The organism is Microbacterium sp. NPDC087665 (genome assembly GCF_044743285.1).
GTDB lineage: Bacteria > Actinomycetota > Actinomycetes > Actinomycetales > Microbacteriaceae > Microbacterium.
On record NZ_JBIUWD010000001.1, the window covers coordinates 394273 to 450982 of the forward strand.

At 67.0% G+C, this 56710-nt stretch carries 56 protein-coding genes and 2 tRNA genes (2 of these 58 running past the window's edge); 28 read left to right on the top strand and 30 right to left on the bottom strand.

From position 1 onward, the window contains the following. Both ACIOSY_RS01895 and ACIOSY_RS01900 read left to right on the top strand, forming a co-directional pair. Positions 1–328: the final stretch of a fibronectin type III domain-containing protein gene (locus ACIOSY_RS01895; protein WP_400848129.1), read on the top strand. 2225 nt of this gene lie to the left of the window's left edge; only the last 328 of its 2553 coding nucleotides appear in the window; its start codon lies beyond the left edge, outside the window; its stop codon occupies positions 326–328. A gap of 167 nt (positions 329–495) precedes the next feature. Continuing rightward, complete coding sequence (locus tag ACIOSY_RS01900) at positions 496–933, top strand: GNAT family N-acetyltransferase (RefSeq protein WP_400848132.1); 438 nt, start codon at positions 496–498, stop codon at positions 931–933. A gap of 117 nt (positions 934–1050) precedes the next feature. Here the strand turns inward: ACIOSY_RS01900 and ACIOSY_RS01905 are convergent, their stop codons facing one another. Continuing rightward, a complete protein-coding gene (locus ACIOSY_RS01905; RefSeq protein ID WP_400848135.1) occupies positions 1051–1734 on the bottom strand; it encodes a DUF3800 domain-containing protein in 684 nt (227 codons plus the stop codon). 383 nt (positions 1735–2117) lie between these two features. Between ACIOSY_RS01905 and ACIOSY_RS01910 the strand changes: the two genes are divergently transcribed. Both ACIOSY_RS01910 and ACIOSY_RS01915 read left to right on the top strand, forming a co-directional pair. Beyond that, positions 2118–3869 carry an alkaline phosphatase family protein gene (locus ACIOSY_RS01910; protein ID WP_400848137.1) on the top strand — a complete coding sequence of 584 codons (1752 nt, stop codon included), beginning with the start codon at positions 2118–2120 and terminating at the stop codon, positions 3867–3869. A 29-nt stretch (positions 3870–3898) separates the two neighbouring features. After that, on the top strand, positions 3899–4375 hold the full coding sequence (locus ACIOSY_RS01915) for an ASCH domain-containing protein (protein ID WP_400848140.1): 477 nt from the start codon (positions 3899–3901) through the stop codon (positions 4373–4375). Positions 4376–4526: 151 nt separating this feature from the next. Here the strand turns inward: ACIOSY_RS01915 and ACIOSY_RS01920 are convergent, their stop codons facing one another. The 11 genes from ACIOSY_RS01920 to ACIOSY_RS01970 all read right to left on the bottom strand — a co-directional run bounded on the left by ACIOSY_RS01920 (position 4527) and on the right by ACIOSY_RS01970 (position 17598). Continuing rightward, on the bottom strand, positions 4527–6506 hold the full coding sequence (locus ACIOSY_RS01920) for a collagen binding domain-containing protein (protein WP_400848143.1): 1980 nt from the start codon (positions 6504–6506) through the stop codon (positions 4527–4529). 91 nt (positions 6507–6597) lie between these two features. After that, on the bottom strand, positions 6598–7248 hold the full coding sequence (locus tag ACIOSY_RS01925; protein WP_400848146.1) for a dihydrofolate reductase family protein: 651 nt from the start codon (positions 7246–7248) through the stop codon (positions 6598–6600). Positions 7249–7365: 117 nt separating this feature from the next. Beyond that, on the bottom strand, positions 7366–7656 hold the full coding sequence (locus tag ACIOSY_RS01930) for a hypothetical protein (RefSeq protein ID WP_400848149.1): 291 nt from the start codon (positions 7654–7656) through the stop codon (positions 7366–7368). Positions 7657–7684: 28 nt separating this feature from the next. Then, positions 7685–8743, bottom strand: a complete 1059-nt coding sequence (locus ACIOSY_RS01935; RefSeq protein WP_400848152.1) for an LLM class flavin-dependent oxidoreductase — start codon at positions 8741–8743, stop codon at positions 7685–7687. 50 nt (positions 8744–8793) lie between these two features. Further along, positions 8794–10434: a dipeptide ABC transporter ATP-binding protein gene (locus ACIOSY_RS01940; RefSeq protein WP_400848155.1), complete on the bottom strand. Its 1641-nt coding sequence runs from the start codon at positions 10432–10434 to the stop codon at positions 8794–8796. Positions 10435–10437: 3 nt separating this feature from the next. Beyond that, complete coding sequence (locus ACIOSY_RS01945) at positions 10438–10950, bottom strand: GbsR/MarR family transcriptional regulator (RefSeq protein WP_400848158.1); 513 nt, start codon at positions 10948–10950, stop codon at positions 10438–10440. 40 nt (positions 10951–10990) lie between these two features. Then, positions 10991–11917, bottom strand: a complete 927-nt coding sequence (locus ACIOSY_RS01950) for an ABC transporter permease (RefSeq protein ID WP_400848161.1) — start codon at positions 11915–11917, stop codon at positions 10991–10993. Then, complete coding sequence (locus tag ACIOSY_RS01955; protein ID WP_400848164.1) at positions 11910–12842, bottom strand: ABC transporter permease; 933 nt, start codon at positions 12840–12842, stop codon at positions 11910–11912. Before ACIOSY_RS01955 ends, ACIOSY_RS01950 begins: the two co-directional genes overlap by 8 nt. Beyond that, entirely contained in the window at positions 12827–14233 is a 1407-nt protein-coding gene (locus ACIOSY_RS01960) for a M14 family zinc carboxypeptidase (RefSeq protein ID WP_400848167.1), read from the bottom strand. Before ACIOSY_RS01960 ends, ACIOSY_RS01955 begins: the two co-directional genes overlap by 16 nt. 25 nt (positions 14234–14258) lie before the next feature. Beyond that, positions 14259–15863, bottom strand: coding sequence for an ABC transporter substrate-binding protein (locus ACIOSY_RS01965; protein ID WP_400848169.1), 1605 nt, complete (start codon positions 15861–15863; stop codon positions 14259–14261). A gap of 229 nt (positions 15864–16092) precedes the next feature. Further along, complete coding sequence (locus ACIOSY_RS01970; RefSeq protein WP_400848172.1) at positions 16093–17598, bottom strand: methyltransferase; 1506 nt, start codon at positions 17596–17598, stop codon at positions 16093–16095. A gap of 99 nt (positions 17599–17697) precedes the next feature. On the opposite strand from ACIOSY_RS01970, the gene ACIOSY_RS01975 reads away from it, so the two are divergent. From ACIOSY_RS01975 to trxA, 4 genes are all read left to right on the top strand, one after another. After that, positions 17698–19839, top strand: coding sequence for a DUF6049 family protein (locus tag ACIOSY_RS01975; protein ID WP_400848175.1), 2142 nt, complete (start codon positions 17698–17700; stop codon positions 19837–19839). Further along, a complete protein-coding gene (murJ, locus tag ACIOSY_RS01980) occupies positions 19832–21448 on the top strand; it encodes a murein biosynthesis integral membrane protein MurJ (RefSeq protein ID WP_400848178.1) in 1617 nt (538 codons plus the stop codon). The genes ACIOSY_RS01975 and murJ overlap by 8 nt, the downstream gene beginning before the upstream one ends. Before the next feature lie 241 nt (positions 21449–21689). Next, positions 21690–22664, top strand: a complete 975-nt coding sequence (gene trxB, locus ACIOSY_RS01985; RefSeq protein WP_400848181.1) for a thioredoxin-disulfide reductase — start codon at positions 21690–21692, stop codon at positions 22662–22664. Between the two features lie 66 nt (positions 22665–22730). Next, entirely contained in the window at positions 22731–23054 is a 324-nt protein-coding gene (gene trxA, locus ACIOSY_RS01990) for a thioredoxin (protein WP_400848184.1), read from the top strand. A gap of 184 nt (positions 23055–23238) precedes the next feature. Here the strand turns inward: trxA and ACIOSY_RS01995 are convergent, their stop codons facing one another. From ACIOSY_RS01995 to ACIOSY_RS02015, 5 genes are all read right to left on the bottom strand, one after another. Continuing rightward, positions 23239–23757 carry a GrpB family protein gene (locus tag ACIOSY_RS01995; RefSeq protein ID WP_400848187.1) on the bottom strand — a complete coding sequence of 173 codons (519 nt, stop codon included), beginning with the start codon at positions 23755–23757 and terminating at the stop codon, positions 23239–23241. Between the two features lie 10 nt (positions 23758–23767). After that, positions 23768–24103, bottom strand: coding sequence for a tryptophan synthase subunit alpha (locus ACIOSY_RS02000; protein ID WP_400848190.1), 336 nt, complete (start codon positions 24101–24103; stop codon positions 23768–23770). A gap of 9 nt (positions 24104–24112) precedes the next feature. Then, the gene (locus ACIOSY_RS02005) at positions 24113–25564 is read right to left on the bottom strand and encodes a sugar porter family MFS transporter (RefSeq protein WP_400848193.1); all 1452 of its coding nucleotides are present in this window, start codon (positions 25562–25564) and stop codon (positions 24113–24115) included. A 155-nt stretch (positions 25565–25719) separates the two neighbouring features. Then, positions 25720–26706 (bottom strand): ParB/RepB/Spo0J family partition protein, encoded by a 987-nt coding sequence (locus tag ACIOSY_RS02010; protein WP_400848195.1) that lies wholly within the window; start codon positions 26704–26706, stop codon positions 25720–25722. Next, positions 26706–27632, bottom strand: a complete 927-nt coding sequence (locus tag ACIOSY_RS02015) for a ParA family protein (RefSeq protein WP_400848198.1) — start codon at positions 27630–27632, stop codon at positions 26706–26708. The genes ACIOSY_RS02010 and ACIOSY_RS02015 overlap by 1 nt, the downstream gene beginning before the upstream one ends. Before the next feature lie 928 nt (positions 27633–28560). Here ACIOSY_RS02015 and ACIOSY_RS02020 point away from each other — a divergent pair. Further along, the gene (locus ACIOSY_RS02020; protein WP_400848201.1) at positions 28561–28722 is read left to right on the top strand and encodes a hypothetical protein; all 162 of its coding nucleotides are present in this window, start codon (positions 28561–28563) and stop codon (positions 28720–28722) included. Between the two features lie 145 nt (positions 28723–28867). On the opposite strand, the gene ACIOSY_RS02025 is transcribed toward ACIOSY_RS02020, so the two are convergent. The 7 genes from ACIOSY_RS02025 to rpmH form a co-directional block, all read right to left on the bottom strand. Further along, positions 28868–29296: a GNAT family N-acetyltransferase gene (locus ACIOSY_RS02025; protein ID WP_400848204.1), complete on the bottom strand. Its 429-nt coding sequence runs from the start codon at positions 29294–29296 to the stop codon at positions 28868–28870. A 466-nt stretch (positions 29297–29762) separates the two neighbouring features. Then, entirely contained in the window at positions 29763–30389 is a 627-nt protein-coding gene (gene rsmG / locus ACIOSY_RS02030) for a 16S rRNA (guanine(527)-N(7))-methyltransferase RsmG (RefSeq protein ID WP_400848207.1), read from the bottom strand. A 31-nt stretch (positions 30390–30420) separates the two neighbouring features. After that, positions 30421–30912: a protein jag gene (locus tag ACIOSY_RS02035; protein WP_400848210.1), complete on the bottom strand. Its 492-nt coding sequence runs from the start codon at positions 30910–30912 to the stop codon at positions 30421–30423. Beyond that, the gene (gene yidC, locus ACIOSY_RS02040) at positions 30909–31979 is read right to left on the bottom strand and encodes a membrane protein insertase YidC (RefSeq protein ID WP_400848213.1); all 1071 of its coding nucleotides are present in this window, start codon (positions 31977–31979) and stop codon (positions 30909–30911) included. The genes ACIOSY_RS02035 and yidC overlap by 4 nt, the downstream gene beginning before the upstream one ends. A gap of 3 nt (positions 31980–31982) precedes the next feature. After that, complete coding sequence (gene yidD, locus ACIOSY_RS02045; protein WP_400848216.1) at positions 31983–32333, bottom strand: membrane protein insertion efficiency factor YidD; 351 nt, start codon at positions 32331–32333, stop codon at positions 31983–31985. Beyond that, positions 32330–32677 (bottom strand): ribonuclease P protein component, encoded by a 348-nt coding sequence (gene rnpA / locus ACIOSY_RS02050; RefSeq protein WP_400848219.1) that lies wholly within the window; start codon positions 32675–32677, stop codon positions 32330–32332. The genes yidD and rnpA overlap by 4 nt, the downstream gene beginning before the upstream one ends. A gap of 6 nt (positions 32678–32683) precedes the next feature. Next, positions 32684–32821: a 50S ribosomal protein L34 gene (gene rpmH, locus ACIOSY_RS02055; RefSeq protein WP_045278552.1), complete on the bottom strand. Its 138-nt coding sequence runs from the start codon at positions 32819–32821 to the stop codon at positions 32684–32686. Positions 32822–33260: 439 nt separating this feature from the next. Between rpmH and dnaA the strand changes: the two genes are divergently transcribed. The 14 genes from dnaA to ACIOSY_RS02125 all read left to right on the top strand — a co-directional run bounded on the left by dnaA (position 33261) and on the right by ACIOSY_RS02125 (position 48271). Further along, complete coding sequence (gene dnaA, locus ACIOSY_RS02060; protein ID WP_400849076.1) at positions 33261–34529, top strand: chromosomal replication initiator protein DnaA; 1269 nt, start codon at positions 33261–33263, stop codon at positions 34527–34529. A 508-nt stretch (positions 34530–35037) separates the two neighbouring features. Next, positions 35038–36183, top strand: coding sequence for a DNA polymerase III subunit beta (dnaN, locus tag ACIOSY_RS02065; protein ID WP_400848223.1), 1146 nt, complete (start codon positions 35038–35040; stop codon positions 36181–36183). A gap of 51 nt (positions 36184–36234) precedes the next feature. Further along, positions 36235–37425 carry a DNA replication/repair protein RecF gene (recF, locus tag ACIOSY_RS02070; protein ID WP_400848226.1) on the top strand — a complete coding sequence of 397 codons (1191 nt, stop codon included), beginning with the start codon at positions 36235–36237 and terminating at the stop codon, positions 37423–37425. Beyond that, on the top strand, positions 37422–37931 hold the full coding sequence (locus ACIOSY_RS02075) for a DUF721 domain-containing protein (protein ID WP_400848229.1): 510 nt from the start codon (positions 37422–37424) through the stop codon (positions 37929–37931). Before recF ends, ACIOSY_RS02075 begins: the two co-directional genes overlap by 4 nt. Positions 37932–38049: 118 nt before the next feature. Continuing rightward, positions 38050–40140, top strand: a complete 2091-nt coding sequence (gene gyrB, locus ACIOSY_RS02080; protein WP_400848232.1) for a DNA topoisomerase (ATP-hydrolyzing) subunit B — start codon at positions 38050–38052, stop codon at positions 40138–40140. 74 nt (positions 40141–40214) lie between these two features. Beyond that, a complete protein-coding gene (gene gyrA, locus ACIOSY_RS02085) occupies positions 40215–42773 on the top strand; it encodes a DNA gyrase subunit A (protein ID WP_400848234.1) in 2559 nt (852 codons plus the stop codon). After that, on the top strand, positions 42770–43174 hold the full coding sequence (locus tag ACIOSY_RS02090; RefSeq protein ID WP_400848237.1) for a DUF3566 domain-containing protein: 405 nt from the start codon (positions 42770–42772) through the stop codon (positions 43172–43174). Before gyrA ends, ACIOSY_RS02090 begins: the two co-directional genes overlap by 4 nt. A gap of 147 nt (positions 43175–43321) precedes the next feature. After that, positions 43322–44590, top strand: a complete 1269-nt coding sequence (locus ACIOSY_RS02095; RefSeq protein WP_400848240.1) for a sensor histidine kinase — start codon at positions 43322–43324, stop codon at positions 44588–44590. Then, entirely contained in the window at positions 44578–45267 is a 690-nt protein-coding gene (locus tag ACIOSY_RS02100; protein WP_400848243.1) for a LuxR C-terminal-related transcriptional regulator, read from the top strand. Before ACIOSY_RS02095 ends, ACIOSY_RS02100 begins: the two co-directional genes overlap by 13 nt. Continuing rightward, on the top strand, positions 45264–46208 hold the full coding sequence (locus tag ACIOSY_RS02105; protein WP_400848246.1) for a DUF4097 family beta strand repeat-containing protein: 945 nt from the start codon (positions 45264–45266) through the stop codon (positions 46206–46208). Before ACIOSY_RS02100 ends, ACIOSY_RS02105 begins: the two co-directional genes overlap by 4 nt. Before the next feature lie 89 nt (positions 46209–46297). After that, positions 46298–46371 (top strand) — tRNA-Ile (locus tag ACIOSY_RS02110). Between the two features lie 26 nt (positions 46372–46397). Beyond that, positions 46398–46470: transfer RNA gene (locus ACIOSY_RS02115), tRNA-Ala, on the top strand. An 89-nt stretch (positions 46471–46559) separates the two neighbouring features. Further along, on the top strand, positions 46560–47624 hold the full coding sequence (locus tag ACIOSY_RS02120; RefSeq protein ID WP_400848249.1) for an acyltransferase family protein: 1065 nt from the start codon (positions 46560–46562) through the stop codon (positions 47622–47624). 119 nt (positions 47625–47743) lie between these two features. Next, entirely contained in the window at positions 47744–48271 is a 528-nt protein-coding gene (locus ACIOSY_RS02125) for a hypothetical protein (protein ID WP_400848252.1), read from the top strand. Positions 48272–48295: 24 nt separating this feature from the next. On the opposite strand, the gene ACIOSY_RS02130 is transcribed toward ACIOSY_RS02125, so the two are convergent. Continuing rightward, positions 48296–48787: a DUF3253 domain-containing protein gene (locus ACIOSY_RS02130; protein ID WP_400848255.1), complete on the bottom strand. Its 492-nt coding sequence runs from the start codon at positions 48785–48787 to the stop codon at positions 48296–48298. A gap of 110 nt (positions 48788–48897) precedes the next feature. Here ACIOSY_RS02130 and ACIOSY_RS02135 point away from each other — a divergent pair, with 110 nt between their 5' ends. From ACIOSY_RS02135 to ACIOSY_RS02145, 3 genes are read left to right on the top strand one after another with little or no spacing between them, the layout of a single operon-like run. After that, a complete protein-coding gene (locus tag ACIOSY_RS02135) occupies positions 48898–49173 on the top strand; it encodes a DUF1778 domain-containing protein (RefSeq protein WP_400848258.1) in 276 nt (91 codons plus the stop codon). Further along, positions 49166–49675: a GNAT family N-acetyltransferase gene (locus tag ACIOSY_RS02140; RefSeq protein WP_400848262.1), complete on the top strand. Its 510-nt coding sequence runs from the start codon at positions 49166–49168 to the stop codon at positions 49673–49675. The genes ACIOSY_RS02135 and ACIOSY_RS02140 overlap by 8 nt, the downstream gene beginning before the upstream one ends. A 26-nt stretch (positions 49676–49701) precedes the next feature. Next, positions 49702–49971 carry a hypothetical protein gene (locus tag ACIOSY_RS02145; protein ID WP_400848265.1) on the top strand — a complete coding sequence of 90 codons (270 nt, stop codon included), beginning with the start codon at positions 49702–49704 and terminating at the stop codon, positions 49969–49971. 21 nt (positions 49972–49992) lie between these two features. Here ACIOSY_RS02145 and ACIOSY_RS02150 read toward each other — a convergent pair whose 3' ends face one another. Next, on the bottom strand, positions 49993–50820 hold the full coding sequence (locus tag ACIOSY_RS02150; RefSeq protein WP_400848268.1) for a helix-turn-helix transcriptional regulator: 828 nt from the start codon (positions 50818–50820) through the stop codon (positions 49993–49995). 76 nt (positions 50821–50896) lie between these two features. Between ACIOSY_RS02150 and ilvD the strand changes: the two genes are divergently transcribed. Next, positions 50897–52801 carry a dihydroxy-acid dehydratase gene (gene ilvD / locus ACIOSY_RS02155; protein WP_400848271.1) on the top strand — a complete coding sequence of 635 codons (1905 nt, stop codon included), beginning with the start codon at positions 50897–50899 and terminating at the stop codon, positions 52799–52801. 25 nt (positions 52802–52826) lie between these two features. On the opposite strand, the gene ACIOSY_RS02160 is transcribed toward ilvD, so the two are convergent. Continuing rightward, complete coding sequence (locus ACIOSY_RS02160) at positions 52827–53405, bottom strand: helix-turn-helix domain-containing protein (RefSeq protein ID WP_400848274.1); 579 nt, start codon at positions 53403–53405, stop codon at positions 52827–52829. 136 nt (positions 53406–53541) lie between these two features. On the opposite strand from ACIOSY_RS02160, the gene ACIOSY_RS02165 reads away from it, so the two are divergent. Continuing rightward, a complete protein-coding gene (locus ACIOSY_RS02165) occupies positions 53542–54441 on the top strand; it encodes an NAD-dependent epimerase/dehydratase family protein (RefSeq protein WP_400848277.1) in 900 nt (299 codons plus the stop codon). A gap of 88 nt (positions 54442–54529) precedes the next feature. Here ACIOSY_RS02165 and ACIOSY_RS02170 read toward each other — a convergent pair whose 3' ends face one another. From ACIOSY_RS02170 to ACIOSY_RS02180, 3 genes are all read right to left on the bottom strand, one after another. Further along, positions 54530–55135 carry a hypothetical protein gene (locus ACIOSY_RS02170; protein ID WP_400848280.1) on the bottom strand — a complete coding sequence of 202 codons (606 nt, stop codon included), beginning with the start codon at positions 55133–55135 and terminating at the stop codon, positions 54530–54532. Between the two features lie 35 nt (positions 55136–55170). Next, the gene (locus ACIOSY_RS02175) at positions 55171–55737 is read right to left on the bottom strand and encodes a hypothetical protein (RefSeq protein ID WP_400848283.1); all 567 of its coding nucleotides are present in this window, start codon (positions 55735–55737) and stop codon (positions 55171–55173) included. Between the two features lie 74 nt (positions 55738–55811). Next, positions 55812–56710, bottom strand: partial view of an alpha/beta hydrolase gene (locus tag ACIOSY_RS02180; RefSeq protein WP_400848286.1) — the end only. Its footprint extends 1084 nt past the window's final position; the window shows 899 of its 1983 coding nt (coding positions 1085–1983); its start codon lies beyond the right edge, outside the window; it ends in the stop codon at positions 55812–55814.

The following is a 56710-nucleotide window of genomic DNA, read 5'->3' on the forward strand; positions in this document are numbered from 1 at the left end:
CACCGCTGATGCGGACGGTGCCTTCAGCCGCACGCTCACCATCCCGGCGAACACCCCGGCGGGCGTGCACACGCTAGCGGTGATCCTCGCAGACGGCACCGAAGTGACCACGTCGCTCACCGTCACCGCGGCGGCCGGCGGCGGGGCTGTCGCCCCGGGCACCGGCGGTTCGGGCAACGCGACCGACGGTGCGCTGGCGGTCACGGGTGCCGACAGCATGCCGTACGTCATCGGCGCCGTGGTGCTGCTCGCGCTGGGCCTCGGCCTGTTCGCGATGCGCCGCCGCCGCCACGCGGCGAGCGCCGTCAGTTCGGAGAGCGCGGAGTAGTCGACCGAGCGGATGTTTCACGTGGAACGCCGTCGGGACCTGAGGGTCTCGGCGGCGTTCTGCTGTCTGACCCAGGCGATTCGGGGCCGACCTGCTTAGCTGTTGCGATGGATGAGCAACTGACGATCGCGATCGAGGACCCTCGGTCTCCCGACGGGCGAGCGATCGTGGAGCGCTTCTTCACTGACATCGTCGGCCGGTACCGGGGAAGACCCGCCTCTCCAGCCGAGGTAGAACGGGCGATGCTCGACGAACCCAGCGACGACCTCCGCGACGACGATGGTTTTTTCCTCGTCATCCGCGACGGTACTCGCGTGGTCGGCTGCGGAGGCGTCCGTTTCATTGAACCGGGAGTGGGTGAGCTCACCCGGGTCTTCATCGACCACGACGCCCGCGGACGGGGCGCTGGTCGTTCGCTGATCAACGCGCTCGAGACGGTCAGCGCCCGTCGCGACGTAAGTACTCTCAGGCTGACCGTGCGCAGCGACCTCACCGAGGCGCATGGGCTCTACCAGCGGCTCGGTTACGAAGCCGTCGATCCCTTCTCCACTTCGCCCTACGCCGACCATCACCTCGCAAAGAAGCTAGGCGTCGTTATGGGGTAGGCGGTGCGCTGCTTCTCAGGGCGGCCCTAATAGGTGCGCCACCACGGCGTTGCAGGTATCCTAATAATGCAGACCCCCTCCGCACACGTGGATCAAGGGGGTCTCGCTGTATAACGGTCAGATTTCTCGAGGCGCCCGGTTTGGGTCACGCTCGGCAAGGAACGTCGCGTACCAGTTCCAGGCGAATTCGTTCGCGTGGTGACGGTCGAGCGAAGAATACGCGCTCCATGCGACGAGGTCGGCCATCTGCTCCAACTGTGAATGCTTCGAGTCGAGGTGTACGGCATCTTCGATGACGCGTCGCTTATCGAGCTTGAGCGCTCGATGCGCGGTACGGTACGTGGAATCTGATCCATCGCCGTCCATGAAAACCATGCCGAGCGCATCGCGGTCTTCGAGTTCTCCTTCGATCCGATCGATGAGCGCCGCATAGGTGTCGTATCGGGTCTGAGCGAGATCCTTCGGATCGCCGCGGCGAAAGACCGCGCCAACTGTCAGCCCTTCCGCACTGCGCAACGCCTCCAGGCAGTCCGTTGCGATCTCCCGCCCGAAGTCTTTCCAATGGTCGACCCCATTGTGTCGGTGCCGATCCGGAAACCGCCGCGAGATGCGTCCGCGTCCGTTGACGTACTCGGTGGTGTGTAACTCCTGCGTCACAGGTACTCCCGCCTCCCGCCAAAGACGTCTTCTCAGATCGAGCCAGGTCCGCAGCACGCTGGTCCATCGGTCGGGGGAACACTCGACCCACCCGTAGACGACTAGTCCGGTTTGCGGGTGCCCGGAGTCGTCGACGTAGATCATTCGGTCGAGTGTGGGCATTGGTCCATTTTGGTGGGTGTCACCGACATGCCGTCGATGTCTGCGTGGCATATACCCAGCAGATTCTGGGTCGTGGGCGTCTACATGGGTGAGGGCGCAGCGGGCGATCAGTTTCGTTATCGTCGCGCTGATGGCCCGCGACGGTCATTGCAGACTGGATTCGAAAACGGGGGCACGGCGATCGACGCGCGAGCAATGCTGGCCTGTCTGGCGAAGGAGGAGGTGGCGCGGGTCTTCGTGAGCATCGTGTTTCACGGCAAGCCTGTAGAGACCTTGCGCTCTCAAGGCAGGGGAAGGCTGTCGATGCCGCCCCCCTCCCGCACACCGGTATTCCGCTCGCTCCCCCGCGCCCATAGGATCGGCAAATGAGCGAAGAGTCCTCCCCCGCCCCCGAACCATCCCGGCGAGGCTTTCTCAAGATGGGCGGCGCCGCGCTCGCGGGCGCTGTGGTCGGCGGCGCGGGCGGTGCGGCGATCGGCGCCTCGATCGCCGCCAACAACCGGAGCGGATTCGCAAGCGAGGAAGACCACTTCGCCGCCCTCACCCCGCGCGCGGAACCCGGATTCGAGCACATCGTGGTCGTGATGGGCGAGAACCGTTCGTTCGACAACCTCCTCGGCTACCTGTACTCGAAAGAGACCCTGCCCGAGGGCGAGAGCTTCGAAGGGCTCGGGTTCGGCGACCACAGCAACACCGCCCCCGACGGCACGGTGATCAACGCCCACATCTACATCGGCGACACCGACCGCATCATGAGCCACCCCGACCCGGATCCCGGCGAGGAGTACCCGCACGTCAACACGCAGATCTTCGGCACGGTCGACCCCAAGACCAACGCCGAGCTGTTCGTCGAAGAGATGGAGTCTCCGTACAATGCCCCCACCGGCGGCGAGAAGGCGACGATGTCGGGGTTCCTCGAGGACTACATCATCAACTTCCGGCGCCTGCGCAAGGGCACCGACCCTTCGGCCGACGAGGCCCGTCACATCATGGGGTCGTTCTCGCCCGAGATGCTGCCCGTGCTGTCGACCCTCGCGTCGGAGTTCGCGGTCTACGACCACTGGTTCGCGGGCGTGCCCTCGCAGACGTTCTGCAACCGTTCGTTCTTCCACGCGTCGACATCGCACGGTTTCGTCACGAACAAGGCGGGCGGCGGCTACGACAAGTGGCTCGATGCACCCGCGGCGCCGACGATCTTCAATCGACTCGAAGAGGCCGGCATCCACTGGAAGATCTACTTCGACAAGCTGCAGATGGTGTCGTTCACCGGGATGCTGCATGCCCCGGTGCTCGAGAAGTTCTGGCGCACCGACCACTTCGGCACCATGGAAGATTTCTACGCCGAGACGAAGGCCGGCACCCTTCCCGCCTATGCCTTCATCGAGCCGCGCATGGTCTACGACCACAACGACTTCCACCCGCCGTTCGGTTCGCCGCGCGAGAGCGAGGTCGAAGGCGAGGCCGTGTTCGACAGTGCCATCTCCGATGTGCGCGCCGGAGACCGTCTGATCCACGACATCTACGAGGCCGTGCGCACGAGCGCTTCGGGCAAGGGATCGAACGCGATCAACACCCTGCTGCTCGTCACGTTCGACGAGCACGGCGGATGCTACGACCACGTGCCGCCGCCCTCCGCGACGAAGCCGATGAAAGACACCGAGCCCGGCGAGATGGGATTCGCCTTCGACCGCCTCGGATGCCGCGTGCCCGCGATCGCCGTGTCGGCGTACACGAAGCGCGGCACGATCGTGCACGACGAGATGCACCACGGTTCGGTCATCGCGACGCTCTCGCGCCTGCACGGCCTCTCGCCCCTCAACGAACGCGATGCGTCGGCGAACACGCTGTACAACGTGGTGAATCTGGATCAGCCGCGGCATCCGGCCGACTGGCCCCGCACCCGCCCCGCCTACACGCCGCCGAACCCCGAGCAGTCGGCCCCCGAGCCCGGCGTGAAAGATCATCTGAAGCCGCTGACCCCGCCCGCCCGCGGGCTGCTGGGTCTGCTCCTCTCGCGGTATGGCAAGCCCGGCGAGGAAGAGCCCGAAACGTTCGCCGACGCCTACCGTCTGCTGCACGAGCACGGCGAGGAGCTGTTCGGCCCTCCCGGAACCTGACCCGACGCGGGCATCCCTAGGCTGAAGGCATGACAACGCCCGACCGCTCCGCACTCGCCTCTTACTGGGAAACGGTGCGGGCGGAGCATCCGGACCTTCCCGTCGACGTTCCCGAGGCGTGGGCCTTCGGCGCCACGCCCGCGCATGCCGATGAGTTGCTCGCGCTCGTACTCGCCGGGGTGAAGACCGGCACGGCGTCATCGCTCTGGGACTACGAAGAGGCCGAAGACCCACTGCCCGCAGAGGGCGAGTTGAGCATCATCCTCGACGGCGATGGCGCGCCGCGCGCGGTGATCGAGACGACCAGCATCCGTATCGTGGCGTTCGACGAGGTCGACGCCGAGCACGCGGCTGCCGAGGGTGAGGGTGATCGCACGCTCGACTACTGGCGCGCCTCGCACGAGCGGTACTGGCGCGCGCACTCCGAGAACCCGCGTGGGTTCGAGCCGCAGATGCCCGTGGTCTGCGAGCTCTTCCGCCTGGTGCACCCCGCTGGGCGTACCTAACTCAGGACAATCGGCACCAAACCGACCGATTCGGGCCACGAGCGGCTTCGATCGGCGATCTGTCCTGAGTTATGGCCGCCGTCGCGTCGTGAAACAGCCGACCCTGCGGCCAAGACGGCCGAAACCGGCCGAGAAGCCCCGAGCGGATGCCTCAGCTGTCGTCGCGGTGAGACCGACGCCGACTGACGATGAGCAGGGTCGCCCCGAGGATCAGCACGACGGCGCCGCCCGCCGCCCACGCGAACGTCTCGGGCGGAAGGCCCGTGGCCGGGAGGGTCCCGCCACTGCCCGCAGACCCGGCGCCCGAACCCGGGGGCACGACGACGGGCGGATCGGGGTCGGGGGTCGGCACGACGACGACGGCCGTCAGCGTGAAGTCCTGCATGGTGAAGGTGCCGCCGCCCTGGGGCGGGAAGCCGAACGAACGCCGGGCGAAGTCGACCGCTGTCGTGCCCTCCGGCGGGATGACGTCGAGGGTGTAGTCGCCCTGCGGGAGGCCGCCGAGGCTGTAGGTGCCGTCGTCGTCGGAGACCAGCTGCTGCGTGCCGTTCGGGCCGGTGAGCGTCAGCACCATGCCCGCGAGCGGCTCCCCGGCGGCGTTCCGCACGGTGCCCGAGAAGCTGCCGAGCAGCGCGAGCTGGAAGTCGACGCCGGTGACATCTGTCGTTTCGACCTGCTCCGGGCGACTGACCGGTCCGAGCGGGGCGTATCCGTTGGGCGGCGTGATCGAGATCGTGTACTCGCCGGACGGAAGCCGCGGGAACGTGTATCCGCCCAGAGGCTGCGTCACGGCGGTGACGACATCGCCCTCACCGTTCGTCGCGGTCACGACGACGCCGGCCAAGCCGAGGCCGGTCGCGGGCACGGTCACCGTGCCGCTCAGATCGGGGTTCGCGGCGACCTCGAAGTCGACGCCCGTGATGGGGATCTCGGTCCCCTCCTCGACGACGATCGGCAACCCGGGTTCTGACGTGGTGTATCCCGGCGGAGGGGTGACGAACACGCTGTACTCACCCGGCAGTACCGAGTCGAAGAGGTAGTTGCCCTGAGCATCCGTCGTCGTGGTCTGGCCGGCCACCGTGATGGTCGCGCCGGGCACGGGGTTCTCGTCGGCATCCAGCGCCTGCCCCGAAACCGCCACGGGAATGATGGGGCGCACGACGAAGTCGACGTTCTCGGCATCGGTGCCGGTGAGGTCGACGGTCTGCGACGACGACCCGACCGCGATCGTGTCTTCGGGTGCCGTCACGCGCACGGTGTATCCGCTCGTGCCGAGGATGCCCGGGAACGAGTAGGTGCCGTCGGCGGCCGTCGTCGTCGTCGCGACCACGGCGCCGTTCGCGTCGGTCAGGCTCAGCGCCACATCGGACTGCGGAACATTGCCGTTGTCGCGCACGGCTCCCGAGATGTCTCGGGCGAGCGACGCGAACCAGGTCTGGTACACCGGTAGTCCGGAGCGGCGGGTGAAGATGAAGCTGAGGGTGCTGACCGGCACGTTCGGTTCGAACCAGGCTGCGGCTCCCGCGGTGTCGACCGCGGCCGCGTTGCCGCTGAGCGTGAGGGTGGCGGGGTCCCACGTGGGGACGTCGGTCGCGTCGCCCGTGCAGGAGGGCTTGCCGACGACGCCCGGAGCGCAGTAGTTGAAGCCGCCGCGGAATCCCAGCTGCTCGGCCGTGAGGGCTTGGCCGTTCGGACCCGTGGCCTGGATGCGCACCGCATCGGCATCGATGTCGCCGAGCACGAAGGTCCAGCCCCCAGGAGGCGTCGCCTTCTGGAAGGTGTACGTGGTGGTCGACGAGCCCGTGGGCGTGTCGGCCTTCGGTCGCAGGTTCAGGTAGGGCTTGTCTCGGCTGGTGCCGTACTTCGCTCCGACCGGGGTGCCCTCCGACAGCCAGGTCGATGCGCCGGAGATCACGCCGACCTGTCCGGCGCGCGAGTCGCTCGTGACGGTCGCGGTGATCGCGGGATCGGGCGTGATCTGCACCGACGTCGAGTACGCGCCACCCGTGCCGGTCAACGGCTGCCAGGTCGCCCACGACGTCGTGGTCGCGGCGGCGGCGGGCACAGCCACGGCGACAGCCGCGAGAAGGGCGATCGCTCCGACGAGGAGGCTGCTTCGTGTGGCGCGCATTCCGTCAGGGTACATCGGTATACCGGATGCGCGAAGGGTGGATTTCCCGGTGTCACCGCGCCCGTGGGGCGCCCGGGATCGTCGAGCGCGCTCAGCCCTCGCGGGAGAACGTGAGGTGCACCACACCGCTCTCCGCCGTCTCCGACGTCACCCGATATCCGGATTCGAGGCCGCGCAGGTCGTCCCACAGACGGATGCCGCTGCCGATCAGGATCGGGGTGATGCCCACGTGCAACTCGTCGACGAGGCCCGCGCGCAGGTACTCGCGAACCGTGGATGCTCCGCCACCGACCCGCACGTCTCCCCCGCCGGCCGCGGCGACGGCCGTGCGCAGCGCCTCTTCGGGTGGCGCACTGAGGAAGTGGAAGCTCGTGCCGTTGTCGAACTCGATCGACGGACGCGGGGTGTGGGTGAGCACGAAGACCGGCGCGCGGAACGGCGGCTCGTCGCCCCACCAGCCGCGCCACTCGGGGTCGTCGGGATTGGCGTGCAGACCGAACATCCCGGCACCCATGATCTCCGCCCCGATGTTCTCGAAGTAGTGCGCCGCATACTTCTCGTCGACGCCGGTCGTGCCGGCACCGCTCGTGTCGTGGAACACGCGTTCGTGGAACGTGCGCGTCGCGACATACGCCGCCGTGAGCCGACCCCAGTCCTCGCCGAACGGATTCTCGGGGGTCTGATCGGTCGTCGTGGCGAAGCCGTCGAGAGAGATGTTCAGATCGACGCGCACACGAGTCATGGTTCTCCGATGTCGACAGGGGCGGATGCCGCAGCATCCGACGCAGCGAACCCAGCGTGAGCGATCCCGGGGCGGCTGTCAACCGTTCGTGCGCACCTCTCGCGGATCGTCGATCCGTCAGAGGTACCCGGTCTCCGGATCGATCCCCGCGAGGAACCCCCGGATCGCTTCCCGGTGCCGTTCGCGGCTGAGGGGCTCGAAGCCGGCGAACAGGCTGAAGCCGTAGCCCGCGTTGGGTCCCGAGATCCAGTCGTAGTGATTCGAGCCGTCGTCGTCGCGTCGGCGCACGGCGAACGTCTCGCCATCGACGTCGAAGGTGCCGAGACTCGTGTACGTCCACGTCTCGGGCATCGCAGACGAAGGGACGTAGACGATCCCTTCGTCTGCGGGCTCGCGGGCGCTCTCCATGCGCACGACCCTACCGAGGGTTCCGGTTTCAGTCGATCGGGTCGCCCTGCACCGGGCCCTCGGTGTTCGGCTTCCAGCCGAGCTCGGGCGCCACGTACTTCGCGAAGGACTCGAGCACGTGCAGGTTGTACTCCGGCCCGAGCTGATTCGGAATCGTGAGCAGCAGCGTGTCGGCGGCCATGACGGCCGAGTCGTTCTTGAGCTGCTGGATCAGCGCATCGGGTTCGGCGGCGTACGTCTTGCCGAACGTCGAACGGAAACCGTCGATGATGCCGATCTGGTCGCCGCTCTCCTCGCTGCGCAAGCCGAAGTACGCCCGGTCCATGTCGTTGATCAGCGGGAAGACGCTGCGGCTCACCGAGACGCGCGGCGAACCGGTGTGCCCGGCCGCCTTGTACGCAGCGCGGTAGAGCGCGATCTGCTCGGCCTGCAGCTCGTGGAACGGCACGCCCGTGGCTTCGGTGAGCAGCGTCGAGCTCATCATGTTGAGCCCCTTGCGTCCGGTCTCCTCGGCGGTCGCGCGGGAGCCCGATCCCCACCAGATGTGGTCGCGCAGCGTGGGCGACTGCGGCTCGATCGCGAGGTAGTGCCCGGCGCCGACCATCCGCGGGTCTCCGGGGGCGATGCCCTCGCCGTCGATCGCGCGCAGGAAGATCTCGAACTTCTCGCGGGCGAGCACGCTGCCGCGCTCGGGGTCTTCCTCGTCGACGTAGCCGAATGTCTCGTATCCACGCAGGGCCGTCTCGGGTGACCCACGGCTCACGCCGAGCGCGATGCGTCCATCGGCGATGAGGTCGAGTGCAGCCGCCTCTTCGGCGAACTGGAACGGGTTCTCGTAGCGCATGTCGATCACGCCGGTGCCGACCTCGATGCGCTTCGTGCGCGCCGCCATCGCCGAGAGCAGGGGCATCGGCGACGCCGCCTGCCGCGCCCAGTGGTGCACGCGCACGGACGCGCCGTTCACACCGATCTCGTCAGCGCCCTCGGCGATCTCGATGGTCTGCTTGAGCATGTCGCCCGCGGTGCGGGTCGCCGAACCGCGCACGTCGGCGTAGTGGCCGAAAGAGAGGAATCCGAAAGCCTTCATGTTCTATTCGAACGCATGGATGCTCCGGACTATTCCGCGCCTCGCCCGCGCTACGCCCCGATCGCCGCCAGTCGTGCGGCACGACGCTCCTGCTGCAGGTCGGGGTCGGGCACGGGCGCGGCCGCCAGCAGGCGCCGCGTGTACGGATCTTCCGGATGCTCCAGCACGCGCGTGCGGGAACCCGCCTCGACCACGCGGCCGGTGTTGAGCACCATCACGCTGTCGCAGAGCTCATCGATCACGGCGAGATCGTGGCTGATGAACACGCAGGCGAAGTCGAGTCGGGACTGCAGTTCGCGGAACACCTCGAGCACCTGGGCCTGCACCGACACGTCGAGCGCGCTGGTCGGTTCGTCGGCGATGAGCAGCGCCGGGTCGAGCGCCACGGCACGGGCGATGGCGACGCGCTGCTTCTGGCCGCCGGAGAGCTCGTGCGGGTAGCGATCGGCCCGGTCGGCGAGTCCGACGGATTCGAGCAGGTCGTCGACGCGATCGGTGAGTGCGCCTCCGCGCAGGCCGAGGATGCTGCTGAGCGGCTCTTCGATGCTCTGCCGGGCGGTGTAGCGCGGGTTGAGCGACAGCGCCGGGTTCTGGAAGACCACGCCCACCCGGCGACGGGTGCGGCGGCGCTCCGCGCGCGAGGCGGTGCGCATGTCGACCCCCTCGACGACGATCCGTCCCTCGCTGACGGGAGCGGCGCCGATCACGGCCCGGCCGATCGTCGACTTGCCGCTGCCCGACTCACCAACGAGTCCGAGGATCTCGCCCTTCTGCACCCGCAGGCTCACGCCGTCGACGGCACGGAACGTGCCGCGCAGGCGGCTGCCGTAGGTCACCACGAGGTCATCGATCTCGAGCACGGGCGCCGCAGCATCCAGATCCGGGGCCGACCTTCTCGACCCGATACGCGGAACCGCCTCGAGAAGCTGGCGCGTGTAGCCCGCCGACGGCCGCAGCAGCACGTCGCGCGCGCTGCCCTCTTCGACCAGCGCGCCGTGCCGCATGACGACGACACGGTCGGCGAGCTCGGCGACCACGCCCATGTCGTGGGTGATCAGCAGGATGGCGCGGCCGTCGCGGCGACCGAGGCGGGCGAGCACGTCGAGCACCTCGGCCTGCACCGTCACGTCGAGCGCCGTGGTCGGCTCGTCGGCGATGAGCAGCTGCGGGTCGGAGGCCAGGGCCATCGCGATGCCGATGCGCTGGCACTGGCCGCCGGAGAGTTCGTGGGGGTACTGCTTCATGCGGCGCGCGGGATCGGGGATGTCGACGAGCTCGAGAAGTTCGATCGCGCGCTTGCGCGCCGCCCGCCCGTTCAACGACCGATCGTGCGAGCGCACCGCCTCGATCACCTGGAACCCGATCGTGAAGACGGGGTTGAGCGAGGCCACCGGGTCCTGCGAGATGAGCGCGATCTCGGCACCGCGCACCGTGCGCAACTCCCGGGCGGACAACCCCAGCAGTTCACGTCCGTGCAGTTCGACCGAGCCCGTCGCACGCGCACCGTCGGGCAGCAGGCCGATGACCGAGAGCGCGGTGACCGACTTGCCCGATCCCGACTCGCCCACGACCGCGACGACCTCGCCGGGCGCGATCTCGAGATCGATCCCGTGCACGACCTCGATCGGCGTGCGCGTGCCGAACGACACACGCAGGTCGCGCACGCGCAGAACGGGTTCAGTGGATGCCATGGCTCACGCTTCGTCCTCGCCCGCGTCGCGGGCGCGCTTGTGCTCGTGCCAGTCGGCGAGCATCTTGTGGTGGTACGACTGCACCCACTCCAGGTAGTCGCGGCCGTTGCGCAGACGCACCGCGGCATCGGTCTCGTTCGGGCTCAGCCACTTCAGCGCCGTGTCGAGCGAGCGGATCTCGCGGTCGAAGTAGCGGCGCTCGTTCGCGAGGAAGCTGCCCCAGGGGTCTTCCTCGGCCATGAAGTAGTGGTTGCGGTCGCCCGGCAGCGAGTGCCGGCGGATGAAGTTCGTGTCGATCAGGCGGCGGGTGGCCATCGAGACGGCGCCCGTGCTGGCACCGAGCGCCGCGGCGAGGTCGGCCGACGAGATGTACGGGCGATCCATGATCATCAGATAGCCGAGCACGCGTCCGTCCATGCGCGAGGTGCCCGCCATCTCCCAGATGAGCGAGATCTCTTCGGCGAACTGTCGGCGGTACTGCTCGCGCTCGTCCGATGCGGCGGTTCCCTCAGTCATGCGTTCTTCCCTTCCGGCGACGTCACGATCAGCATGCCACTCACCGTCTCTCCCGCGGGTCGAAGACGCTGCGCAGCTCTTCGCCGATCGCGACGATCGCGAGCACGGTCAGCGCCAGCATCACGCTGGGAAGCACGAGCACGTGCGGTGCGGACTGGAACACGCGAGAACCTGCGGCGATCTGCAGGCCCCACGAGATCGCCGGAGACGAGAGCCCGACGCCGAGGTAGGTGAGGGTGCTCTCGGCGACGATGACCGCACCGATCGTGAGCGTGGCCAGCAGCAGCACGGGCTGCACGGCGTTCGGCATGACGTAGCGGGTCACGATGCGTCCGGTGCTCAGCCCCATCGTGCGTGCGGCGAGCACGTGGTCGGCCTTGGCGACCGACCTCACCGACCCGCGCATGAGCCGCGCCATCATCGGCCAGCCGAAGATGCCGAGCACCAACCCCACGGTCAGCACGTTGCGCGCGCCGAGCATGTTGAGCACCACGATCGCGGCGAGCAGGAAGGGGAAGCCGAGGAACACCTCGGTGAGCCGCGAGATGACCCAGTCGGCGACCGAGCCGCCCATGCCGGCGAGCGTGCCGAGCACCAGGGCGACGGCGAGGGCGATCGCGGTGGCGAGGAAGCCGACGGCGAGCGAGCTCTGCGCTCCGTATACCGAGCCCGCCCAGATGTCGCAGCCCTGCACGTCGAAACCGAACGGATGCCCCGCGCTGGCCGTGCCGGCGCTGTCGGCGAGGTCGCAGGCGCGAGGGTCGCCGTTGCCGAAGAGCCAGGCGAACGGGGCGGGCGCGACGGCGAAGGCAGCCATGACGAGCAGCACGACGGCGCCCATCCAGAAGAGCGGCCGGCGCACCAGCATCCGCCACGCGCCCTCGCGTCGGGCGGCGATCGCGATCGCCGTGGTCTTCGGCACCGTGATCTTCGCGGTGCCCGGAGTCGGGTTGAGCGGTTCAGGCACGTCGGATCCTCGGGTCGAGCAGCGCGTGGAGGGCATCCACGATCAGCGAGGTGAGCAGGAAGATGATGATCAGTGCCGTCGAGATGCCGACGACCATCGTGGCTTCGTGGTCGCGGATCGCGAGGAACAGCAGGTTGCCGACGCCGGGAAGATTGAAAATGCCCTCGATCACCACGGCACCACCGAGCAGGAACCCGAGGTCGGTCGCGAGGAACGTCGCGGTGGGGATGAGCGAGTTGCGCATGACGTGCAGACCGACCACGCGCGACTCGCTGATGCCTTTCGCGCGGGCGGTGCGCACGTAGTCGGCTTCGAGGTTCTCGATCATCGATCCGCGCACGAGGCGCGAGACCGACGCCAGGCCGAACAGGGCGATCACCAGCGACGGCAGTAGGTAGGCGAGCGGCCATCCTTCACGGATGCCGGCGACCGGGAGCCAGTCGAGACGCACGCCGAACACGATCTGCGCGGTGATGCCGAGCACGAAGACGGGGATGCAGCTGAGGCCGATCGAGATCACCAGCAGGCCGCGATCGATGATCGTGCCGCGCTTGAGCGCCGAGACGATGCCCACCGCGAGGCCGAGGATGATCTGGATCGTCCAGGCGGTGAGCGCGAGGGTGATCGTGACGGGCCAGCGTGAGGCGAGCTGGTCGGCGACCGACCGACCGCGCAGGTCGACGCCGAGGTCGCCGCTGAGCAGGTTGCCGATGTAGTTCGTGTACTGCACCCACAACGGCTGGTCGAGCAGGTAGCGCGCGTTCAGCGCATCGATCACGCCCTGCGGCAGCTGCCGGTCTCCGGCGAGCGCGCGGATCGGGTCGCCGGGCAGGCTGAACACCGTGAAGTAGATGATGAACGTCACTCCGAAGAAGACGATCGCGAAGCCCAGCAGCCGCTGGAGCAGCTTCAGTCCGAGGCGCACCGGGTGCCTCCTCCGAGCTGTGCATGCGTGGCGAGGATCGCCCCGTACTGCACGCCGACCACCGCGCTCAGCGGCAGCGGGGTCGACCCGCCCGCCTCGAGCGCTTCGGCGAGCCATCCGTCGAACAGGCTCTGCGCCTCCGTTGCGACTCGGCGCACCTCGGGGGCGGCGGTGCCGGCATCGACCTCGGCGCGCAGGGCACGCACGAGCATCCCACCCCAGCGCAGCCGGTGCAGGCGCACGAGACCGGTCAGTGCCTCGACCTCGGAGACCGTCGCGAGGCGATCGGATTCGTTCGCGGCCCGGGCGATGTTCTCCTCGCCCGCGCCGATCGCAGCGGGCGCGAACACCCGTGCTGCGCGCAGCAGCGGGGTGTCGAGTCGCAGATGCGGCTCGACACGCGCGATGAGCGTGGTCAGCCGGGTTCCGGCATCCTGCAGCTTCTCGCCCGACACCCGCAGCGCGTCGCGGTAGACGGTCGTCGAGGTCGTGGTGTCGTCGGCGAGCGGATCGCTGAACTGGGGCAGCTCGGCGATCAACGAGAGCGCTCCGTACTTGAGCGCGTACGACGTCGAGGCATCGCCGGCCGACCCGGGCGGATACGGGTCGAGTCCGTACGCCTCGGTCCAGTCGTAGGCATCCTGCAGCGTGCCCATCTCGTAGATCGCCGGCGCGAGCACGGTGAAGTGCGCGCCCTCGGCTTCTCCCGTGTGCAGGGGAACGCCCAGCGAGGCCGGCAGTGCGTGCAACAGCTCGTACAGTTCGGGCACGGGGCGCGACAGGTAGAAGTAGGCACCCCCGCCCTCGCTGTTGTGCAGCGGAACGTAGAGGTCGGGCTCCGTGGCGTCGATCGCGCGGGCGAGCGCCTGCGTCTCGGGCATCATGGCGTCGAAGTAGGCCTTCTTGTACGAGAAGGGGAACGTCCACTCCACCTGCTCGTCGGGCGCCGGGCGGTAGAACTCCCGCGCGTAGCGCTCGCGATCGGAGGGGTCGGCGAACCACCCCTCGTTGAGGCGCATCCCGTCGGGATCCGCGCAGGGAACGATGTGCCAGGTGGTGTCGAGCCGCTCGCGGAACGGAGCATCCGTCGCCAGCTGCTCGGTCAGGTGCAAAATCGTGAGCGACCCGATCGGTTCATTCGGATGCACTCCGCCGACGATCAGGGCCGATCGCGTGCCCTCGCCGATCGTGTACAGCGAGATCGGTTCGCCCAGGCGACTGGTACCGATGCGCTGCACGCTGATGAGTGCGGGGTGCGCGGTGCGCAGCGCCTCCATCTGCTGCGTGAGCGCATCGACGGTCGGGAAGGCGGTGTGGTCCGGTGCCGCGCCGGCACGGCGGAGGATGTCCTCCACCGTGCCGGCGATCGGTGCCGCTGCGGAATCGTGCACGGGGTGTCGTTCTCTCTCGATCGGATCAGGATGCCGCGGCGGTGACGACCTTGCTCAGGTCGACGCTCCCCGACACCGTGTAGAGCTCGGCGATGCGATCCGAGGTGACGTACAGGTAGCGGTTGCCGAACAGCGGCACCGTCGGGAAGTCCTCGAGGATGCGCTCCTGCACCTTCACGTACCCCTCGGAGGATTCCTCGAAGGTGTCGGCCGCGTTGGCCTCCTGGATCAGCGCGTCGACCTCGGGGTTCGAGTATCCGCCGGCGCCGAAGTTGCCTTCGCCGGTCGCGGTGTACACGGCTGTGAGGGTGTTCTGCTGGCTGGGGTACAGCGCGCCCCAGCGTGCGCGGAACGGTCCGTTCGTCTCGTGCGCGGTGACGCTGTCGACGAAGGCGGCGAAGTCGACCGAGGGTGTGGCGACGACGCTCTCGATGCCGAGGTTCTGGCGCAGCTGGTTCGCGATCGCCCCGAACAGGTCTTCCTGACCCCAGTTGGCGATGTAGTGCACGTCGAGTTCGCCTTCGAAGCCTCCGGCCTCTTCGAGCAGCGCCTTGGCCGCCTCGGGGTCGAACTCGCAGTACTCGCCGCAGACGCCCTCGGGGTCACCGGGCATGCTCGGTGCGGTGAGAGAGGTGGCGGGCACCTGCGAGCCGCCGAAGATCGCGTCGTTGATGGCGTCGCGGTCGATGGCCATCGAGATGGCCTGGCGGATGCGGGGGTCGGCGAAGCGCGGATCGGTCAGATCGAATCCGAGGAAGTCGACGCCCGGAGCATCCAACTCGTAGACGTGCTCGCCGAAGTCGGTGCGCGCCTGGGCGACCTGGGCGCCGGCGATGGCGACGATGTCGACCTCGTCGGCCAGGGCGTCGGTGTAGGCGGTGGCCGTGTCGAGGTACGGCACGAAGGTGACCGCGCTGATGTTCGGCTCGGTGCCGGCGTAGTCGTCGTAGGCCACGGCCTCGATCGGGTCGGTGGGAGACCAGCCGTCGACCAGGGCGAACGGCCCGTTGCCGACCGGGGCTTCCTCCCACGCCTCGAGGTCGTCGAGTGCCGCGGACGGCAGCGGGTAGAGGCCCGTCTGCCCGGCGGTGAGCTGCAGCGGGAACTGCCGGTCGGGGGCGTCGAGCTCGACGGTGAAGGTGAGGTCGTCGACGACGGTGAGACCGGCGAGTTCGGATGCCGTGGGCTCGGCTCCCTCGGCGGGGTTGAGGTCGGCATAGCCGACGACGCCCGCGAGCTGTGCGCCGTTGACCCATCCGTTGGGACCGTAGGCGGCGTAGTTCCAGGTGTCGACGTAGTCCTGCGCGGTCACCGGGGTGCCGTCGTGGAACGTCCACCCGTCGCGGAGCGTGACGGTCCAGAGCGTCGCGTCGTCGGACTCGACGGATTCGGCGGCGACGTAGGTGATCTCGCCCTCGTCGTCGATCGCGGTGAGCGGGGAGAACATCGCGATGACGATGTTGTACGAGGTGAACTGGTTGCCGGGGACGAGGCTGTCGGGTTGCTCGACGGCGAACCGGATCGGGTCGACCTCGGCGTCATCCGTGTCCGACGTCGACGCGGAGCATCCCGCGAGCGACAGTGCCAGGACCGCGGATGCGGCGATCATAAGTCTTGCAGTGCTGTGCATAACTCCTCCTTGAGCCACACCTGACGGGTGCCGCATCGAGTGTGGGCTGGCTCGTTCCTGCGGGATTTCGCAGGGGCTTGTCCAGCACGCTAGATGGCGGTCGTTCAACAATCAATGAAACTTCAGTAGAAATTGAAAGTTGTAATAGGAGTGAAACAGGGTGGAATCGTGCGCGCAATACCCGGGCACCTCCGTTACCCAAACGTGACCGGAGGTGAGTGGTGGCCGACTACTCCGCGGCGAGGAATCCGTCGATCATGAGCGCCCGAAGCCGGGGCTCGAGTTCGGCCCAGAGTTCTGCGAGAGGCACGTCGAACAGGTCGGCCAGGGCCGCCGCGATCTGCCCGACGGTGAGTTCGCCGTCGCACGCGCCCACGAACGCGGCGAGCGCGGGGTCGACGTTCACCGTTCGGGCGAAGCCGCCGCCCTGACGCAGCTCGATCACACTCGGATCATCGTTGCCCGGCAGCAGGTGGCGGGCCTCGGTGACGTCGGATGCCGTGATAAGCGTCGCGGGGATCCCGTCGGCGAGCAGATCGTGGGCGAGCAGTCCACGCGCGAGCGCTTCGCCCACGCCGGAGACATGCTGACCGACCTGTTCGGTGCGTCGAAGGGCAGGGGCGCCACCACGACGCAGCAGCACGTACCCGAAGCCGATCGAGGTCACCCCTCGCGCGGCGAAGTCGTCGAGCCAGGCGGTGAGCAGCGGCGTGAACGACGCGTCGCGCGGCGTCGTGCCGCCGTCGCGGATCCACAGCTCCGCATAGGCGAGCGGCGAGAGCTCCTCGCGCTCGATCACCCACAGGTCGAGATCGCCCGGCACCCAGGCGTCGAGACGAGCGAGGCCGGTCACTCCGTCGCGCGACTCCCAGTTGCCGAGCAGCTGGGCGGTGCCGCCATCGGTCAGGAACTGCGGAGCCGTGCGCATGAACTGCTCCACGAGCGCATCGCCCACGAGGCCGCCGTCGCGGTACTCGTATTCGGGCACACCAGCGGTGCGCGGGGTGATCACGAACGGCGGGTTCGACACGATCAGGTCGAAGGCCTCGCCGGCGACCGGCTCGAACATGCTCCCCAGCCGGAAGTCGATGTTGCTCACACCGTTGAGCATCGCGTTCATCTCGGCGTAGGCGAGGGCGCGAGCCGAGATGTCGGTCGCGACGACCACGCCCGCACGCCGCGAGACGAGAAGCGCCTGGATGCCGCATCCGGTCCCCAGATCGAGCGCGCGCTGCACCTGCACGGGCACGACGATCTCGGCGAGCGTGCGCGAGGCACCGCCGACCCCCAGCACGTGATCGGCGGGAAGAGCGGTGCCGAGGGCCACCTCGTCGAGGTCGCTGGCGATCCACCACTCCCCCACACCGTCGGCATCGACGAACGACTGCGGGCGCAGCAGGGCGGTCGGCGTCACGACGTCACCCTCGACCGTCGCGAGTCCGAGGGCGACGAGTCCGTCGACACCGAGTCGCGCGAGAGCGGTAGCCAGAGCGGCGCGGGGCTGCGGCATCCCGAGCACGAAGAATCGGCCGAGCGTCGCGAGAATTCCGTCGTCTGCGGCGATCGCCCGCAGGATCGGCTCCCGCATTCCCCGAGCCAGCGCATCGTCGGCCTCGGTGCCCCAGAGCCGCCGAAGGGGGTCGGATCGGAGGTCTGCCGCGTCGAGATCAGCGGCGAGCGCGGCGCATCGCAGAGAGTCGGGAGTAGGGGATGCAGTGGCAGACACGGCCGTCACTCTACGCGTCTTCAGGGTTCTCCTCTGTCCGCCCTCCTAGAATCACAGGGTCAGTACTCACGAATCAGCCTGCCTCCAGGGCGTTCGAGGAAGACCTTCATGACCGCGACTACCCCCGATACCGGCCTCCGTGCGCGCGTGCAGCGATTCACGCGCACCGCCGCGGTGTTCGCGATCGCTCTGGGCGTGTGCGGTTTCGCGTCACCGGCGGTTGCGGCCGACGGTGACGACCCGGGCGATGCCGGCTCCGTCGAACTGCACCTCTCGGTCGGCATCCACGGCAAGGTCCTCCCGGGCACCGGGACCACCGCGTCTCTGTCGGTGCAGAACGAGACCGACTCCCAGCTCTCCGCCGGTCAGGTGCTGATCGAGCTGAACCGCACTCCCCTGGCCGACGACGACGCGGTCACGACCTGGCTCGACGACAGCGAGGCGAGCGGAGACTTCGTCGAGCTCGGCTCCGACAGCGCGGATGCCGTCGACCCCGGCGACACGGACACCCTCTCGATCGACGTGCCCCTCGAGGCGCTGGCCGACCTCGCACCCGGGGTGTACCCGGTGCGCGCCGCTCTCAGCGGTGCGACGACGGGAGACCCCGGCAACGACCTCGTCGACCGTGACACGACCACCGAGAGCGTGCTCGTCGTCACCGCCGAATCGACGCAGGTGGGGGTGCTGGTCCCGATCACCGCGTCGCCGGCCGACGGCGTGCTGCTCAGCGCCGAGGAGCTCTCCACCCTGACCGCGGTCGATGGCGATCTCACCGCGGCGCTCGACGGCGTGACGGGCACGGCGGCAGTACTGGCGATCGATCCCTCCATCGTCGCGGCGATCCGGGCGCTGGGCACCTCGGCCCCGTCGTCGGCCACCGACTGGCTGACGCGGCTCGACGAGCTGCCGAACGAGCGTTTCGCCCTGCAGTTCGGCGATGCCGACGCCACCGTGCAGGCACAGGCGCAACTCGCTCAGCTCCTGCAGCCGACCACGCTCCAGACCGCACTGAACCCGCAGAACTTCCCCAGCACCCCGGCCACGGGCACACCGGCGCCGGCCGGTGGAACGCCCGCGCCCACCCCGACGCAGACCGACGCCCCGGTGCTCCCGACCGACGACGAGCTGACGGCGATCGACGGTGCCGTCGACAGCATCCTCTGGCCGCATGCGGGTGCCACGACCGGCGACCTCGCCACGTTCGACGCCTACCTCGGCGGCACCGCGACGACCATCGTGTCGTCTTCGGCCATCGAGGGCACAGCCCCCGCGCACGCCACGGCCGACGGACACGACCTCCTCGTCGTCGACGACACGGCATCCGCGTCGCTCTCCCGCGCGGCATCCGAAGACGACGCCGATGCCCGGCAGCGCTGGCTGGCGGCGACCAGCGCGCATCTCTTCCTCGCAGCTCAGGATGCTCCGCAGACACCGCTGCTGGTCGGACTCACCCGCGACCAGACCCGCGATGCGACCGCCCTGCGCGAAGCGGTCGGGGCCGTCGACTCGATCGGTTTCGACCTGACATCCGTGCGCGCGACGGCCCCGACCGCCGTCACCCTCGCGCCGGCCGACGCCGACACCGCCGCGGTGCGCGTCGCCGCACTGCAGAGCCTGCTGGCCGACGAGGGCACGCTCGCGACCTTCGCGACGATCCTCACCGACCCGCAGCTGCTGCTGAGCCGCGAGCGCATCCGCGTGCTCCGCGAGATCGCGGTGGGCGTGCCCGATGCGAAGTTCAGCGAGAACGTGCAGGCGCACCGCGACGCGACCGACGACACGCTCCACGCCGTCAGTATCCCGCCGTCGAGCACGATCCAGCTGCTCAGCGCCAACGCCGACCTGCCCTTCAGCATCAAGAACGACCTCCCGTGGCCCGTCACGCTGCGGCTCACGGTGGCCCCCACCGACCCCCGGCTCGACGTTCAGGCCAGCACCGACGTGGTCGTGCAGGCCAACACCAGCGCCCGCGTCAAGGTGCCCGTGTCGGCCCGCGTCGGCAGCGGCGAGGTCGGCCTGCGCCTGAACATCTACAGCCCCACCGGAGTGCTCATCGACGGCCCGCAGACGGTGCGCGTCGCGGTGCGCGCCGAGTGGGAGACCATCGGTCTCATCATCTTCGGCTCGCTCGCGGTGCTCCTCATCGTGGGTGGCGTGGTGCGCACCGTGCATCGCCGTCGCCGAGCGGCTGCCGAAGAAGAAGAAGCAGCCGAAACCGTGGAACAGGGAGCGACGACCAGCGATGAGTAGCCTCGGGCGCGCGAGCGCGGTCATCGGCGCCGGCACCCTGGTCTCCCGGGTCACCGGTCTGCTGCGCAGCATCGTCCTCGTCGGGGTCATCGGTTCCGTCGCGTCCGAGGCGGCGGATGCCTTCACCTACGCGAACCAGCTGCCGAACAGCGTCTTCTCACTGATCTCGGTGGGCATCCTCACCGCCGTCATCGTGCCGCAGATCGTCAAGGCGACAGCGGATGCCGACGGCGGCAACGCCTTCATCTCGAAGCTGTTCACCCTCGGCACCGTCGTACTCGTCGTCGTCACGGCGATCGCCACGGCTGCAGCCCCGTGGCTCGTGCACCTGGTGGCGGGCAAGGCCAACGAGACGACGCTGGCGCTCGCGACGGCGCTCGCCTACTGGTGCCTCCCGCAAATCCTGCTGTACGGCCTCTACGCGATGCTCGGCGAGGCGTTGAACGCCCGCAAGATCTTCGGGCCCTTCACCTGGGCACCGGTCGTCAACAACATCGTGTCGATAGCCGGATTCCTGGCACTCGGGGCGTTGTTCGGCCCCGTCTCGACGAAGGCATCGACGTGGACCCCCGAGATGATCACCCTGCTCGGAGGCACCGCCACGCTCGGCATCGCGCTCCAGGCCGTGGTGCTGCTCGTCTTCTGGCGCCGCACCGGACTCGCCCTGAAGCCCGACTTCCGCTGGCGCGGCGTGGGACTCGGCAACGTCGGTCGCCTCGCTGGGTGGACCTTCCTCATGGCGTTCGCGAGCCTTGCCGCCGGCGTGCTGCAGGGGTACATCGTCAGCGAGGTCGCCGGTCTCGGCGCATCGGCCACGGTCACTGCGAACGCCTGGCTGATCTTCATGCTGCCGTACTCGGTCATCGTGCTCTCTATCGGTACCCCGTACTTCACGCAGATCAGCGGCCACGCCGCGGCCGGACGCGACGACGAGGTGCGCGCAGACATCGCGCAGAGCATCCGCACATTGCTGTTCTTCATCGTCGCCGCGACCGCCGCCGTCGCCGCGGCCGCGATCCCCGCCTCCCGCGTCTTCACAGACAACGCCGACGACGCCCAGGCCGCCGCCCTCGTGCTCATCGCCTATCTGTTCGGGCTCATCCCGCTCACGATCCTGTTCATCGTGCAGCGCACCTTCTACGCCTACGACGACACCCGCACGCCGTTCTGGTTCACGATCTTCCAGTGCGTGCTGATCGTCGGCACCGCTCTCGGCGCCCTCGGCCTGCGTGAGGCGGGCATCATCCCGCTCACCTCACTCGCCGCCGCCGTCGCGCTGGGGCAGTCGATCGCGAGCATCGTGCAGACGATCGTCGCCACCTGGTTGCTACACCGAAAGATCGGCGGGCTGCAGATCGGCTCCTGGATGTCGGCGATCGGCCGGTTCGCGATCGCAGGCGTGCCCGCCGGGTTTGCCGGCTGGGGTGCGTTCGTGCTGCTCGGCGGCGTCAACGGGTGGACCATGGAGGACAAGATCCAGGGCGCGGTCGGCACAGCCATCATCGGTCTCGTCGTGGTGCTCGTCTACCTCGCCCTCCTCGCCCTGTTGCGCGCACCCGAGCTCAAGGCCGCCGGCTCGCTCGTTCGTCGGTTCCTCCCCGGTCGCTGAGAGTCCTCTCCGCGTTGCGGCGGCATCCGGCCAGCCTCTCCCGCGCCGTCATTCGGGAGGAGATCCTCATTCCGGAGGACGATTTCGAGGAATCCGACCTCCGGTGTGCAGATCTCCTCCCGAATGAAGGCGGTTCCTCGCCCCGGCGGCATCCGGCGTGCGGGAATGCCACGCGGTTACCATGGGTTGAAGCAGTCGAACATCATTCGATGGCATTGCAGTTCTCACAGGGAGCCTCTTCATGCGTCAGGTCATCATCATCGGCTCCGGCCCCGCCGGATTCACCGCCGCCATCTACGCGGCGCGGGCGGACCTCAAGCCGCTGCTCATCGCGAGCTCGGTCGAGGTGGGCGGTGAGCTGATGAACACCACCGAGGTCGAGAACTACCCCGGCTTCCCCGACGGCATCCAGGGCCCCGAGCTCATGGCCAAGTTCCAGGAGCAGGCCGAGAAGTTCGGTACCGAGGTCGTCTACGACGACGTCACCGACCTCGACCTCGCCGGAACGGTCAAGAAGGTCACCCTCGGCAACGGTGCGGTGCACGAAGCGCACACCGTCATCTACGCCACCGGTTCCGCGTACCGCAAGCTCGGCATCGAGGGCGAAGAGCGCCTCTCGGGCTACGGCGTCTCGTGGTGCGCCACGTGCGACGGTTTCTTCTTCCGTGAGAAGACGATCGCCGTCGTCGGCGGCGGCGACTCCGCGATGGAAGAGGCCACGTTCCTCACGCGCTTCGCTGACAAGGTCTACGTGATCCACCGCAAGGACACGCTGCGCGCCTCGAAGATCATGCAGGAGCGCGCGTTCGCGAACGAGAAGATCGAGTTCATCTGGAACAGCGAGGTCGCCGAGATCATCGGTAAGGACTCCGTGCAGGGCGTGCAGCTGCGCAACACGGTCGACGGCACGCTGAGCGATCTTCCGCTCGAGGGCCTGTTCGTCGCGATCGGCAACGACCCGCGCACGCACCTCGTGCACGACAAGCTGAAGCTCACCGCCGAAGGCACGATCTGGGTCGACGGCCGCTCGTCGGTGACCTCGGTCCCCGGAGTCTTCGCCGCCGGCGACGTCATCGACCCGACCTACCGCCAGGCCATCACGGCTGCCGGTTCGGGCACGGTCGCGGCTCTCGACGCCGAGCACTTCCTCGCCGATCTCGAGGATGCTTCGGTCGAGGTTCCGGCCGCAGAGGCCGCAGAGGTCCTCACCGCCTGATCCCCGGGAACACTTTCCCGTCATCTGCTGTTACAGCAGATGAACCTCGAACAAGGAGAAACTCTGATGAGTGCAAAGGCTACGAGCCAGGCGACCTGGGAGCAGGACGTTCTGCAGGCCGAGGGTCCCATTCTCGTGGACTTCTGGGCCGAGTGGTGCGGACCGTGTCGTATGGTCGCCCCGGTGCTGGACCAGATCCAGGCCGACAACCCCGACAAGATCACCATCCTCAAGCTCAATGTGGATGAGAACCCCGAGTTGGCGATGAAGTACCAGATCACGTCGATCCCGGCGATGAAGGTGTTCCAGGGCGGTGAGGTCAAGACGACCATCATCGGCGCCAAGCCGAAGCCGGCCCTCGAGAAGGACCTCGCTGCCTTCATCGGCTGAGTCTTCTTCGCATTCAGGCCGTCGTCTCCCTCGGGAGGCGGCGGCCTTTTGCTGTGCGGCCCTTCGTCTCGCTTCGCTCGCTCAGGAACCGCCGGGAGCACGGTCGCTCACTCACGAGCGGCCTGTCGAAGAGCCCGGTCCCTGAGCGAGGAGCGAAGCGACGAGACGAGGGGCCTCGCCCGCGCTACTTGTCCGACACCTCGACCAGCGGCAGCCCGCGCGCCGTGCGCGCGCGATCCACGATCTCCTGGATCACCGGGGTCTTGGCGGCGTTGTACGACGCTGTGCCGCGTGCAGCGGCCGCGACGGCGTCGCATTTCGCGTGCACGTAGCGGTCGGCATCGTCGGGGTGCGCACGCAGCCAGTCGCGCAGGATGCGCTGGTTCACGGCATCCCATGCGGATGCCTCGAAGAAGTGCGCGATGTGGGTGCGCGTGCCGTCACTCTCGAGGATCATCACCGGGTGGCTGCGCACGGCGCTGCCGAGGCGCCATCCATCCCGTTCGAGTGAGGCCCGGTGCCGCTCGAACTCCGCAGCATCCGTCACCCGCACGGCCATGTCGATGACCGGCTTCGCGCGCATCCCGGGGATCGCGGTGGACCCGATGTGCTCGATCGTCCAGTCCGGATCACCGCTGTCGCGCAGCCCTGCGGCCGCCTGCTCGAACTGCGCCGGCCACGACGGGTCGTAGGGCACGAGCATCCGCGGCATGTCAGTTGGCGTCCGCGACCGTCGGATCCCAGCGGCGGTACCGTTGCTTCTCGTCGAGCAATACCCAGACGGCCGACGTCAGCTCCGGGTACTCCAGGGCGATCTGCCGCAGCACCCGGTAGTGCCGGGCCTCGTTCGGGCGCACGCCGTCGTTGGCGTTGATGTTGTCGGCGCGCAGCAGGTAGACCACGAGCTCGTCGACGCTCGGGAGGTCTTCCATGAACTCCCAGGGGTCTTCGCCCCCGAGAAGGCGTTCCTGCACGATGACGGCGAGTTCGTCGGCCGCTTCGGCACGCAGCACTTCGAGGCTGGCACGGCGCGGGACGGATTCGGTCATCCCACAAGCCTACGCGCGTGTGCGACGGGGTCGGCGCTCGACCTTCACGTCTTCGGTCATGTCCTCGAGCTCTTTGCCCTTGGTCTCGGCGACCTTGAAGTACACGAAGAAGAACGACAGCAGCGCGAAGAACGCGTAGAAGCCGTAGGCGAAGGGAAGCCCGATGCTCGAGAACGCGGGGAACGTCGTCGAGATGAAGAAGTTCGCCGCCCACTGCGCCGCCGCCGCGACGGCGAGGGCGCCGGCACGGATCGAGTTCGGGAACATCTCGCCCAACAGCACCCAGACGAGCGGGCCCCACGTCGCACCGAAGAACACCACGAAGGCGTTCGCGCAGACGAGAGCGACCGTCGACCACGGATCGGGCAGCGTCACCGCTCCGGCAGCATCCAGAGTGCCGAACGAGAAGGCGACGGCCATCAGCCCCAACGAGATCGTCATGCCGACCGACCCGACGAGCAGCATGATACGCCGGCCCACCTTGTCGACGAGCAGGATGGCGATGATCGTGACGACGATGTTCGTGACCGAGGTGATCACCGTGATCAGCAGGGCCTCGGACTCGCCGAACCCGACCGACTGCCACAGGGTCGTCGAATAATAGAAGATCACGTTGATGCCGACGAACTGCTGGAAGACGGAGAGCAGGATGCCGACCCAGACGATCGGCTTGAGGCCGAAGCGGTTGCCGCGCAGGTCGCGCAGTGACTCGCGCTTCTCGGTGTTGAGCGTGCCGGTGATCTCGGTGATCTTGGCCTTCACGTCGACGGCGCCGGTCACCGTCGTGAGGACTTCCTCGGCCTTGTCGAGCTTGCCCTGCGCCACCAGATAGCGCGGAGACTCGGGCAGACGCAGCGCCATGATGCCGTAGACGATCGCGGGGATCGCCTCGGCGATGAACATCCAGCGCCAGGCGTAGAGACCCCACAGCGACTCCGCCGCTCCCCCGGCGACGTTGGCGAGCAGTGCGTCGGAGAGGAGCGCGACGAAGATACCCGAGACGATGGCGAGCTGCTGCAGCGAGCCGAGGCGGCCGCGCATGTGCGCCGGAGACACCTCGGCGATGTAGGCCGGAGCGATGACCGAGGCGGCGCCGACGCCGAGACCGCCGACCACACGCCAGATGATCAGATCGACGACGCTGAACGCCAGGCCCGATCCGATCGAGGAGACGAGGAACAGCACGGCGGCGGCGACCATGATGGGGATGCGTCCCCACCTGTTCGCCAGCGGACCGGCGAACCAGGCACCCACGGCGCAGCCGATCAGTGCCGACGAGACGGCGAAGCCCTTGAGCCCGTCGCCGAGATCGAAGCCCGAGGTGTTGCCGGCGAGGGCATCCACCGCTCCGTTGATCACCGCGGTATCGAAACCGAAGAGGAATCCTCCGAGTGCCGCCGCGATGCTGATCGCGATGACGCGACCCCTCAACGGTGATCCTGTTGCCGTCTTCGCTGACATGATGCCCTCCCGCAGATCGTCGTTGGAGAGTCTAGGCCTGTGCACCGACGCGCAGACAGTGCTTGACAGCGCGTCTGAAAACACCATCGCGCACGAGGCTCCCCGCCTGGTGGCGGAGCCTCGTGCGCGATGCGAGAGTCGTGCGGGTGCGGGTTCTAGCCGCGGCCGTAGCTTTCTTCACCGAGCTCGGTGAGAATTCGATTGAGATCTTGGATCGACGCGAAATCGATAGTGACCTGGCCTTTGCGAGACCCGAGAGCGATCTTCACACGGGTGTTGAGACGATCGCCGAGCTTGCCGGCCACCTCATCGAGGTAGGCGCGACGCGCTCCGGGAGTGGCCTTGCTCGCCGTGGTACCGCTGCCGGGCTGCGTCTTCGCCGCCTCTTCTGTCGCGCGCACGGACAGGTCTTCGTTCACGACCTTGTCGGCGAGGCGCTGCATCGCCTCGGGCGTGCCCAGGCTGAGGATCGCACGAGCGTGCCCCGCGCTCAGCACGCCGGCAGCCACGCGCTGCTGCACGGGAACCGGAAGCTTGAGCAGACGGATCGTGTTGCTGATCTGCGGGCGTGATCGCCCGATGCGCGTCGCCAGCTCTTCCTGCGTGATGCCGAAGTCTTCGAGCAGCTGCTGGTAGGCGGATGCCTCTTCCAGCGGGTTCAGCTCCGACCGGTGCAGGTTCTCGAGCAGCGCGTCGCGCAGCAGATCTTCATCGGCGGTCTCGCGGACGATCGCGGGGATGAGTTCGAGACCCGCCTCACGAGCGGCGCGTGTGCGCCGCTCCCCCATGATGAGCTCGTACTCGCCCTCGGCGTTGGTGCGCACCACGACGGGCTGCAGCACGCCGAACTCCCGCACGCTGTGCACCAGTTCGGCGAGATCGTCGGCGTCGAAATGCGTGCGGGGCTGGCGAGGGTTCGCGACGATCTTCTGCGGATCCACCTGCACGAGGTGGATGCCGGGGACGACCGCGAGGTCGACCTCGGATGCCGCCTGCGCATCTGCGGACTCCTTCGCCTTCGTCGCCGCTTCAGCGGCACGAAGACTCGCACCGGGGAAGAAGACATCGACCGGACGCTCGGTCTGATCGGCCGTCGGAATGAGAGCGCCGATACCCCGGCCCAGTCCAGTGCGCTTCGCCATCATTTCTCCTTGCTCTGCGTCGCTGGTCGCGACGCGATCTCGACAGCGGCCTCGCGATACGCGATCGCACCGGCGGACTGCCCATCGTAAGCGATCACGGTCTGCCCGAAACTCGGCGCCTCAGAGACGCGAACCGATCGAGGAATCACGGTCTCGAGCACCTGATCCGGGAAGTGACCTCGCACTTCCTCTGCCACCTGCTGCGCGAGGCGGGTGCGACCGTCGTACATCGTCAACAGAATCGTCGACAGGTGCAGCTCCGGGTTCAAGTGCTTCTGGATCATCTGAATGCTGCCGAGCAACTGGCTCAAGCCTTCCAGGGCGTAGTACTCGCACTGGATGGGGATGAAGACTTCGGATGCCGCGGTGAAGGCATTGATCGTGAGGAGCCCCAGCGACGGCGGGCAGTCGATGATCACGAAGTCCATCGGCGTCGTGGCGAGGTACTCGGCCAGCGCCGTACGCAAACGGTGCTCGCGCGCGACCTGCGACACGAGCTCGATCTCGGCGCCGGCGAGGTGAATCGTGCTGGGGGCGCACAGCAGGTTCGGGTTCTCGGGGCTCGTCTGCACGATGTCAGAGAGGGGGAAGCCCTCGATCAGCACGTCGTAGACGCTGGGAGTGTCGGCGTTGTGCGGCACTCCGAGTGCTGTGGAGGCGTTTCCCTGGGGATCGAGATCGATCACCAGGACCTTGGCCCCCAGGCCGGCGAGGGCCGAAGCCACGTTCACCGCCGTCGTCGTCTTACCGACGCCGCCCTTCTGGTTCGAGACCGTGAGCACTCGGGTCTCCCCCGTGAACTCCACCGTCGCCGATTCGAGCGCACGACGGCGGGCAGAGAGGTCAGCGAGCTCCCGCGCGAGCGGTGTATCCATCCCGAAATTCTCATTCGGTGACGCCTTTTCGGATTGTTTCACGTGAAACATCCACTCCTTTCGAGGCCGCGTTCCACTCTAATCGCTCGGGGGGACGTTCCCTCGCGATGCGGGGGTCTCTGGGGCGGGTGGCGTCTGTGCGAGCGGGCACCGTTGGGGTCGTGGAGGCGGGGTGGGATGCCGTACACCGAGCAGAACGGAGTGGTTCTGGGGAGTGTATGGCACGCGCCGTGCCACGCGTGCCCACCTCTCGATGAGCGATGCGGGCTCTCGCCGCCGTTCCTCCACCGCGCGGCGCGGAGTGAGTACCGGGTAGGTGAAGCCACCTGCGCGCGTCGGAGCGCGGTGCATCGACCCGCGCTGGCTCCCTCCTCCACCCTCCGTCGTAGATCCTTCGCCTGCGTGCGGGGCACCTCTCTCTCCCACTACGCACCGAACACGCATCCGAGACGCCGAACTGCAGGGCTTGACCACGTCGCGCATCCCCCTACACGTGCTGCGGGTTTCCGGCTAGCTCGCACGGGGGGAGACTTCCCTGTGCAGGCATGCCGGGAGGATGCTCGCGATCGCGTCGCAGTGCCGCACCCTCCCCTGCGTTCGCCGTCGCATGCATCGCGTTACACGCCGGCGCTTCATTCATCAGCCTCCCCGCGATCCCCTGGAGTGCGGCTCCTCGACGCGGGGATCCACCTCAGTGGCGTGTATCGAGTGTCACCGCTCCCCAGGGTGCGAGGTACACCGCTCTCAGCCAAGACAACGCCTGTTGTTTCACGTGAAACAACAGCCGCTTCGGTGGCGTCGTCACCCACCGAAAGCCCCCGGCCTCATCGGGCAGCGGAGCGACATCCACCCGAGACGCTGAACTATCCGTGCGATCAGATTGCGCGCGCTTTGTCCGGAGAGCAGGGCACCCGCCGACACCCGGTCGACGACGCAAGGCACCACGCCCGAGTATCAACACGTCGCCGATGATCGGCTGGTGGGACTCGCGCGCCACGGCAACCCCGTGCTCGATGCTGCTCTCGACCTCGACTCCTATGCGGCTGTGCCGCACGTCATCGTGTCGCGCAGAGGGCGCTTCCCGCATGCCGTCGACACGGCGGTCGGGGCAAAGTCCCATCTCTGTGAGCGTTTCACGTGAAACATCGACCGGTGTTCTCCAGCGGATAGTCCGTGCGTGCACCGTGCACCGTTCACCCGGACCGTAAGGGCCTGAATGCAGGCCCCACACCGCACCGGCCGACGTGTTTCACGTGAAACACGTCGTGAGGGGTGCACGGGAAGGACTACCCCTGCATGGCGATTTCGCGCGGTGGAAGCTCGAGATAGACGTCGATGGAATCTTCGTGATCGAGAACGAAACCGTGACGCTCATAGAGACGACGGGCTGCACTCCCCCGCAGCACGTTCAGACGGAGATGGACATCCGTCGAGCGTGACGACAGAATCTGCGAGAGCACACCGTTTCCGATGCCCTTCCCTTGGTGGGACGGGTCGATATAGAAGTGCTCCAGCCAGACAGCATCCTTTTCGGACCGGAGGGTGACCACGCCGACATCATCTCCGCCGACGACGATGGCTCGGGTCTGCGCAGGGATGAACGCATCGAGAAAGCGCTGACGCACTCGGATCGGATCGAAGCGACCGAGGCGCTCGAGGTCGGGGCGCAGTACGACTGCGCGAAGCTCCATGATCCAGTACGCATCCTCGGCCACACTCTGCCGGTACTCCCACGCGACCATCTCTCTCCTCAACTCGATATCTCCGTTCCTTCACTGAACAGGTGCCCGTCGCTCCAGATGTTTCACGTGAAACATCGATCTCTGCCACTCTCCGCTCGACCACTGGCCCACCCGCATGTGTGATCCGCGGGTGACTGCACCCGAAGGCCAGAGCGGTGCATGGGCACTCGACCGATGTTTCACGTGAAACATCCGTGCCACCCCCACACTGAATACGCCACCATCCGCCCGTGCCCCCAATGCCATTCACCAACCACACCAGAGGTGGTGGTCGGTGAATCGCACAGAGAATCACGCGGTAGGGACTTCTGACACGCGCGAGCGAAGGAGGCTACCCCCTACGCCCACAGCCGCAGCCGCTGCTCACTTCAGCGCAGACGACGCCTGCTCAAGCCCATCAACTACCGGAGCGAACATGTTTCACGTGAAACATCCGCTCTCAGCCGCGCACGACCGCCCGCACGACGCGCGTGATCTCGGGGAGGACACCCTCGCCCAGAACCTCGACGCGAACATCTGACAGTCGGTACTTCTTGATCTGCTTCTGCGCAGCGTCGATCTCGTTCGCCGCGTTCATACCCTTGAAGAGCGTGACCTCTCCCCCGTCGCGCACGAGCGGTGCCGTCAGCGGCAGGAGCGTACGGAGAGCGCTCACCGCACGAGCTGTGACCATGTCGAATGCAGCAGTGTGGGGGACATCTTCTGCCCGAGCCCGCAGGATGTCGACGTTCGTGAGCTCGAGCGCATCCACCTGCTCGGTCAGCCACGTGACGCGACGCTCCATCGGCTCGACGAGTGTCCACTGCACATCCGGACGTGCGATCGCCAACACGATCCCCGGCAACCCTGCGCCGGAGCCGATGTCGGCCACGCTGCCATGGAAGAGCGGCGCCGCGATCACGCTGTTCAAGATGTGACGAGTCCACAGACGCGGCAGCTCGAGGGGACCAATGAGTCCGCGCTCCTCGCCTTCACGCGCGAGCGCTCCGGTGAACGCGCGAGCGACATCGATCCGATCGCCGAACAGTTCGACCGCGACGGTCGGCTCGACCTCGAGCTCACTCATGATTCGCGCACCAGATGTTTCACGTGAAACATCAACGACGACGGAGGACCGTGTGACGGTCAGCACCCTCGCCGTACGACTCCGAAACGAGGCCTCGGTCCGCAGCGATGTCATGAACGAGCTTGCGCTCGTAGCTCGACATCGACGGAAGCGACGCCTGCGAGGAACCCTCGTCGAGCTTCGCGGCTGCCGCGTCTACCAGCGTCTCGAGCTGACGACGACGGGTGTCGCGTGAGCCACCGATGTCGAGGATCAAGCGTGAGAAGGATCCGGTCTTGCTCTGCACTGCCAGTCGCGTGAGTTCCTGCAGCGCCTGAACCGTGTCGGGGGCCGAGAGCAGGCTCAGGCCATCGCCCTCCGCCTCGACCGAGACGTAGGCACGGCCCTGGCGCACGTCGAGATTGAGGTCGCCATCGATATCGGCGATGTCGAGGAACTCTTCGAGGTAGTCGGCGGCGATGTCGCCTTCGTTCTCGAGCTCAGCAACGGTGGGCTCGACGTTCTCGGTAGCCGTCTCGGTCATGAGGCGCTCCCCTTCTTCTTCGCACGCTTCTTACCCACGGGCTGCTGACGCTTCGGGGTCTCGGCCTTGGCCTTCTCGGCCTCCTCGAAGAGGCGCTTCTGATCTGCCTCGTAGGCGGCCATCGGAACGACCTTGCCGGATCCGTCGATCGCCTTGCCCTTGCGAGCGAGTCGCTCCTCGCGTGCCTTGGCGGCCTCGGATCCCGGGGTCGGCATCTCACGGATGACGAGGAACTGCTGGCCCATGGTCCACAGGTTCGAGATGAACCAGTACACGACGACGCCGAGCGGGAAGAAGACGCCCGAGAAGATGAAGCCCAGCGGCAGGATGTAGAGCATGATCTTCTGCATCTGGTACGCCTGGCCGGTCTTGGCCTCGGGCGACAGGTTCTTCGAGATGATCTGCAGCTGAGTGAAGAACTGCGAGCCGATCATGAGAACGACCAGCGTGACGAGAATGACGATCGCCGTGGTGTTGCCGGCGTCGACCGCGTTACCGAGGGTCTCGTGCAGCGAGGCGACCCCGAAGAGCTTCGCGTCGTAGAACTGCTCGGTGAGCTCTGCGCTCAGGAAGCCCACACCGCCCGTGCCGGCCGCGTGGTGCTTGGTGACATCGCTGAGCACGCTGAACAGAGAGAAGAAGACCGGCATCTGCACCAGCAGAGGCAGGCAGCTCGACATCGGCGTCGTGCCGTGCTTCTTGTACAGCGCCATGGTCTCGCGGCTCATCGCCTCGCGGCTGAGCTGATCGCGCTTGCCCTTGTACTTCTCCTGAACTTTTCGCAGTTCAGGAGCAATTTCCATCATCTTTCGCTGGCTCTTGATCTGCTTCACGAAGAGCGGGATCAGCGCGGCGCGAACGACGATGACGAGTCCGACGATCGACAGGACCCAGGTGATGCCAGACGCTGCAGGCAGTCCGACCGCGGTCAGCAACCAGTGCCATGCGACGAGAACCAGCTCGACCAGCCACTTCAGGGGCCAGAGGATGGTTCCGATCAGATCGAAGCCTCCAGCGGAGGGGGCCGGCGACGGTGTGGCGCTGGCGAGCAGAAGGTCGAGACCCACCGGTCAGTCCTTTCGAGCGGGAACGACGAAACCGTGCTCGGTCAAGTCGTGACGGAAGTGTTGGTGCGGTTTCACGTCGTCGACGCCCCCGCGGGTCCAGGGATTGCAACGGACGATGCGCCATGCCGAGAGCAGTGTTCCCCGCACGGCGCCATGCTGTTGCACCGCCCCTACAGCGTAAGCGGAACACGACGGGTAGTACGCACAGACATCTCCGTACATCGGAGAGATCACCTTGCGATACCCGGCGAGGAACCCGAGTACGAGATTGCGGGGGACGAGAGGGATGCTCCGCACCAGGTCTCCCGTGTGCAGATGCGCCGTCCCGATCGACGAAGCAGGAAGGGCGGTCATGATGCGTCCACCGGAGCGAGGCGAGTGAGGCAGCGGTTCACATCGGCACTCAGGTCGGCGTAGGTCGCCGTCGCAGACGAAGGAAGGGCACGGATGACGACATCCGTGCCCTCGGGAACGCGCGACAGTGCCTCGGCGCAGACAGCCTTGAGTCGGCGACGCACCGTGTTTCGAACCACGGCGTTGCCGACCTGCTTGCTGATGATGAAGCCGAATCTCGCGGCTCTGCTCTCACCCGTCGTCATCAACGAGGTGATGACGCGGGCGCCGCCGCAACGGGAGCCTCGGCGAACGACCAAGCGGTAGTCGGTGCCGAGAGTCAGCCGATGCGAGCGGGCTAGCACAGCGAATTACGCAGAGAGCTCGGTGCGGCCCTTCGCGCGGCGGGCCGCGAGGATGCCGCGGCCGGCGCGGGTGCGCATGCGGGCACGGAAGCCGTGCTTCTTGGCGCGGCGACGGTTGTTGGGCTGGAAGGTGCGCTTAGTCATGGAATCACTCCGGGAATGCTGCCACCGGGTTCACTTCGACCGGAGACATGGGGAACTGCCTAAATAGGCATAAGTCAACCGACTAAGGGTACGTCGGGACGGCGCGCAGAGCAAATCTGCGCGCTTCGGCTGGCTCGTGATGACCGTACCGCACAGCCATTATCCACAACCCCCACCGAGCCGGTCCACACAACACGCGCGCGGATTCTCGGGGGCAGGTTGCCGTTCCGGGCCACGGTGACTACCGTGGGCATCCGTAGTTATCCACAGGGCGCGACGTCTTTCCCGCCCTCACCGATCCCCCGCGCGGAGCGTCATGTCATCACCAGCCCAGCCCGACGTTCCGATCTGGACCACGGTGCAGGAGCTGCTGGTCGACGACGACCGGGTGACGCCCCAGCTGCAGGGCTTTCTGAGTCTCGCTGTTCCGGCCGGCGTGATGGCTGCGACGCTCTACCTCGAGGTGCCCAACGACCTCACGGCCGCGCAGATCAACAAGCGACTGCGCCTGCCGATCATGGAGGCGCTCACTCACATCGGCGAAGAGGTCACGTCGTTCCGTGTGGTGGTGAATCCCGAACTCGTCGAACAGGCCACGGCGCCGATCGCGGTGCAGGACTTCGGTCGTCAAGACGGCATGCGCGTCGAGTCGCCGATGGAGCAGCCGACTCCCCTCCGCCACGAGTCGCGACTGAACCCCAAGTACACGTTCGACAACTTCGTCATCGGCCAGTCGAACCGCTTCGCGCACGCTGCTGCGGTCGCCGTCGCCGAGGCACCGGCCAAGGCGTACAACCCGCTCTTCATCTATGGCGACTCGGGTCTGGGAAAGACCCACCTCCTGCATGCGATCGGCGACTACGCGCAGTCCCTCTACCCCGGGGTGAAGGTTCGGTACGTCTCGAGCGAAGAGTTCACCAACGATTTCATCAACTCGATCGCCAACAACCGCGGTGCCGCCTTCCAGGCGCGATACCGCGAGGTCGACATCCTCCTCATCGACGACATCCAGTTCCTGCAGGGTCGTGCCGAGACGCAGGAGGCGTTCTTCCACACCTTCAACACCCTGCACGATCACAACAAGCAGGTGGTCATCACCAGCGATGTCGCGCCGAAGCACCTGACCGGCTTCGAGGATCGGATGCGCAGCCGCTTCGAATGGGGCCTCATCACCGATGTGCAGGCGCCCGACCTCGAGACGCGCATCGCCATCCTCCGCAAGAAGGCGCAGAGCGAGGCCCTCCACATTCCCGACGAGGTACTCGAGTACATCGCGACGGTCGTCTCCTCGAACATCCGCGAGCTCGAGGGCGCACTCATCCGCGTCTCGGCCTTCGCGAGCCTGAACCGTTCCGCTCTCGACATCTCTCTTGCCCAGACCGTGCTGCGCGACATCATCGACACGGCCGAAGACAACATCATCTCGCCGACCGACATCATCACGGCCACCGCGCAGTACTTCAAGCTCACCGTCGACGACCTCTACGGCTCCAGTCGGTCGCAGCAGATCGCGACGGCACGCCAGATCGCCATGTATCTGTGCCGTGAGCGTACGAGCCTGTCGTTGCCGAAGATCGGACAGCTCTTCGGCAACCGCGACCACACCACCGTCATGTACGCCTATAAGAAGATCAGCGACCTCATGAAGGAGCGTCGCTCCATCTACAACCAGGTCACCGAGATCACCACGCAGCTCGGACGACGCTGAGGTTCACGATCCTCGAAGAAGGGGACACGGCATCCGCACCGATGCCGTGTCCCCCTTTTTTCGACCGCTCGGCGCTCTCCATAGCATCCGATAGATGCTTCTATGCACATGTGGATAACTTGTGGATGGATGGGGATTCCATCGGGACGAATGTGGGCTGAGAAGGCAAACCTGTGGATAACTACGGGGAGACCAGGATGACCCCGGATGCCATCCACCCGCGTATTCCTCAGGGTTTCCACAACTGACAACCGTGTAGTTCCTTACTCGCTCTAGCTATCCACCGAGTTATCCACAGAATCCACAGCGGTTAACACCGTTAAGGAGTTAACCCAGTTAAGGCGCGATCCGATCACCAGACGGTGGGGACAACCCGATCGAACGACGGGAATGCCCACGGCGTAGGGATCAGCGGGACTGTGGGGCTATCCTGGGAATCCCTGCGGTGGGATAACCCCTGCAGCTGCATTGACGACACTCGTCACAGATCGACGACAAGGGAGCACCCGTGAGGTTTCAGGTCAACCGCGATGTCTTCAGTGAGGCTGTGTCGTTCGTCGTCAAGCTTCTTCCGCAGCGAAACCCGCAGCCGATCCTGGCCGGTGTGCTGATCGAGGCAGACGGTTCCGGGCTCACGCTCTCGGCCTTCGACTACGAAGCATCCGCTCGCACGACGATCGAAGCGACGGTCGACACCCCCGGCACGATCCTCGTCCACGGACGACTCCTGTCGGACATCGCGAGCCGCCTGCCGAACGCCCCGATCGAGATCGCGGTCGAGGAAGACGGTGGAATCACCGTCAGCTGCGGTTCGGCACGATTCACCCTCGCCGCCATGCCCGTCGAGGAATATCCGTCGATCCCCGAGGTGGCCGGTTCATCCGGTGTCGTTCCCGCCGATGACTTCGGTACCGCGATCGCACAGGTCGGCTTCGCCGCGTCCCGCGACGATGTGACTCCGGTGCTCACCGGTGTGCAGCTCGAGGTCTCAGGCCACAACCTCAGCCTGGTCGCCACCGACCGCTACCGCGTCTCGCTTCGTGATGTGCCATGGGACGGCGAATCAGCCGGCGAGCAGAGCGCGCTGGTCCCGGCCCGTACCCTGGTCGAGGTCGGCAAGACCTTCGGTCACGCCGGAACGATCCAGATCGCGTTCTCCGGAGCAGGCGACCGCGAGATCATCGCTTTCACCGCCGGCAACAAGACCGTGACGTCGCTGCTGATCAAGGGCAACTTCCCGCCCGTCCGTCGTCTGTTCCCCGAGCAGACCGACCACTACGCGGTCGTCAACACCGCCGATCTCGTCGAAGCGGTTCGTCGTGTCGCCCTCGTGCTCGACCGCGCAGCCCCGCTGCGGTTCACGTTCTCGAGCGACAGCGTGACGATGGATGCCTCGGGCAGCGAGCACGCCCGTGCCTCCGAGTCGGTCGACGCGATCCTCTCGGGTGGCGACGAAGTCGTGCTCGGACTCAACCCGCAGTACCTGATCGAGGCACTCGGAGCGGTCAAGAGCGAGTTCGTGCGCGTGACGTTCACGTCGAGCGACAACGCGAACAAGCTCAGCCCGGTTCTGATCACGAGCCAGACCTCGGTCGACCAGGCCGGTCTCGACTCGTTCAAGTACCTGCTGCAGCCGAACCTGCTGCTGCGCTGATCACGACGGGCCGGAACATCCACTGTCCGACCCCGAAGGTAGGCTGACCAGGTGATCGTGGAGCACTTGAGTCTGGTGGATTTTCGCAATTACGCGACCGCCGAACTCGCCCTCCACAAGGGCCCGAACGTTCTCGTCGGTCGTAACGGGCAGGGCAAGACGAATCTCGCCGAAGCCGTCGTCTTCCTCGCGACGCTGGGTTCGCATCGGGTGTCGTCCGATGCGCCGATGGTGCGCGACGGCCAGGAGTACGCGATCATCCGTGCGCGTCTCTCGCATGGCGAACGCAAGGTGCTCGCCGAGGTGCAGGTGAACCGGCAGGGGTCGAACAAGGCCCGCATCAACGGCTCGCCGTCGAAGACCAATGAGCTTCCGCGCTATGCGCACGTCGTGCTGTTCGCTCCCGAAGATCTGCAGATCGTGCGGGGTGACCCGTCGGCGCGACGTCGCTTCATCGATCAGCTCCTCGTGCAGCGCACTCCGCGCCTCTCCGCGGTTCTCGGCGACTACGACCGAGTGCTGAAGCAGCGCAACGCGCTCCTCAAATCCGCCCGATCCCGCGGAATCCGGGGTGAGGCGCTCAGCACCCTCGACGTCTGGGACGACAAGCTCGTCGCACTCGGCTCCGAGATCATCGTCGCCCGCCATCGGCTCGCGAAAGATCTGCAGCAGCCGGTGGCCGACGCCTACGCCGCGATCGCCGGTGCCGATCATCAGCCTCAGCTCGAGTGGGCACTGTCGATCCGCGGCGGCGATCCCGAAGACGAGTACGGGCAGCCGACGGATGCTGCGGCCGCCGCCGAAGACACCTCTCTGACCCAGGCGACCGTCGCCGAGATGTTCCGCGCTTCGCTGCTCTCGAAGCGATCGAACGAACTCGACCGGGGGTTGACCCTGACCGGTCCGCACCGCGACGACCTGGTGCTGCGGGTGCGCGCCCTTCCGGTGAAGGGCTACGCCTCGCACGGCGAATCGTGGTCGGTCGCTCTGGCTCTGCGTCTCGCGTCTGCCGAGCTCCTGCGCAGTGAATCCCCCGCCGGCGACCCGGTGCTGATCCTCGACGACGTGTTCGCCGAGCTCGATGCCGACCGCAGACAGCGACTGGCCTCCTTGACGGCCGGCTACGAGCAGGTGGTGGTGACCGCAGCCGTGGAGGAGGATATTCCTGCGGTGCTGCACGCGCACGTCGTGCGCATCAACGCCGGAACGATCAGCGACGAGCGCGAAGGGAGCGACGAATGAGCGACATCACGACCACGGCATCCGATGCATCCGATGCTCCCGAAACCGTCTCGACCTACCTGCGCCTGCGCGGGCTCAAGCCGAGTGCCAAGAGCTGGAAGCGCAAGCGACGCATGGTCGTCGACGACGACAACGCGCCGTTCACCCCGGGTCGCGATCCGGGGGCGCTCGGTTCGGTGCTCGACAAGCTGAGCCGTGATTCCGGATGGCAGATCACGCTCGCGCGCGAAGACCTGGTTCGACAGTGGGCTGATCTCGCCGGTGCCGACACCGCGAAGCACTCCGAACCCGTGTCACTGGAGCGCGGATTACTCACGGTGAAATGCGATTCGACGGCCTGGGCGAAGAACCTCCAGTACATGCGCGGGACCATCCTCACCGAGATCGGCCGGCGCTATCCGGATGCCGGCGTCGAGAACCTGCGCTTCATCGGACCCGACGTTCCCTCGTGGAAATGGGGTCCCAGAGTCGTTCCAGGGCGGGGCCCACGCGATACCTACGGGTAGGGCACCATGCAAGGGGGTCTGACGGCTCAGAGGGGCACACGCGGCCGTTGAGCGGTATTTCACGACAAAACCCCGCTAGACTGGGAGTTCGTGATATCGATGTGGAGAATGCCCTCTGATGACGCCTGAATCCCCTGCTGACGAGACGGAATCGACCACCGGGGGAACCCCTGACCCTTCGACGGGATCCGAGACCTCGAGCACGTCGATCTCACCCAAGGTGAAGCAGCCCGGTGAGTACGGTGCCGACTCGATCCAGATCCTCGAAGGTCTCGAAGCGGTCCGCAAGCGCCCCGGTATGTACATCGGGTCCACCGGTCCCCGTGGTCTGCACCACCTGGTCTACGAGATCGTCGACAACTCCGTCGATGAGGCACTGGCCGGCTATGCCGACACGATCCTCGTGACCCTGCGCGCCGATGGCGGCGTGCGCGTCGTCGACAACGGCCGCGGCATTCCCGTCGACCCGCACTCCTCCGACCCGTCGAAGTCGACGGTCGAGGTCGTGCTCACGATCCTGCACGCCGGTGGAAAGTTCGGCGGCGGCGCCTACGCCGTCTCCGGTGGCCTGCACGGTGTCGGTTCCTCCGTCGTGAACGCGCTCTCGACGCGCTTCGATGTCGAGGTGAAGCAGAAGGGCTTCGTCTGGCACCACAGCTTCGCCAACGGTGGAGCACCCCAGCAGAAGCTCGAGAAGGGCGAGGCGACCGACGATACCGGTACGACCATCACCTTCTGGCCGGACTCCGAGATCTTCACCGAGACCATCGAGTTCGACTACGACACCCTGCGCACCCGCTTCCAGCAGATGGCGTTCCTCAACAAGGGACTGCGCATCGAGCTGCGCGACGAGCGCGAATCCTCGGCCTACGAGGTCGAAGAAGATGGCGCGACGGTCACCAAGCAGCCCGGCGACATCTTCTTCTACGAGCGGGGACTCGTCGACTACGTCGAGTACCTCAACAAGGTGCGTCACGCCGAGGTCGTCAACGACGAGATCATCGCCTTCGAATCCGAAGACGTCGCGCGCAAGATCTCTCTCGAGGTCGCGATGCAATGGACCACCTCGTACACCGAGAACGTCTTCACCTACGCGAACACCATCAACACGCACGAGGGTGGAACCCACGAAGAGGGTTTCCGCGCCGCGCTCACGACGCTGGTGAACAAGTACGCCCGCGCGAACAACATCCTCAAGGAGAAGGACGACAACCTCTCCGGTGACGATGTGCGCGAGGGTCTCACCGCCGTCATCTCGATCAAGCTGGGCGAGCCGCAGTTCGAGGGGCAGACCAAGACCAAGCTCGGCAACACCGAGGCGAAGGCGTTCGTGCAGAAGGTCGTCGGCGATCAGCTCGGCGACTGGTTCGACCGCAACCCCACGCAGGCCAAGAACATCATCCGCAAGGCGCTCGATGCGGCGACCGCTCGTCTCGCCGCGCGCAAGGCCCGCGAGACCGCGCGCCGCAAGAGCGTGTTCGAGTCGGCCGCGATGCCCGACAAGCTCAAGGACTGCACGAGCAAGGACCCGTCGATCAGCGAGATCTTCCTCGTCGAGGGTGACTCGGCCGGCGGTTCTGCGGTGCAGGGTCGCGACCCGCACACGCAGGCGATCCTCGCGCTCCGAGGCAAGATCCTCAACGTCGAGCGTGCGCGTCTCGACAAGGCGCTGGGCAACAAAGAGGTCCAGGCGATGATCCAGGCCTTCGGCACGGGCATCGGCGAGGACTTCGACATCGAGAAGGCCCGCTATCACAAGATCGTCCTGATGGCGGATGCCGATGTCGACGGCCAGCACATCACGACGCTGCTGCTCACCCTGCTGTTCCGCTACATGCGCGGGCTGATCGAGGCCGGTTTCGTGTACCTCGCGATGCCGCCGCTGTACCGCCTGAAGTGGTCGAACTCGCCCCACGAGTACGTGTTCAGCGACGAGGAGCGCGATGCGCTGCTCAAGTACGGCCTCGACAACGGCAAGCGCATCCCGAAGGATGCGGGCATCCAGCGCTACAAGGGTCTCGGTGAGATGAACCCGAAGGAGCTGTGGGAGACCACGATGGATCACTCCACCCGCACCCTGCAGCAGATCACGATCGAAGATGCTGCTGCTGCCGATGAGATCTTCAGCGTGCTGATGGGCGAAGACGTCGAGTCCCGCCGCAGCTTCATCCAGCGCAACGCCAAGGACGTCCGCTTCCTCGACATCTAGACATGCCATGGGTCCCTGCGTTCGCCGAGGGGTCCCGGATGCTTCGACAAGCTCAGCAACCCAGGAAATGACACATGACTGACGAAGAACGCACTGAACCCGCGCACGATCACGGCAAGATCGACCAGGTCGACCTGCAGTCCGAGATGCAGCGCAGCTATCTCGACTACGCGATGGCCGTCATCGTCGGCCGCGCGCTGCCCGATGTGCGCGATGGGCTCAAGCCCGTGCACCGCCGTGTCATCTACGGCATGTACGACGGCGGATTCCGCCCCGACAAGTCGTTCTCGAAGTGCGCCCGTGTTGTGGGCGAGGTCATGGGTCAGTACCACCCGCACGGTGACTCGGCGATCTACGACGCTCTCGTGCGTCTCGTGCAGCCGTGGTCGCTGCGCTACCCCTTGGCTCTCGGCCAGGGCAACTTCGGCTCGCCGGGCAGCATGGGCGCCGCAGCCCCTCGATACACCGAGACCAAGATGGCTCCGCTCGCGCTCGAGATGGTGCGCGACATCGAAGAAGACACCGTCGACTTCACCGACAACTACGACGGCCAGACGCAGGAGCCGACGGTGCTCCCCGCGCGGTTCCCGAACCTGCTGGTCAACGGGTCCGTCGGCATCGCGGTCGGTATGGCCACGAACATCCCGCCGCACAACCTGCGCGAGGTGTCGGAAGCGGCCCTCTGGGCCCTCGACAACCCGGGCCTCCCCCGCGAAGAGCTGCTCGAGGGTCTCATGCAGCGCGTTCCCGGTCCGGACTTCCCGACCGGCGCGCAGATCCTCGGCACCAAGGGCATCCACGAGGCGTACCGCACCGGCCGCGGCTCGATCACGATGCGCGCCGTCGTCAACGTCGAAGAGATCCAGGGCCGCACCTGCCTGGTCGTCACCGAGCTGCCGTACCAGGTGAACCCCGACAACGTGGCGGTCAAGATCGGCGACCTCGCCCGTGACGGCAAGATCACCGGCATCGCCGACATCCGCGACGAGTCGTCCGACCGCACAGGACAGCGCCTCGTCGTCGTGCTCAAGCGCGATGCCGTCGCCAAGGTCGTGCTGAACAACCTGTACAAGCACACGCAGCTGCAGGAGAACTTCGGCGCCAACATGCTCGCGATCGTCGACGGCGTGCCCCGCACGCTCGCGATCGACGGCTTCGTCTCGCACTGGATCACGCACCAGATCGAAGTGATCGTGCGCCGCACGCAGTACCGCCTCAACGAGGCCGAGAAGCGGATGCACATCCTGCGCGCCTACCTGAAGGCGCTCGACGCGCTCGACGAAGTCATCGCGCTCATCCGCCGGTCGCAGAGCACGCAGGACGCGAACGACGGGCTGCAGAAGCTCCTCGACATCGACGAGATCCAGGCCGACGCGATCCTGCAGATGCAGCTGCGCCGTCTCGCCGCGCTCGAGCGTCAGAAGATCATCGACCAGGCCACCGAGCTCGAAGCGATGATCACCGACTACAAGGCGATCCTCGCCGATGAGGGCCGTCAGCGCGCCATCATCCGCGAAGAGCTCTCGGGCATCGTCGACAAGTTCGGCGACGACCGCCGCACGCACATCCTGCACGGTTTCGACGGCGACGTCTCGATGGAAGACCTCATCGCCGAAGAGGAGATGGTCGTCACCGTCACCCGCGAGGGCTACATCAAGCGCACGCGCAGCGACAACTACCGCTCGCAGCACCGTGGTGGCAAGGGCATCAAGGGTGCCCAGCTGCGCGCCGACGACATCGTCGAGCACTTCTTCGTCACGACGACGCACCACTGGCTGCTGTTCTTCACCGACAAGGGTCGCGTCTACCGCGCGAAGACCTACGAGGTGCCCGAGGCCGGCCGCGACGCGAAGGGCACGCACGTCGCGAACCTTCTCGCGCTGCAGCCCGACGAGAGCATCGCGCAGGTCCTCGACATCCGCGACTACGCCGTGGGCGAGTACCTGGTGCTCGCGACGCGGGGCGGTCTGGTCAAGAAGACCCGCCTCGAGGCGTACGACACCAACCGTCAGGGCGGCGTCATCGCGATCCGTCTGAACGAAGACGACGCCCTCGTCAGCGCTCTGCTCGTCGACGCGTCGGACGACATCCTGCTCATCAGCCGCCACGGCATGTCGGTGCGCTTCCAGGCCAACGACGACACGATGCGACCGATGGGTCGCGCCACGGCCGGCGTCAAGGGAATGAAGTTCCGCGCGGGCGACACGTTGCTCTCGGCATCCGTCGCCGCACCCGGCAGCTTCGTCTTCGTCGTCACCGACGGCGGCTACGCCAAGCGCACCGCGGTCGAGGAATACCGCGTGCAGGGACGAGGCGGATTCGGCATCAAGGTCGCCAAACTCAACGACGATCGGGGCACCCTCGCGGGCGGTCTGATCGTGTCTGAGGACGACGAGGTCTTGGTGGTTCTGTCCAGTGGCAAGGTGGTACGCTCTGCCGTGGCCGAGGTGCCCGCCAAGGGCCGTAACACCATGGGAGTGGTGTTCGCCCGGACGACGGAAGCCGACCGGATCCTCGCGATCGCTCGCAACATCGAGCGTGGCCTCGCCGAGGAAGAAGCCTCGGATGAGGCGGATGCCGCAGCAGACGTCGCCGAGACGACAGAGACCCCCGAGGAAAGCACGGACGCATGAGCACAGTAGCCGACAAGCTCGCGAAGAAATCCACGCGCAAGGCCGGCGGCAAGCAGGTACGCCTGCGGCTGGTCTACGTCGACTTCTGGTCGGCCGTCAAGCTGTCGTTCCTCGGCGCCGTGGCGCTCGCGGTCGTCACGATGGTGTCGTTCTTCCTGATCTTCCTCGTGCTGCAGGCGACCGACATCATGTCGACCGCCGACGCCTTCGTGCGCAGCCTGACCTCCGACGCGATCATCCTCTCGGAGATCGTCGGCCTTCCGCAGGTGATGGCGTTCGCGGCCGTGGTCGCGATCATCAACCTCATCGTCTTCACAGTGCTCGGCGCCGTCGTCGCCGGAATCTACAACCTCGCCGTGAAGGTGACGGGCGGACTGCTCGTCGGCTTCATGTCGAACTGACCTACCCAGAGTTCAGACGAAGGGGCGGATGCTGAGGCATCCGCCCCTTCGTCGTTCCCGGGCTGCCCGGGGGGGTAGGGAAAACCCGAAGGCAGGTGTCTGGATGCCTCGGTGTCGGGGCGATGCGCGCGCCCGTACCTTGGAATCATGACCACACAGACTGCGACCCCGCCGCAGGCGACGGCCGTGAAGCCGCCGCTGCGCATCTTCCTCACGATCCTTCACCTGGCAGGTGTCGGAGCGATCGGCGGCATCATCAACGTGGCTCTCGTCGGCATGCTCGGCACCGGACTCGGGCTGCTCTTCGCCGCCGGCATCGGCATCGTCTTCCTCGTCGGCCTCGTCTACGCCCTCTTCGGCGTCGGCTGGTTCGAGGTCGCCCGCGTGGGCGGTCTCTACCGCACACCGATCGCTCCTCTGCGTCCGCGCCGCAGCGACCGCCCCGGTTTCGTCGGATGGCTGCGGTCGCTCGGACGCCAGACCATCGACGGTCGGATGTGGCGGGCGATCGCGAACTTCGCGATCGCGGCCGTCTTCGGCTGGATCGTGCTCCGGCTGGCCTGGGGTGTCGTGTGGTCGGCGATCATCGCGTTCGCGCCGCTCACCCCGGCCGACACGGTCATCGGACCGTTCGGCGGCGGCGGCATCCCCGTCGGGTGGGCTCCGGTCGTCGGCATCCTCGGCATCGCGGCATCGATCGCCGGCATGATCGGCCTCGCGCTGCTTCACCGCACCATCTCGCTCGCCGTCGTCGTTCGCAGTCGCGAGACCGCGCTCACCGAACAGGTGCGCACGACCACCGCGCAGCGCGAGGGCGCGGTGCGTGCCGCCGACGTCGAGCGCACCCGCATCGAGCGCGATCTGCATGATGGCGTTCAGCCGCGACTGGTGTCGGTCGGCATGACGCTGGGGCTCGCGCAGCAGAAGATCGACAGCGACCCGGATGTGGCGAAGGAACTCATCGCCGAAGCCCACACCTCGACGAAGGCCGCGATCACCGAGCTGCGACAGCTCGCCCGGGGCATCCATGCCTCTGTGCTCGACGATCGCGGGCTCGATGCGGCACTCTCGGCTCTGGCCGGACGCTCGCACATCCCCGTGCATCTCGATGTCCGGATGGACGGACGCTGCAGTCGAGATGCCGAGGCGGCCGTGTACTTCTCGATCGCCGAATCGCTCACCAACGCCGCGAAGCACTCACGGGCCAGTGAGGCTCGAGTGATCGTGCGGCTCCGCGAGGGCAACGCCCTCTGGGCCCGCGTCGAAGACAACGGCATCGGCGGTGCGCAGGTGCAACCCGGCGGTGGCCTCGACGGCATCGCGAACCGCATCCTCGCCGCCGGGGGCACCTTCCGGCTCGACAGCCCGCAGGGCGGACCGACCAGCCTGGAGGTGAACGTACCGTGCGCATCCTGATCTGCGAGGACTCGGTCCTGCTGCGCGAAGGGCTCGTGCGATTGCTCGAAGACGCCGGCCACCAGGTCGTCGCCGCCCTTCCCGACACCTCCGGTCTGACCGAGGCGGTCGCGACCACCGATCCGGAACTCTGCATCCTCGACGTGAGGTTGCCCCCGACGTTCACCGACGAGGGCATCCGGGCGGCGCTGGGACTGCGGTCGACGCATCCGTCGCTCGCGATCCTCGTGCTCTCGCAGTACGTCGAGGAGCGCTACGCCTCCGACCTGATCGCCGCGCAGGGCGGCCCGCTCGGTTACCTGCTCAAAGACCGCGTCGCCGATGTCGCCGAGTTCCTCGCCTCGGTGCAGCGCATCGCCGAAGGAGCGACCGTGCTCGATCCCGAGGTCGTGGCGCAGCTGCTCACCCGTCGCAATCGCGATGATCGGATGCTGCGCCTCACCGAACGCGAACGCACCGTGCTGGCGCTGATCGCCGAGGGCAAGTCCAACCAGGCGATCGCCGGACTGCTCTTCATCTCGGAGGCGAGCGTCGAGAAGCACATCACCTCCATCTTCCAAAAGCTGGGCTTCGAGCAGGGCGAGTCGGGCAACCGCCGCGTGCTCGCCGCCCTCGCCCACATCGAGAACACCGGCGGCACCACACCGCCGACCGGCCAGACAGGAGTGGCACGATGACCACCGAACAGAACGACCACGCAGGCGGGCACACCCCGCTCACTCCCCCGCCGGCTTCCGTGCCGCCGCAGCCGACGGCATCCGTCCCGCCACAGGGCGAGTCGGCTCCAGACCCGGGTCGCTCCTCGGGGCGCACCGCCATCGTCGTCGTCACCGCCGTGGTCGGTGGGTTCGCACTCCTCGGAGCGGGCGGCACCGCTGCCTTCGCCGCCGGGGGCGATCTCTTCCACGCGAACCGGGGCACCACTGCCGGCGGCTTCTCCGGTGAAGGCGACGTGAAGACACTCGATGTCGAGGGCGTCACCGATCTCGATCTCGATGCGGATGCGAGCTCCGTGCGCGTGCAGTTCGGCGACGTCGACGAGGCCGAACTCGAGGTCACGAGCGACAGTGGACGCTCGTGGACGCTCGAGCGCGATGGCGACGAGCTCGTCGTGCGCCGCCCGGACTCCCCGTTCAACTGGTTCCCGAACTGGTTCGGCGACGACGAGCGCGTAGTCCTGACCCTCCCCGAGGAGCTCAGCGGAATCAACGCCGACCTCACGCTCGACGCGGGCAGCCTCGACGTGTCCGGCGAGTTCGGACGACTCGATCTCAATCTGAGCGCTGGTGCGCTCGATCTCGAAGGGTCGGCGACGTCTGTGGGCATCGACATGAGTGCGGGACAGGCCGACGTGCTGCTCGATGGAGTCGACGAGGCGGAGCTCGGCATCTCGGCCGGCAAGCTGCGTGTGGAGTTCACGGGAACCGCACCCACCACGACCCGGGTCGATGCCAGTGCGGGTTCGGTCGAGCTCACGCTGCCCGATGTCGCGTACCGCATCACGCAGGAGGTCGACGCGGGTTCGCTCGACGCGACGGTGGAGCAGACAGATTCTGCGCGACGCACGATCGATGTCACGCTCTCGGCCGGCAGCGTGAACATCCGCCCCGGCAGCTGAACGGAATGAGTCGAGGGCGGGGACTCCACGGGGTCCCCGCCCTCGATTCGGTATTTCTCCGAATCTCCGGTAAAGTTTCGGAGGTTGACGGGGCTATAGCTCAGGCGGTTAGAGCGCTTCACTGATAATGAAGAGGTCCCAGGTTCAAGTCCTGGTAGCCCCACTCCTTAACTCAAGAATTTCCCTCACGGGGCCTTAGCTCAGTTGGTAGAGCGCCTGCTTTGCAAGCAGGATGTCAGGAGTTCGAATCTCCTAGGCTCCACACTGTGTTGAGACAGTGTGATGAAGGCCCTGGCTTCTGCCGGGGCCTTCTTCTTTTGTCCACATGAGTCGGCGGGCTACGTTGGATGCGTGACTTCCCTTCCCCCGGCCGTCGCATCCGAGCGTTTCGAATGGGCGGATGCCGCGCGCGGACTCAGCGTGACCCTCATCGTCGTGATGCACCTGTGGGCGATCCACCTGACGTTCTGGGTCGCCGATGCGGCCATCATGCGCGTCATCGCCGATGTCGTCGAGTGGACGACGCCGCTGCGCATCCCGCTGTTCTTCTTCGTCTCGGGCTTCCTCGCCTCCCGCTCGCTCCGCAAGCCGTGGCGTGACGCCTGGCGTGGACGGGTCTTCGGTGTCGTGTACCTGTACGTGCTGTGGGTGGGTTTCTCGGTCGCGTTCCTGTGGATCGAGAACTACGCCAACGGCCAGCCCACCGGCAATCCGGTCGTCGCGTTCGCGACCAACCTGATCGCACCGGGAACACACCTCTGGTACCTCTGGGCGCTCATCGTCATGTTCCTGGCGGTGTGGGCGACCAAGGCCGTGCCGGGATGGATCGTGCTCGCTGCCGCGGCGGCGATCAGCGTCTTCGCCCCGTTCTTCCTCGATCACCCCTATACGCAGGTGGGTTCCGCCGTGGTGTTCTACGTCGTCGGTGCGCGCTTCCCCGCCATCACCGCCTGGATGACGTCGCCGCGCCGGATGTGGATCTTCGCCGGAGCCGCTGCGGTCTACACCGTCTCGATGCTGCTCGGTCCGACCGGGCCCTACGGCTTCTCCGATCCGTTCACCTCTGCCGTGGGCGTCGTCGCCATGGTCGCGATTCTCGCTGCGGTTTCGAACCAGCGCTGGACCGGTGCGCTGAAGGTCGTCGGTCGCAACACCCTGCCGATCTTCATCCTGAACCCGTTCGTCTTCATCCTGCTCAACGACCTTCTGGTGCGGAACGCCGATCTGGCTGCCTGGCTGGCCGCCAGCCCTCGTGGCGCGGCCGTCTACACGGCGGCGATCATCGTCGCGACGCTCGCGATCAGCATCGGGATCAAAGTCGGGGCTGATCGCATCGGTATGCGGTGGTTGTTCGCCATGCCGCAACGGTGGTTCCGTCGGCCCGTCGCGGTTGCTCTGCCGGCGACCACGCGCTGAGGTTTCCTGATTCCACAGGTGTTAACAACCCTGTTAACAACTCGCCGAACCTCCGTACCCCCCTCCGAATCCCGGCAGTACCCTCGATCGCTGCACGGCTCACTCGTAGCGTGGGGCGCATGGATATCAGAAGAGGGATCGTCATCGGGGTGCTGCTCACAGCGGGCATTGCACTGGTCGGTTGCACCGCAGAATCGACGGATGCCGAGCCCACGACGTCGCCGCAACCGAGCGCATCGAGTCCCGCGCCGTCACCCACGGAGGATGCCGCAACCGACGAAGCCCTTCTACCGATGGCGCCGGACGAGATCCACGAGTGGGCCGAGACGGCGGTGCCGGCTGCCGACACCGGCCCCGGCGCGGGGATGCTCTCCGGCTGGTTGAGCCAGCACTCAACTCCTCGCCAGTTCAACAAATTCCAGACGCTCGATGCGGGGACGTTCCAGGGTCAGATCGCCTGCCGAGGCGAGGGCACGATCACCCTGTCTGCCGGAGACCTCGACAGTGACCCGGCATCCGGTCCGATCGCGTGCACCAACGAGACCATCGCGTTCGACGTGACCACGACTCGGACCGGCATGACCGTCGACCTCGTTCTCGAGGGCGAGCCGACGGTCTTTGCCGTCTCGATGCAGCGGGTCGGCTGAGGCGAACGTCCGAGTGGACGTGAGTCAGAGGGCGGGACCGCGGACGATGCGCACCGGTCCTCGCGCGCGATCGATGCGCACCGGTTCGCCCTTCTGCGTGACGACGATCTCGGCGCGTGCCGCCAGCGCATACGCGATGCGCCGCACGTCGTCCATGTGCGACCGCCACGACTCGCCACCGAGAGTGCGGGCGACGTCGCTCGGACAGATCGATGAGTCGCCGCGCTTGCGGGTGAGCGTGCGGATCGTCGCGGCGATGCGTTCGTCGAATTCGCTGCCCGTGCGCTCCTCCCACCAGGGATGACCCCGCTCACCGAGGGCCGTCTTCGCGTCGTTGACGCGCCCTCGGGCGTCGGCTTCGGATGCTTTGACCGCACGCCGAGCGGACATCAGCTCATCGACGAGCTCCTGGCGGAACGAATCGGGGATCGACGGATCGGTTGCCCGCCACCGGCGCCCATCGATGACGAAGTGACGGCCGTCGGGGGTGCGCTCGGGCTCGGTGCGGTCGGGCATATGAGCAGTCTGGCCGTGTCACCGCCGATACCCCAGGGGCTTGACGCTGAACTCCGGTCACGTAAGAGAGGCCACTGGGCGTGTACGGCTATCTGCCGTACACTGTGCTGATGAGTAGTCCGACCAAAGATGAACGCATCGAGATTCGCGTGACGGCGGGGCAGAAAGCGTCGATCCGTGCTGCCGCCGCCATCGAGGGACGAACCATCACCGACTTCTCGGTGTCGGCTCTCACCGAATACGCGGCTGCAGTCGTGCAGCGAGATCGGGAGTTGCGCGTCGACGCGGAGAGTCTCGAGATCTTCTTCGAGACTCTCGATCGACCGGCCCGGAGCCTTCGCGGCTTGCGGGAGCTGCTCACCCGCGACACGATCTTCGTTGACTGAGTTCCGCACCCCGCGGCCGCTGGCTGCAGGCGACCAGCTCTCCGATTTCCGCTGTGGTGTGGATTCGCTCGACCGCTGGTTGCGCGGGCGCGCGCGGAACAACGAGATCGGCGGCTCGTCCCGCACGATGGTTTCGGTCACCGCCGAGGGGCGGGTCGCGGGCTACTACTGCCTGTCTTCGAGCTCGCTCGTTCGCGATGAGGGTCCGTCGCCGCTCGCTGCCGGGCAACCGGATCCGATACCGGTCGTCTTGCTCGGTCGCCTCGCCGTCGACGAGGAGTTCGCGGGGGCCGGGCTCGGGCGGTCCCTGCTGCAGCACGCCACCGTCCGCGCGATCGAAGCGGCCGAGGTGATCGGCATCCGCGCGATCCTGGTGCACGCGTTGACCGATGACGTGATTCCGTTCTACGAGAGGTTCGGTTACGAGCGGTTCCCCGCTCAGTCACGGACTCTGTACCTTCTGACGGCGGATGCTCGCGAAACGGTGCGCCGACTGTCGTAGCAAGCCTCGGCAGTAGCCTGGGGTGCATGAGTGACAACGTGGACATGACAGATGAGAACACCTTCGAGCTGGCCGAGATCTCGATCAGCTTCCTGGCTCCGGCGTCGGTTTTCGCCGACCTCGAGAAGCGCGTGCAGGAGATGCTCGAGACGACGTTCGAGAGCACCGTCTGGCAGATGAGCATCCGCGAGAACCTCGCCGACGACCCCGACCACCGTGAGAACTATGCGGGCCTCTTCGAGCAGGTGCAGATCGAGTCCGAGCACGGAGTGCTCGGCAAGCCGTCCGACTCCTGAGCGCGAGGCGTCACGATCTGGTCACCCGCGCCGGAAGAACCTCGCCCGGGCGGCGGCATCCGCCGGGGTGTAGACGACGAGCTGGATGTCGGTCTGGTCGGAGGGGCGCAGTTGGTGGTGCTCGAACACGAGACGACCGAGCGTCGGATGCTGGAACACACGCTCGCGCGATTCGAACCCGCGCACGTCGTGACTCTCCCAGCGCTCCCGGAACTCCGGGCTCGCCTCCATCAGGCGTCCGACGAGGTCGCGGTAGCGCGGGTCGCCGAGGCGCGGCCCTGCCTCGGCACGGAACTCGGCGAGGAAGCGGCGGCTGGTGTCGTCCCAGTCGTCGAGAAGGTCGCGCACGGCCGGGTCGGTGAAGATCAGCCACAGCAGGTTGCGCTTCTCAGGCGGGGTGGTCGCGACGTTCGGGTAGAGCGCCTCGTAGGCGGCGTTCCACCCGGCGACACCCCAGTCGGGCGCCAACGCGTAGGCCGGATGCTCCTCCAACGCGTCGAGGAAGCGCTGCACGTGCGCCGGTGCCGTCTCGACGGCTTCGCCCGAACCGGGGCGACCGGGTGCGAAACCGGCCAGGCGCAACGAATAGTCGTGCTCGGCGACGGTCAGGTGCAGCGCGGTGGCGACGGCATCCAACACCTGACGTGACGGGTTGATGTCGCGCCCCTGCTCGAGCCACGTGTACCAGGTGACGCTGACACCCGAGAGATACGAGATCTCCTCGCGGCGCAGGCCGATCGTGCGGCCGCGACCGGCGGGCGGCAGGCCGTAGGCGTTGCGGTCGAGCTGCTCGCGCCGGGCACGCAGAAAAGCGCCGAGTTCCTTGCGCTGCTGCTCGTCGGTGGCCACTCCACAAACCTAGTGCTCTCACTACTAGTGTCAGCGCCGTCTTCCGGCATCCGTCTCACCCGTCCAGAGTGTAAGAATGCCCACCCCTCTTCGTTCCCGCACCGTCACGCATGGCCGCAATGCTGCCGGAGCCCGCGCCCTGTTCCGCGCCGCCGGCGTCAATGCCGCCGACTTCGGCAAGCCGATGATCGCCGTGGCGAACAGCTTCACCGAGTTCGTCCCCGGCCACACGCACCTGCAGCCCGTCGGACGCATCGTCTCCGACGCGATCTCGGCGGCCGGCGGCATTCCCCGCGAGTTCAACACCATCGCCGTCGATGACGGCATCGCGATGGGTCACGGCGGCATGCTCTACTCGCTGCCCTCGCGCGACCTGATCGCCGACTCCGTCGAGTACATGGTCAACGCGCACCAGGCCGACGCCCTCGTCTGCATCTCGAACTGCGACAAGATCACCCCCGGCATGCTCATGGCGGCGCTGCGCCTGAACATCCCGACCGTGTTCGTCTCGGGCGGTCCAATGGAGGCCGGGCGCGCGACGCTCGTCGACGGCACGGTTCGCACCCTCGACCTGGTCGACGCGATCTCCGAGGCCGCGAACGACACCGTGTCGGATGCCGACATCACGCGCATCGAAGAGAATGCCTGCCCGACCTGCGGGTCGTGCTCGGGCATGTTCACCGCCAACTCGATGAACTGCCTCGTCGAGGCGCTCGGTCTCGCCCTGCCCGGCAACGGCTCGGTGCTCGCTACCCACACCGCCCGTCGCGCGCTGTACGAGAAGGCCGGCGAGGTCGCCGTGCAGATCACGCGCCGCTTCTACGACGAGGACGACACCTCGGTGCTGCCCCGCGAGGTCGCGAGCTTCGCCGCGTTCGAGAACGCCATGGCCCTCGACATCGCGATGGGTGGATCGACGAACACCATCCTGCACCTGCTCGCGGCAGCCCACGAGGCCGGCATCGACTTCGGTCTCGACGAGATCGACGCGATCTCGCGCCGGGTGCCGTGCCTCGCCAAGCTCGCTCCGAACCCGGCGTACGGACGCATGTACTACATGGAAGACGTGCACCGGGCGGGCGGTATCCCCGCGGTTCTGGGTGAACTCCGCCGCGGCGGGATGCTCAAGGACACGGTGACGACGATCCACTCCGAGTCCTTCGATGCCTGGCTCGATGACTGGGACATCCGCGGAGGCAAGGCCACCGAGACGGCCAAGGATCTGTGGTTCGCGGCACCGGGTGGTGTGCGTTCGTCGACGGCCTTCTCGCAGTCCCAGCGCTGGTCGGCGCTGGACGAGGATGCGGCGAACGGATGCATCCGCGATGTCGAGCACGCGTACTCCGCCGACGGCGGGCTCGCCGTGCTGCGCGGCAACCTGGCCGTCGACGGAGCCGTCGTGAAGACCGCCGGCGTCGACCCGTCGATCCTCGTGTTCTCGGGTCCGGCGGTCGTGTGCGAATCGCAGGAAGAGGCGGTCGCGAAGATCCTCGGCAAGAAGGTGCTGCCGGGCGATGTGGTCGTGATCCGCTACGAGGGACCCAAGGGCGGGCCGGGCATGCAGGAGATGCTGCACCCGACGTCGTTCCTCAAGGGTCGTGGCCTCGGCAAGGTGTGCGCACTGATCACCGACGGCCGCTTCTCGGGGGGCACGTCGGGCCTGTCGATCGGGCACGTCTCACCCGAAGCGGCGTCGGGCGGAGTGATCGCCCTCGTGGAAGACGGCGACATCATCTCGATCAACATCCCCACGCGAGACATGACGCTCGAGGTGACGGAAGCCGAGCTCGAGCAGCGCCGTGCGCGCCTGCTGGAAGCCGGTGGCTACCGCCCCGTCGACCGTCAGCGCGCGGTCTCGCTGGCGCTACGCGCGTACGCGGCGATGGCGACGTCGGCCGACCGTGGCGCGGTGCGCGACGTCGAAGCGGTCGAGCGCGCGCTGCGCGAGCAGGAGGTCCGTCAGGCTTCGGCGCTGGTGTGAGTCGCGTGCGCTGAGCCTGTCGCCCTCAGCGTGACGCTGAAGCGAGCACCCGGGTGATCGGTCGTTCGCCGTCGGGGCCGAACAGGTGCAGGATCTCGACCGAGAGATCGTCGGCCGGCCCGAACCAGTGCGGGGTCGCGGAGTCGAACTCCACGTTCTCTCCGGGGTCGAGCACATACTCATCGGCACCGAGGATCAACCGCATCCGCCCCGCCAGCACGTAGATCAAGGCGTGCCCGTCATGGATCACGAGGCTCGGCTCGCGCGGGCCGAGCACGTGCTTGAAGGCCTGTACGCGGCCGGGGTACCGGGTGAGCGGCACGGCGACACCACCGGCGAGGAGTCGCTGCGGTTCGAGATGCACGCGGGGGTCGCCGGTCTCGGGAGCCGCGATGAGGCCGTCGAGCGACACCTCGTACGTGCGGGCTAGAGGGATCAGCAGATCGAGGGTCGGATGCCGTCTGCCGGTCTCGATGCGAGACAGTGCACTGATCGAGCACCCGGCTCGGACGGATGCCTCCGCGAGTGTGAGCCCCCGCGACTGGCGGAGGCGGCGGAGTCGGGGGCCGATCGCCTCGAGCACGGCGGCGGTCTCGGCATCCATCCCTCCATCTTTGCAGTATCTGCAAACCCGCTGGCCGCGCGAGTCGTCGGAGACGCACGATGGGTTCCGCCCGCGAACCCGAACGGGCGAGAAGGAGCACAACCATGGCTGACTACCCCTCCCCGGCGAGCATCCGATGAAGGCGCTGCTGCTGGGCGCCCGAGGCGCTGTCGGCACCGTCATCCGTCGTGAGCTCGAACGCGCGGGGCACGGCGTCACCGCCGCCAGCCGCGCCGAATCGGGCGGCGCCCGCATCGATCTGCGCGGCGACCTCGCGTCTCTCGCGGCGCTCGCCGCCCGGCACGACGTCGTCATCAACGCCTCGGGCATCGAGCGGGTCGAGCTCGCCGCGGCGACAGCACGCACCTCCCTCGTCGACATCTCCGCCACCGGCTCGTACCTCGAGGCTCTGAGGGCGACAGCATCCGGACCGGTCGTGCTCGGCGCCGGTCTCGTGCCCGGTCTCAGCACCGTGCTCACCGCATCGCTCGCGACGGAGCCCGGCGACGACATCGACGTGTTCGTCATGCTCGGCAGCGGCGAGAAGCACGGTCCTGCCGCCGTCACGTGGACCGCCGGCCTCGTCGGCACCGATGTGCACAGGCCTGCGGAAGGGCGCCCCGTGCGCAACCTCGGCGAGAGCATCCGGACGCTGGGCGCCGACGGGCGTGCGCGCCGGTACCTGCGCGCCGACTTCCCGGATCACATCTTGCTCGATGCGCGCGGCGCGAGCATTCGCACCCACCTGACCCTCGGCTCCGCCCTGATGACCGGCGCACTCGAACTCGTCGGGCGGATGCCCGCGCTCCGCGGTGCCCTGACGGCCGCGCCGCACATCGGCAGCGATGCGTGGCACGTCATCGCCCGCAACCGTCGTACCGAAGATCGTCGCCAGGTGTCGGGCCAGGGGCAGTCCGAGGCGACGGGCCGCCTGACGGCGCTCGCCGCCGTGCGGGTGGTGGAGTCTTCCACACAGGGTGCCGTGACGATGGCCGACCTCGTCACCGTCGATGACTGCCGGGAGGTGCTCGCGTGAACGGGCGGATTTCTCGGCGGGGGGCGGATGCTCGCGACCGAATTCTCCGCCCATCACCGAGTTCTCCGCCCCACGCGCTGGGAGCGGATCAGTCGGCGTCGTCCCAGAAGCGGCGCTTGCCGTCGGGCGTATAGCCGAAGCTCGGCTTCGCGGTGGGATGCTCGGTGCTGGGGACGTCTTCGAGATGCTCAGCCTCAGTGTGTAGGCCAGGCCGTCGGATGGCGTCGAGGCGTTCGAGATCGCCGGGTTGGCAGGTGGAGTCGGCGGTGATGGTGGCGATGTCGTAGGTGTCGGGGTCGGGGCTGATGTCGATCGTGAGGCGGGCGACGAAGGAGTCGGGCTTTGCGGCGTGGATGACGATGTTGGCGATGTCACCGGAGTAGCCCTGGGTCTTGATGGCCTCCCAGCCGTTATCGTCGAGCCACGTGGCAATGCGTTCAGCGGCATCCCGAGTGGGCTCCTTCAGCTTCCATTGGGGGAGCGTGGCGCGTTGGAAGCGGAACTCGTAGCCGTTGTTGTCGCAATCCCACGTCTCAGCGCCATAGGCGTAGATCTTCCAGTCCCCGTCGAAGACCTGCATCTGCACTTCGGCGAGAGCGGCTTTGAACGCGAAGTTCACTCCGCGTGCCTGGTCGAGGAGTTCTTCGTCGGTCATCTGCTCTCCGCATCCCGTCATTCCGATCAGCAGTGCCACGGCGACGGCTAGGAATGAACCTCGTCTTGCGCGGCTCATTCGTCAGCGTCGTCCCAGAAGCGGCGCTTGCCGTCGGGCGTGTAGCCGAAGCTCGGCTTCGCGGTCGGATGCTCGGTGCTGGGGACGTCTTCGAGCTCGTCCACTTCGAGGTCGCCGGGTTGGAGCAGAGCATCAAGACGGTCGACATCGCTGGTGAAGCACCGGGTCTCGGCGGTGATGGTGGCGATGTCGTAGGTGGCGGGATCGGGGCTGATGTCGATCATGAGGCGGGCGACGTAGGCGTCGGGCTTCTCGGCGTGGATGACGATGTTGGCGATGTCGCCGGAGTAGCCCTGGGTCTTGATGTTCTGCCAGCCGTTGTCGTCGAGCCAGGTGGCGATGCGTTCGGCGGCGTCGCGCGTGGGCTCAGTCAACTTCCATTGGGGAAGGGTGGCGCGTTTGAAGCGGAATGTGTAGCCCTTTTCGTCGCAGTTCCAGGCTTCTGCGCCATAGCCGTAGTTCTTCCAGTCGCCGTCGAACACCTGCATCTGTACATCGGCGAGAGCGGCTTTGAACGCGAAGTTCACATCGCGTGCCTGGTCGAGGAGTTCATCGTCGGTCATCTGCTCTCCGCATCCGGTCATTCCGATCAGCAGTGCTACGGCTACCGCCGCAACTGCGCTTCGTCCGCCCCGCCTCATCCGCGCTTCCCCTGGCCGGTGAGAATCGCACCGACGTGGTCGACGATGGCTTGTTTGTAGGACTGGGAGGCGGGGTCGAGGTATCCCACAGCCTCATCGTCGAGACCGACCTCGAGTCGATTCAGGCGGGTGAAGTCGAGGAGGTAGATCCTCTCGGTGCTCCGCTGCGAGTTGTGCCCCTCGGTGCGCTCGCCGTGTTCGCCCTCGGGGGTATGGAAGTCTTCGACCCAGCCGCCGTTCGACGAGAACATCTGTGGTCGACCGGTCGCGTCTCCGGTCGCCGCTTCCGTGGCCTCTCCGATGGTGCGGGGGTCGACCGGATGCTCCGAGATCTCCACTCTGCCCACCGGTGCGATCCAGTCGTCGTCGGCATGGGTGACATGCAGAGAGATGTCTCCGTCGCGAATCTGGCCTTCGAGTGCCTCGGCTGCGTCCTGGCTCACGCCGGCCGAGCCGTAGAACCAGACGTTGTCGACGAGCCCTGCGTTGTCGGCGATCATCTGCGCGGCCATGCTCGTGCCCAGCGAGTGCAGGTCGAGGTCGAGTTGCACGCCTGGGTTGCCCATCTCGAACCCGCGCTGCAATTGCGCGAGGCGCTCGGCACCGGCATCGGGGCGTTCGATGTTCCAGACGTCGCCTGTGCCGCCGGACTCCCACTCCATGAAGAGCACGACCGCCGACGATGCCGACGATCCTTTACGCGCGAGCTCGGCGTTCAGGTCGCTATGCATGCTGACGGCGCTCGCCGCCCAAGGGTCCAGCGAGCTCAGATCGGTCTCGATCCCATGCGTCACTGTCGTGATCTGATCGGCGCCGTCGACGTCGCCGAACCCGAGAGTCGCGCGCGGCTCGCCCTCGGTCGTGTCCATGAACAACGACAGGACGGCGATGGGAA

Bases quoted from the DNA above. Each gene is read 5' to 3' on its own strand.
- ACIOSY_RS01905 (WP_400848135.1), bottom strand. From the start codon at position 1,734: ATGATCTACGTCGACGACTCCGGGCACCCGCAAACCGGACTAGTCGTC.
- ACIOSY_RS01910 (WP_400848137.1), top strand. From the start codon at position 2,118: ATGAGCGAAGAGTCCTCCCCCGCCCCCGAACCATCCCGGCGAGGCTTT.
- ACIOSY_RS01915 (WP_400848140.1), top strand. From the start codon at position 3,899: ATGACAACGCCCGACCGCTCCGCACTCGCCTCTTACTGGGAAACGGTG.
- ACIOSY_RS01920 (WP_400848143.1), bottom strand. From the start codon at position 6,506: ATGCGCGCCACACGAAGCAGCCTCCTCGTCGGAGCGATCGCCCTTCTC.
- ACIOSY_RS01925 (WP_400848146.1), bottom strand. From the start codon at position 7,248: ATGACTCGTGTGCGCGTCGATCTGAACATCTCTCTCGACGGCTTCGCC.
- ACIOSY_RS01930 (WP_400848149.1), bottom strand. From the start codon at position 7,656: ATGGAGAGCGCCCGCGAGCCCGCAGACGAAGGGATCGTCTACGTCCCT.
- ACIOSY_RS01935 (WP_400848152.1), bottom strand. From the start codon at position 8,743: ATGAAGGCTTTCGGATTCCTCTCTTTCGGCCACTACGCCGACGTGCGC.
- ACIOSY_RS01940 (WP_400848155.1), bottom strand. From the start codon at position 10,434: ATGGCATCCACTGAACCCGTTCTGCGCGTGCGCGACCTGCGTGTGTCG.
- ACIOSY_RS01945 (WP_400848158.1), bottom strand. From the start codon at position 10,950: ATGACTGAGGGAACCGCCGCATCGGACGAGCGCGAGCAGTACCGCCGA.
- ACIOSY_RS01965 (WP_400848169.1), bottom strand. From the start codon at position 15,863: ATGCACAGCACTGCAAGACTTATGATCGCCGCATCCGCGGTCCTGGCA.
- ACIOSY_RS01975 (WP_400848175.1), top strand. From the start codon at position 17,698: ATGACCGCGACTACCCCCGATACCGGCCTCCGTGCGCGCGTGCAGCGA.
- murJ (WP_400848178.1), top strand. From the start codon at position 19,832: ATGAGTAGCCTCGGGCGCGCGAGCGCGGTCATCGGCGCCGGCACCCTG.
- trxB (WP_400848181.1), top strand. From the start codon at position 21,690: ATGCGTCAGGTCATCATCATCGGCTCCGGCCCCGCCGGATTCACCGCC.
- trxA (WP_400848184.1), top strand. From the start codon at position 22,731: ATGAGTGCAAAGGCTACGAGCCAGGCGACCTGGGAGCAGGACGTTCTG.
- ACIOSY_RS01995 (WP_400848187.1), bottom strand. From the start codon at position 23,757: ATGCTCGTGCCCTACGACCCGTCGTGGCCGGCGCAGTTCGAGCAGGCG.
- ACIOSY_RS02000 (WP_400848190.1), bottom strand. From the start codon at position 24,103: ATGACCGAATCCGTCCCGCGCCGTGCCAGCCTCGAAGTGCTGCGTGCC.
- ACIOSY_RS02005 (WP_400848193.1), bottom strand. From the start codon at position 25,564: ATGTCAGCGAAGACGGCAACAGGATCACCGTTGAGGGGTCGCGTCATC.
- ACIOSY_RS02010 (WP_400848195.1), bottom strand. From the start codon at position 26,706: ATGGCGAAGCGCACTGGACTGGGCCGGGGTATCGGCGCTCTCATTCCG.
- ACIOSY_RS02015 (WP_400848198.1), bottom strand. From the start codon at position 27,632: ATGTTTCACGTGAAACAATCCGAAAAGGCGTCACCGAATGAGAATTTC.
- rsmG (WP_400848207.1), bottom strand. From the start codon at position 30,389: ATGAGTGAGCTCGAGGTCGAGCCGACCGTCGCGGTCGAACTGTTCGGC.
- ACIOSY_RS02035 (WP_400848210.1), bottom strand. From the start codon at position 30,912: ATGACCGAGACGGCTACCGAGAACGTCGAGCCCACCGTTGCTGAGCTC.
- yidD (WP_400848216.1), bottom strand. From the start codon at position 32,333: ATGACCGCCCTTCCTGCTTCGTCGATCGGGACGGCGCATCTGCACACG.
- rpmH (WP_045278552.1), bottom strand. From the start codon at position 32,821: ATGACTAAGCGCACCTTCCAGCCCAACAACCGTCGCCGCGCCAAGAAG.
- dnaA (WP_400849076.1), top strand. From the start codon at position 33,261: ATGGCTGCGACGCTCTACCTCGAGGTGCCCAACGACCTCACGGCCGCG.
- ACIOSY_RS02075 (WP_400848229.1), top strand. From the start codon at position 37,422: ATGAGCGACATCACGACCACGGCATCCGATGCATCCGATGCTCCCGAA.
- gyrB (WP_400848232.1), top strand. From the start codon at position 38,050: ATGACGCCTGAATCCCCTGCTGACGAGACGGAATCGACCACCGGGGGA.
- gyrA (WP_400848234.1), top strand. From the start codon at position 40,215: ATGACTGACGAAGAACGCACTGAACCCGCGCACGATCACGGCAAGATC.
- ACIOSY_RS02090 (WP_400848237.1), top strand. From the start codon at position 42,770: ATGAGCACAGTAGCCGACAAGCTCGCGAAGAAATCCACGCGCAAGGCC.
- ACIOSY_RS02095 (WP_400848240.1), top strand. From the start codon at position 43,322: ATGACCACACAGACTGCGACCCCGCCGCAGGCGACGGCCGTGAAGCCG.
- ACIOSY_RS02105 (WP_400848246.1), top strand. From the start codon at position 45,264: ATGACCACCGAACAGAACGACCACGCAGGCGGGCACACCCCGCTCACT.
- ACIOSY_RS02125 (WP_400848252.1), top strand. From the start codon at position 47,744: ATGGATATCAGAAGAGGGATCGTCATCGGGGTGCTGCTCACAGCGGGC.
- ACIOSY_RS02130 (WP_400848255.1), bottom strand. From the start codon at position 48,787: ATGCCCGACCGCACCGAGCCCGAGCGCACCCCCGACGGCCGTCACTTC.
- ACIOSY_RS02135 (WP_400848258.1), top strand. From the start codon at position 48,898: ATGAGTAGTCCGACCAAAGATGAACGCATCGAGATTCGCGTGACGGCG.
- ACIOSY_RS02145 (WP_400848265.1), top strand. From the start codon at position 49,702: ATGAGTGACAACGTGGACATGACAGATGAGAACACCTTCGAGCTGGCC.
- ilvD (WP_400848271.1), top strand. From the start codon at position 50,897: ATGCCCACCCCTCTTCGTTCCCGCACCGTCACGCATGGCCGCAATGCT.
- ACIOSY_RS02160 (WP_400848274.1), bottom strand. From the start codon at position 53,405: ATGGATGCCGAGACCGCCGCCGTGCTCGAGGCGATCGGCCCCCGACTC.
- ACIOSY_RS02165 (WP_400848277.1), top strand. From the start codon at position 53,542: ATGAAGGCGCTGCTGCTGGGCGCCCGAGGCGCTGTCGGCACCGTCATC.
- ACIOSY_RS02175 (WP_400848283.1), bottom strand. From the start codon at position 55,737: ATGACCGACGATGAACTCCTCGACCAGGCACGCGATGTGAACTTCGCG.